At 50.5% G+C, this 52122-nt stretch carries 36 protein-coding genes and 1 tRNA gene (1 of these 37 running past the window's edge); 13 read left to right on the top strand and 24 right to left on the bottom strand.

The genetic code is table 11. From position 1 onward, the window contains the following. Window positions 1-165 precede the first annotated feature (165 nt). From ACN0YR_RS13860 to ACN0YR_RS13845, 4 genes are all read right to left on the bottom strand, one after another. Window positions 166-1023 (bottom strand): glycerophosphodiester phosphodiesterase, encoded by an 858-nt coding sequence (locus tag ACN0YR_RS13860; protein WP_417849831.1) that lies wholly within the window; start codon window positions 1021-1023, stop codon window positions 166-168. Window positions 1024-1107: 84 nt separating this feature from the next. Beyond that, complete coding sequence (locus tag ACN0YR_RS13855; RefSeq protein WP_417849830.1) at window positions 1108-2601, bottom strand: hypothetical protein; 1494 nt, start codon at window positions 2599-2601, stop codon at window positions 1108-1110. 370 nt (window positions 2602-2971) lie between these two features. Then, the gene (locus tag ACN0YR_RS13850; protein ID WP_417849829.1) at window positions 2972-4711 is read right to left on the bottom strand and encodes a phosphate ABC transporter substrate-binding protein; all 1740 of its coding nucleotides are present in this window, start codon (window positions 4709-4711) and stop codon (window positions 2972-2974) included. A 61-nt stretch (window positions 4712-4772) separates the two neighbouring features. Then, window positions 4773-6311: a hypothetical protein gene (locus ACN0YR_RS13845; RefSeq protein ID WP_417849828.1), complete on the bottom strand. Its 1539-nt coding sequence runs from the start codon at window positions 6309-6311 to the stop codon at window positions 4773-4775. Between the two features lie 463 nt (window positions 6312-6774). On the opposite strand from ACN0YR_RS13845, the gene ACN0YR_RS13840 reads away from it, so the two are divergent. Then, entirely contained in the window at window positions 6775-7650 is an 876-nt protein-coding gene (locus ACN0YR_RS13840) for an RAD55 family ATPase (protein WP_417849827.1), read from the top strand. Between the two features lie 109 nt (window positions 7651-7759). Here the strand turns inward: ACN0YR_RS13840 and ACN0YR_RS13835 are convergent, their stop codons facing one another. Both ACN0YR_RS13835 and ACN0YR_RS13830 read right to left on the bottom strand, forming a co-directional pair. Then, a complete protein-coding gene (locus ACN0YR_RS13835; protein WP_417849826.1) occupies window positions 7760-8515 on the bottom strand; it encodes a class I SAM-dependent methyltransferase in 756 nt (251 codons plus the stop codon). 129 nt (window positions 8516-8644) lie between these two features. Then, window positions 8645-9889 carry a hypothetical protein gene (locus tag ACN0YR_RS13830; RefSeq protein ID WP_417849825.1) on the bottom strand — a complete coding sequence of 415 codons (1245 nt, stop codon included), beginning with the start codon at window positions 9887-9889 and terminating at the stop codon, window positions 8645-8647. A 73-nt stretch (window positions 9890-9962) separates the two neighbouring features. On the opposite strand from ACN0YR_RS13830, the gene gmk reads away from it, so the two are divergent. Together gmk and ACN0YR_RS13820 are read left to right on the top strand one after the other, a co-directional pair. Beyond that, window positions 9963-10562, top strand: a complete 600-nt coding sequence (gene gmk / locus ACN0YR_RS13825; RefSeq protein WP_417849824.1) for a guanylate kinase — start codon at window positions 9963-9965, stop codon at window positions 10560-10562. Continuing rightward, window positions 10552-10824, top strand: a complete 273-nt coding sequence (locus tag ACN0YR_RS13820) for a DNA-directed RNA polymerase subunit omega (RefSeq protein WP_417849823.1) — start codon at window positions 10552-10554, stop codon at window positions 10822-10824. The genes gmk and ACN0YR_RS13820 overlap by 11 nt, the downstream gene beginning before the upstream one ends. A 691-nt stretch (window positions 10825-11515) precedes the next feature. On the opposite strand, the gene ACN0YR_RS13815 is transcribed toward ACN0YR_RS13820, so the two are convergent. Beyond that, entirely contained in the window at window positions 11516-12913 is a 1398-nt protein-coding gene (locus ACN0YR_RS13815) for a hypothetical protein (RefSeq protein WP_417849822.1), read from the bottom strand. A 357-nt stretch (window positions 12914-13270) separates the two neighbouring features. Here ACN0YR_RS13815 and ACN0YR_RS13810 point away from each other — a divergent pair, with 357 nt between their 5' ends. From ACN0YR_RS13810 to ahcY, 5 genes are all read left to right on the top strand, one after another. Next, entirely contained in the window at window positions 13271-14104 is an 834-nt protein-coding gene (locus ACN0YR_RS13810; RefSeq protein ID WP_417849821.1) for a sugar phosphate isomerase/epimerase family protein, read from the top strand. A gap of 425 nt (window positions 14105-14529) precedes the next feature. Continuing rightward, window positions 14530-15099, top strand: coding sequence for an ECF-type sigma factor (locus tag ACN0YR_RS13805; protein WP_417849820.1), 570 nt, complete (start codon window positions 14530-14532; stop codon window positions 15097-15099). A 124-nt stretch (window positions 15100-15223) separates the two neighbouring features. Further along, window positions 15224-18232, top strand: a complete 3009-nt coding sequence (locus ACN0YR_RS13800; protein WP_417849819.1) for a DUF1553 domain-containing protein — start codon at window positions 15224-15226, stop codon at window positions 18230-18232. A 74-nt stretch (window positions 18233-18306) separates the two neighbouring features. Further along, the gene (locus ACN0YR_RS13795; RefSeq protein ID WP_417849818.1) at window positions 18307-19788 is read left to right on the top strand and encodes a DUF1501 domain-containing protein; all 1482 of its coding nucleotides are present in this window, start codon (window positions 18307-18309) and stop codon (window positions 19786-19788) included. Between the two features lie 637 nt (window positions 19789-20425). Then, entirely contained in the window at window positions 20426-21754 is a 1329-nt protein-coding gene (gene ahcY, locus ACN0YR_RS13790; RefSeq protein WP_417849817.1) for an adenosylhomocysteinase, read from the top strand. 266 nt (window positions 21755-22020) lie between these two features. On the opposite strand, the gene ACN0YR_RS13785 is transcribed toward ahcY, so the two are convergent. The 4 genes from ACN0YR_RS13785 to ACN0YR_RS13770 all read right to left on the bottom strand — a co-directional run bounded on the left by ACN0YR_RS13785 (window position 22021) and on the right by ACN0YR_RS13770 (window position 26105). Further along, entirely contained in the window at window positions 22021-22821 is an 801-nt protein-coding gene (locus ACN0YR_RS13785; protein ID WP_417849816.1) for an aldolase/citrate lyase family protein, read from the bottom strand. 11 nt (window positions 22822-22832) lie between these two features. Then, a complete protein-coding gene (locus tag ACN0YR_RS13780; RefSeq protein ID WP_417849815.1) occupies window positions 22833-24734 on the bottom strand; it encodes a sialate O-acetylesterase in 1902 nt (633 codons plus the stop codon). 117 nt (window positions 24735-24851) lie between these two features. After that, window positions 24852-25538: a site-2 protease family protein gene (locus tag ACN0YR_RS13775; RefSeq protein WP_417849814.1), complete on the bottom strand. Its 687-nt coding sequence runs from the start codon at window positions 25536-25538 to the stop codon at window positions 24852-24854. A 285-nt stretch (window positions 25539-25823) separates the two neighbouring features. Further along, window positions 25824-26105: a hypothetical protein gene (locus tag ACN0YR_RS13770; protein ID WP_417849813.1), complete on the bottom strand. Its 282-nt coding sequence runs from the start codon at window positions 26103-26105 to the stop codon at window positions 25824-25826. Window positions 26106-26417: 312 nt separating this feature from the next. Here ACN0YR_RS13770 and ACN0YR_RS13765 point away from each other — a divergent pair, with 312 nt between their 5' ends. Further along, a complete protein-coding gene (locus ACN0YR_RS13765; protein WP_417849812.1) occupies window positions 26418-26903 on the top strand; it encodes a hypothetical protein in 486 nt (161 codons plus the stop codon). A 45-nt stretch (window positions 26904-26948) separates the two neighbouring features. On the opposite strand, the gene ACN0YR_RS13760 is transcribed toward ACN0YR_RS13765, so the two are convergent. From ACN0YR_RS13760 to ACN0YR_RS13750, 3 genes are all read right to left on the bottom strand, one after another. Further along, window positions 26949-27875 (bottom strand): DNA integrity scanning protein DisA nucleotide-binding domain protein, encoded by a 927-nt coding sequence (locus ACN0YR_RS13760; protein WP_417849811.1) that lies wholly within the window; start codon window positions 27873-27875, stop codon window positions 26949-26951. A 227-nt stretch (window positions 27876-28102) separates the two neighbouring features. Next, window positions 28103-31633: an ABC transporter permease gene (locus ACN0YR_RS13755; protein WP_417849810.1), complete on the bottom strand. Its 3531-nt coding sequence runs from the start codon at window positions 31631-31633 to the stop codon at window positions 28103-28105. Window positions 31634-31900: 267 nt separating this feature from the next. Further along, a complete protein-coding gene (locus ACN0YR_RS13750) occupies window positions 31901-33349 on the bottom strand; it encodes an NAD-dependent succinate-semialdehyde dehydrogenase (RefSeq protein ID WP_417849809.1) in 1449 nt (482 codons plus the stop codon). Between the two features lie 298 nt (window positions 33350-33647). Here ACN0YR_RS13750 and ACN0YR_RS13745 point away from each other — a divergent pair. Beyond that, window positions 33648-33732, top strand: a tRNA-Leu gene (locus ACN0YR_RS13745). A gap of 168 nt (window positions 33733-33900) precedes the next feature. Here the strand turns inward: ACN0YR_RS13745 and ACN0YR_RS13740 are convergent. The 3 genes from ACN0YR_RS13740 to ACN0YR_RS13730 form a co-directional block, all read right to left on the bottom strand. Beyond that, window positions 33901-34869, bottom strand: coding sequence for a cell division protein FtsQ/DivIB (locus tag ACN0YR_RS13740; protein WP_417849808.1), 969 nt, complete (start codon window positions 34867-34869; stop codon window positions 33901-33903). Between the two features lie 261 nt (window positions 34870-35130). After that, entirely contained in the window at window positions 35131-36081 is a 951-nt protein-coding gene (locus ACN0YR_RS13735) for a D-alanine--D-alanine ligase (RefSeq protein WP_417849807.1), read from the bottom strand. Between the two features lie 59 nt (window positions 36082-36140). Then, window positions 36141-36932, bottom strand: coding sequence for a phosphoadenylyl-sulfate reductase (locus ACN0YR_RS13730; protein ID WP_417849806.1), 792 nt, complete (start codon window positions 36930-36932; stop codon window positions 36141-36143). Window positions 36933-37236: 304 nt separating this feature from the next. Here ACN0YR_RS13730 and ACN0YR_RS13725 point away from each other — a divergent pair, with 304 nt between their 5' ends. Next, on the top strand, window positions 37237-38079 hold the full coding sequence (locus ACN0YR_RS13725; RefSeq protein ID WP_417849805.1) for a ThuA domain-containing protein: 843 nt from the start codon (window positions 37237-37239) through the stop codon (window positions 38077-38079). Window positions 38080-38363: 284 nt separating this feature from the next. Here ACN0YR_RS13725 and ACN0YR_RS13720 read toward each other — a convergent pair whose 3' ends face one another. From ACN0YR_RS13720 to ACN0YR_RS13700, 5 genes are all read right to left on the bottom strand, one after another. Further along, on the bottom strand, window positions 38364-39467 hold the full coding sequence (locus ACN0YR_RS13720) for a serine hydrolase domain-containing protein (RefSeq protein ID WP_417849804.1): 1104 nt from the start codon (window positions 39465-39467) through the stop codon (window positions 38364-38366). A 141-nt stretch (window positions 39468-39608) separates the two neighbouring features. Further along, window positions 39609-40592, bottom strand: a complete 984-nt coding sequence (locus ACN0YR_RS13715; protein ID WP_417849803.1) for a WD40 repeat domain-containing protein — start codon at window positions 40590-40592, stop codon at window positions 39609-39611. An 8-nt stretch (window positions 40593-40600) separates the two neighbouring features. Continuing rightward, window positions 40601-42721 (bottom strand): LamG-like jellyroll fold domain-containing protein, encoded by a 2121-nt coding sequence (locus ACN0YR_RS13710; RefSeq protein ID WP_417849802.1) that lies wholly within the window; start codon window positions 42719-42721, stop codon window positions 40601-40603. A gap of 103 nt (window positions 42722-42824) precedes the next feature. Continuing rightward, the gene (locus ACN0YR_RS13705) at window positions 42825-44060 is read right to left on the bottom strand and encodes a DUF1501 domain-containing protein (protein ID WP_417849801.1); all 1236 of its coding nucleotides are present in this window, start codon (window positions 44058-44060) and stop codon (window positions 42825-42827) included. Window positions 44061-44227: 167 nt separating this feature from the next. Next, window positions 44228-47185: a DUF1549 domain-containing protein gene (locus ACN0YR_RS13700; protein WP_417849800.1), complete on the bottom strand. Its 2958-nt coding sequence runs from the start codon at window positions 47183-47185 to the stop codon at window positions 44228-44230. A gap of 305 nt (window positions 47186-47490) precedes the next feature. On the opposite strand from ACN0YR_RS13700, the gene ACN0YR_RS13695 reads away from it, so the two are divergent. Further along, complete coding sequence (locus ACN0YR_RS13695; RefSeq protein ID WP_417849799.1) at window positions 47491-48810, top strand: 3-deoxy-D-manno-octulosonic acid transferase; 1320 nt, start codon at window positions 47491-47493, stop codon at window positions 48808-48810. Between the two features lie 75 nt (window positions 48811-48885). Here ACN0YR_RS13695 and ACN0YR_RS13690 read toward each other — a convergent pair whose 3' ends face one another. Then, on the bottom strand, window positions 48886-49857 hold the full coding sequence (locus ACN0YR_RS13690) for a metallophosphoesterase (RefSeq protein ID WP_417849798.1): 972 nt from the start codon (window positions 49855-49857) through the stop codon (window positions 48886-48888). Window positions 49858-49915: 58 nt separating this feature from the next. Continuing rightward, window positions 49916-50491, bottom strand: a complete 576-nt coding sequence (locus ACN0YR_RS13685) for a PEP-CTERM sorting domain-containing protein (protein ID WP_417849797.1) — start codon at window positions 50489-50491, stop codon at window positions 49916-49918. 748 nt (window positions 50492-51239) lie between these two features. Here ACN0YR_RS13685 and ACN0YR_RS13680 point away from each other — a divergent pair. Then, window positions 51240-52122: the start of a PQQ-binding-like beta-propeller repeat protein gene (locus ACN0YR_RS13680; RefSeq protein ID WP_417849796.1), read on the top strand. It continues 3719 nt past the right edge of the window; only the first 883 of its 4602 coding nucleotides appear in the window; its start codon is at window positions 51240-51242; its stop codon lies off the right edge, out of view.

Below are 52122 nucleotides of genomic sequence, written 5' to 3'. Positions count from 1 at the left end.
CCCCACACAACCAATAGACTAAATCACCAATCACCTCAAATCTACTGAAAAACTAAAAGAAAGATGCTCTAGAGCATGTTTCATTAAAGTCTTCAGTGTCATTCAGCGCCCGGCAGGTCACCGGGCGCTGAATGACTATCAAGATGCACTGCGGAGAATGTGCGGTTATTCCGTAGGGAGCCAGTCGCGGCAAAGGTCGGGGAAGTCGGTTGTGAGGCCGACGACTCCCATCTCGACCAGTTGAGGCACCAACTCGGAATCTTTGTCTCGGAGGGTCCAGACGTAGGTGTCATAGCCAGCCTCTTTTGCCTGTTGAACGAGTTCAGCAGTAATTGGAAATTTCGTACTCAGGTTAATTCCATCGGCGTTGGCGGCCTTTGTTTTGGCGATGACCTCGTCAATTGTCTCTTTTTTTCCGTCAGAGAGGTAATAATGCTTCAGGTCCGGGAGAACTTTCTTGGACTCTTTCAGTGTGGATTCGTTGAATGTAATCACGACGAGTTGTTCATCTTTCAATGTGCAGGCGTCGAGGATTCGTTTTAGCGCGGGGACGATTTCTGGACCTGTTTTGATTTCAATGAAGATCCGCTTCCCCTCGGGAATGATTGCGAGAACCTGCTCGAGTGACGGAATCGTCTCATCTTCGAGGAGCTCATCTTTCCAGCGAATTTTGAGCTCTTGCAGTTCGGCAAGTGTGAAGTCTTTGACCGGTCCGACTCCGCTGGTGGTTCGGTCCAGTTTGCTGTCGTGCAGGACAACAATTTGGTCATCTTTCGTCAGGTAAACGTCGATCTCGGTCGCATCAGCCCCCATTTCCCAGGCCCGTTGAACTGCTCTTAATGTGTTTTCTGGTTCATAGCCGGATGCACCGCGGTGAGCGATGATCTCAGTTGCACCGACTGCTGAGGGAAGCAGGAACAGGCCAACCAGACAAAGCCAGCTGAACTTCCACATCGCTGGTTTGTGATGTTCCATCCTGAGGGAGGAGAGAGTCTTCGAAGAAGCTGCAAGCTGTTGTGACATTTAAAATACAACCTGATTTTCTATTAAAGAGGATTGAGCTTGGGTGAACTAATTTTCGGGACACCATACTTGGTGCAGGAGTTGTTACTCGTTGAACTTGAAGGCATAGAGGTCTGCATCTTTGATGACAAAGCGGAGTCGCACAGGTTTTCCGGCAAGGGAAGAGACATCGCTCCCCTGCTTCCAAGTCACCGTGCGAGCGACTTCATTGCCAATTTGCTCTGTAGCATCGGCGAGCGAAAATCCGGGAATCGCTTTTCCGGAAAGGTCTTGGATCTCAACACGTATTCCTCCAGCGGCAGAGGTTCCGAAATTGATCGATAACTCGCTCCCCTGAAACTTGATCGGCTTTGTGATCAGTTCTCCACCTGCATACGCAGCCTGAGCGGACGAAAAACCGTCCAGCCGCAAGGAGTACCTGCGTAAGTGTGAAGTCGGTTGAGCGTAATCCTGATTGAGATAGAGCGACATCTCTGTTGGACTTGTTTGGACGACATTCAAAGCTGGATAATTTGTTCGCGAAACCCAGTTCTGTGCTCCAATCCCAGGGCGCACGAATCCACTTAAGAAGGTTCGGTCATAGAACTTTCCGCCGCGCGATGTCATGAAGACAGCGTCAGAAGTGTCCTTGAAATAGTTTGGTGAGACGTTGAGTGCTTTGGCCTGTTCCGCTGAAAGGACTTGCCGACCGGGCATGAATCGGGCCGCGATTGCAACATACAGGTGAGGAGCACGGAAGTACGGATGGGTTTGATTTGTGTAGAGGTGCTCGATCGGAGCCTCTCCGCCATGATGGCGATACTCCATGAGAACGGGAGCGGACCAGTTCACAAAGTCGTCGCTGGTGGATCGACAGATTCGACGAATTCCATCTTCGAAAACTCGAAAGTAGCAAAGATACTTCTGTTCTTTTTCTGACCAGAATGCGAGGTTCTGTGAATCGAACATATACTTGTACGGGACCATCTTCGTTGAAATGACCGGCTCATCACGAAGCTTCTTCCAGTGGATGCCGTCTGCAGAGACCAATGCCACCAGACCGCTGGTCATTGTTCCGCCGATTGCTTTGTATCGTTGGTCAGCCGGGATTCCCGGGCGTGGATCGAGCATCGGGCAGAAGTTGTGGGTGATCGGTGCAGCGTCCGCAAGGATGACATTGTTCTTCTTGTGACCTTGTACCGTGAAGAAATCGAACTCCGGTTTTTTCCAGTTGATCCCATCTTTTGATTCTGCATAACAATAGACTTCGTCCTTGTCGCCATCCGCTCCCGGTTCAGGGTTCCCTCGGTAGTAGAGCCGATACAGGTCCTCACCATTGGTGTCTTTGTCTTTGATGACGGTGCAATATCCGCAGAACAATCCTTCCCACGGCTGTTCGAAAGTCAGGGCGACACCTTCGTCTCGCGGACGGTTGAGAACCAATTGAACGTTGTCCAATTTGTCGATCAGGAAATGGTCGACCATCAATTCACGACGGCTGCCAATGTCGATCACATTGTCATCCGCACCAACCGAGGGAGTGAAACCCAACGACAGGTGAAGTGTGAGCAAGTAAAAAGCAATGAGTGTAAATCGCATCGAAATAAATCCTTGTCACGGCTGGTCAAAATTCTAGAGCATTTTCAATGCTTGTCGTTCCGGTGCAGGTCAATTGCAAGACTTCACAGGCTGCTCGCCACGAGGCAAAATGGAAATATGAAAATTGGAATTGCTCTCGCGTCGGTTCTTCATCGTAATCGTTTCTGAGTCCGCCTGCATCTCTTCCGGTACTTTGAGGTTAGTAAAGTGGGAGAGGCAAGCAGCAGTTCTCTGTTTGTTCAGCAAGCTTATAATTCAGGCCAGCTTTAACAGCCCCTCTCGGGTTCGGTAGGTCGCGCTGCCACGCTGTTCAAGAATCAATATTGAATTGATGCCAGTGTTAACGAGACCAGTGTTATAGTCAGTCGACTTACTGTTCTGAGATGGGAAACTGATTGAAGAGAACGCACCAGTTCCATAAAGGATAGGGCTGGCCTGCACGGGTTCCGTAGGCGTCATCAGCAAAATGGTAGATAGCCTTTTCGGAATCGGAATCCCGCAGGTTTCCGTAGGAGAAGGCACGCAGTGCAGTCAGGTTCTGTCCCGTAGCGAACGGCTTGTTGTTTCGGAGTTCGCGATTTTGAAAACGCAATGCAGTCATCCCGTTGACAGTTTTATCATTTTTATCATTGGCTGTCTGAATGAGCCGAATCGGTGCACGTGCGTAAGCTTCCCCTGAAAGCATGTTGGAGACGTAAAAGACTCCTTCAGCGATGAGAGGTTTCAGTCGATCATCATCGATTGCCTCTACAAGCAGGTCTGTAGTCGGTTCGTCGTCGATCTTGGGACCTTTTTGGATATCGAGAATCGTCCCGATTCGATCAGCATATGGAAGCCCATAGCTGAGCGTCGGTGTGGCCTCTGTTTTAAGAGGTGAGGTCAACTCAATTCGCAGCGACGTCGGTGATTGTACGGTGATCTCTGCGATTTCCAAGACTGCTCGATCCGCGTCTCGAATTTGGAATCCATAGAGCGAGTGAAAGCCTTTATTCATCGGATAGCGTTGAGCAGGTAGAAATGTCTCATCCAGAACAAGCGGTGGGCGTGGGACCAGGAACTCGACCAGCACGCTTTTTCGATCCGGTGCAACAATTGCTTTTCGCGGGCGGAGAGGTTCCCATTTTTCATCTTCCTGCAAAACGCGGTGAACGACTTTAGCTACTTGCTCGCCATACCAGCGTTGACCGTCGGCGGAGAGATGAATCGGATCGCCGTACCTTCCTGAGTAGCGGCTGTTGGCTGCGCTCGGCACCATGTAGTGCGGGCCGACCATTGAAATGTTCGGGTCACGGTCGGCAGCCATCAATTGTGCTTCACCAGCGGCGCCTTGAGTCTGATAGGTAAACATTGGGATTTCGTCGGCTTGCCCTGTGACCAACTGCAGGTCGCGAGACCATTGATTGCGGTATTCGATCAGCCTGTCTCGATACCACTGTTGCCCATCTGGTCGAGTCAATTCTTCTCCCCATCGACTCGGGTTGATTCCCCCCTTGGGGCCGCCATTTGCTTCCCCCTGCATCCAGATCAACGCTGCGATGGAAAATTTCTTGCCCATCGATTCTGCTTGAGCTTTCGCGCGACGGGCATCATCGAGGCTGGTCTTGTAGTAGCCGCCGCCGTGCTGGCGTGACTCTGGAGTTCGTGGATCTGTCGACTGATCGATGCTGGAAAGCTCATCAATCAGGCGACCACCCTGCCCTGCGTAGGCGGTCAGGAAATGAGGTGATTCTGCCTTCGACTTGTCTTTGCTCAGGTTGGAGTCGGTGAACTGGGATTTCAAGTGATCAGCCAGCCCATTGGCGATCGTTTCACCCAGTCCGCCATGTTTCGTAGCGGAGAGAGGTACAAACTTGAACTGCTCTTCGGAGCGATCTTCAGGGGTCTGGCAGTGATCACCATACATCCAGGTACGCACTCCTCGTTTGAATCGATAGTTCCCCCAACCTTGATCGGTTGGTGTCACAACAGGTAATGACTCGGCACCTTCGCAGAGTGATTGTCCCATCATCCACAAGCCAACGATGTCCGCTTTGAGAGTCGGCTGTTCTTCAGAAAAGCAGTCAGTTGTGAACATCACAACAATAAGAAACGGGGAGCAGAACTGTTTCATGATGGGGGACCGGTCCTGTTGAATTACAACATCGGAAATAGCTGAGGGATTTCGTGGAAGCCTACTTCTGGAGGTAAATTGCGTAGACTTTTGCAGGGCTCCCAACAGGGAAACGAACTCTCAACGCTCGCTTTCTCGCGGAACTTGCTGGCTTGGACCATTCAACAGGAACGCGAAGACCGCTTATTGAAACTTTCGTTGAGTATCCCGGGATCGGCTCCGCTCGCTGATCCAGAAGTTCGACGGTCAGCTCATCATCAGCGGAGAGTCCCGCGACGTTCAGGGAGATTTTTTCGTTCTCATCGAGTTCGAAAAAATCGGTGATGAATTCTGAATCGTTGTCATCTTCCTGAGCAGAAAGGAAGCCGAAGCCATCTCGCCGCAAGGTCGCCAGTCCGATCTCCATGGCCTTGAGGTTTCCGGATGTGTCCCAGTGAGAATACCAGATCATGGTTTTGTCACCCTCATTGACGAAGGCGTGACCTTGTAGCAACGCTGTGTCGTCCCATGTCCCCGGTTCACCTCGAGGGATCACTTTGAAATTAGGAACTGGTTCGCGGTAATGCACTCCGTCGTTACTGATGACGAGACCAAGATCGATGTGTACCCCCTTGTTCCAGTTTTCCCCTTTTTCCGGTTTGGTTGACGCGTTCTGCCACATCCCGTGCAGCCCGACCATCACATTCCCACGGTTCCACAGTCCCATTCCCATGTGCATTTGCTCACCTTCGACAGGAGGGTTTGTGAGTTGCCCCGGACGGGAATAGGCGTGAGCGGTCGCTTGCGACCAGTTTTTGAAATCAGATGAGCGAAACGCCAGGACGTTTCGACCGGTTTTGCTCCCATCAGGTCGCCATGTCCAGGGTGAGAGGAGTTGCCCGGTCGAATAGTAAAAGTCGCCGAAGCGATAGAGTGACGATACCTCAAAGCGTTCGCCTCCCGCATTGGCTGGGCGATCACCGACAACTTTCCAGCTTAGGCCGTCGGCGCTGGTCGCGCAAATTGTTGTCCCGACGCGGTGTTCTTTGACACCGATGTTGCTCATGCCTCCCTTGATGTCGTCGTACGGCATGTGCGCAATGTAAGCGACTTTGTATCGACGGTTCGGATTAGGGTCGTTCGGTTCATACAAGACCGATAGAAAATCATTCACACGGGTCATTGAATGGATTGGTGATTCGATCAGGCAGATGTTGTTTTTTTTGTTGCCATTGAACTCAACAAGTCCCAATTCAGGCTTGGTCCAGTTAATGCCGTCCTGACTCTCCGCGTAGCACATTGGTCTCCACCAACCGGGAGCCTGCCCTTTTTCAATTTCGGTTTGGATCATTCCGAGGTACCACATTCTGAATGTCTCTCCATCTTTGATGACGGTGCCGTACAGAATGGCATGGCCATGATCCGGGGCTCCCTTTGGTCCTCGACGCAAAACGGGATTGCCAGAATGTTTCTCAGCTTCGACCAGCGACACCTTCAGGTTGTGGCGCCACGGAATACTGTGATCGTCAAACGCAAAGAAGACCCGTTCATCAGCCTGTGTTGGCGAAAGGTTTGCCACGCACGACAGAGTGAGTATGAAAAGTATGACGCGAAAGTTCATCGGTTTTCCTTTAAGCGGCAATTTGAACAACAATACGAGAACCAAATTGAAAACCTCGCTGACAGTCGCTTCTCGCAAAGTTTGAGAGAACAGCTTCTGGGGGCAAGGTTCAAGGTCAGTTCGAATAAGGAGGATAATAATCTCGAATGATCATAACGAGTTCGTATCAATTTTTCGTGATGAGTTCCCTCAGGGAAATCTCCGAACGATCAACCTCTTCTTCGTTGCCTCTTCATCGGAGTTTCTATTTCGTGGTTATTTGAATTGCCGCGCGCACCTGTCGTTCTAATTTTCTTGACTCCCAAAGTGGAGAACCTGCTGTCTCATGGAGAACAGCAATTTCGCTGGGAAACACGTTCTATTCGTGCACACGGTAGAGCAAACTGCTCTGGTCTATTCGCAAGTGACTGCAGTTCCGGTATTCTGTCGACTTTCCAAAATACTGAGGATTGAAGAAGAGCAAATGCGTCAAAGCACCGGAATTACTGAATTGGATGAGATGCTTGGTGGCGGATTGTTGCCGGGAGCGTTGACGGTTGTCCTAGGAGCGACCGGGATCGGCAAAACTCAATTAGGCCTTCAGTACCTGCATCAAGGGAAAGAGCAGGAAGGGGAGACGGGGATCATTTTCGATATGACCTCGCGCGGAGATACCCAGTCTCACGCAGACTATGCGATGCGTCTCTTTGACTGGACTCTTCGCGAACGCCCTCAGGAATTGATAGGCACGCTTCCAAGTGACATCTGGAAACCGGAAGTTGCTCGTTGGGATGCGTTGCACCAGTTTCAGCGGACCGGTCGTCGAGTGACAATGACCGACATGGACTTCGATCAGAAGAAAGAATGGAAGGCGGATCTCAATCGGAAATTGGCTGAGACCATTGCATTCTTCTATGGGAATTTTTGTCAGGGAGTCCGTCGCTGTGTCATTGATGGGATTGAGCCGACAGATCGTGCAAGTGATTCATTTCAGTTTGAACTGTTTGAATACATCTACCATCAAATATTGCGGAAAGATGCAGACTGGGTTGCGCGCGATTTCTTCCGTATCGAGTTTCGAAAAAACGAAGAGCAGGTTCAGAAGCATTTTTACGAATGGAATTCCATCGGTTGCCTGATGCTCTGTACGACTCACGAAGTGATGCTGGACGATCTGCTGACTCGGCAAATCGAAAGTGGCGACGTCCTCGCAAATGCAAACACAATCATCCTGATGGGAAAGGTTCGCGAAGGCTCCCAGATGGGGCGAGCTTTGCACGTCGCCAAACATCGTGGCAGCGCATGTGACGACTCCATCCGCCCCTATGAGATTGTCGAATCCGGTTTGAAACTGCTGTAGGAGCAGCTTGCTCTACCGTGTGCCCGTGAAGAACACATTTCTCTAGAAAAAATGCTGTTCGCCACGAAGCCGAACCTGCAAACCAAATCGAAAGATGCTCTAACAGCAGCTATTTCTTTTCGAAAATGACAACGTGCTGTCGAGGGAGTTTTCGGAAGGTCTCCAGGTATTTGAGTCCGTGATCCTTGATTAGCGCTTCTTTTTTAACTTGTGCTTCGGACATTTTGTGAACAAGTTTGATTGGGACTTTCGGATCTTCCAGGCGGTACTCGACAAACGCGACTCGTCCACCTTTTTTAAGTGACTTTGCGATCTCGTTGAGCATCTCATACGGGAAGTCAAATTCATGGTACACGTCGACCATGACCACCAGATCGACAGATTCTGCTTCGAGTTTGGGCGACTTGGTTGTTCCCAAAACTCCTTTAACATTCTTGATGCCGAGCAGCCTCAGCTTGTTTTGAAGTGCAGTCAGCATTTCTGGTTGAATATCGACCGCCAAGACTTCTCCTTCCTCGCCAACTGCTTTGGACAGCAAAACACTGATGACTCCGGAGCCGGCTCCGATATCTGCCACGCTCATGCCCGGTTTGATTTTCAGGCCTTCAATCAACAGTGAGAGTCGCTCTTCTTCTTCTCGTGTTTCTCGCTCGAGCCATCGAATCCCTTGATGCCCCATGACGTGTGCGATCTCTCGTCCCAGATAGAACTTCCCGATGCCATTGGGGTCGTGGCGAATATTGAATGTGTATCGCTCGGATTGCTCTTCCTCATTTTTCGCAGCTTCGTCTTGAGCAAAGATGAGCGAAGGGGGAGCGACAAAGCACATCAGTAAGAGAATGAATAGTGATGGTCGGAAAGTCATATGGGACAGCCTGTCATGATGAAATGAGAACAATAAAGCGTCGCTCATCGAGACCAGAGACGCAAGAGCAAGTGGTTCGCCCCGCACTTCAGTTGCGGGGTGAATCGCAATGATCTGTTCAAGTTTTGCTTATTCCAGTTCGGCTTTGAGTTTTAGCAGAATTCGAAAGTCTTCGACTTCGTAATCGAGACCAACCTTGTCGCACGATTCTTTCAATAGCTGATCGATAGTGGCCTGTTCGAGTTCAATGGAAATTTTTTGTCCCAGGTCGATACCGGCATTGCTGAATTCTTGCGCGTTGTAGCGGACTTCGATTCCCTGTTGTTGAAGAGTCGCCATTAAGCTTCCAAATGGCTTGCGGACCATTTTCAGAGTAAACGTTCGCTGGTTCAGCGGCCTGGATTCAGGGTCTCCGCTCATGGGGCGGCGTGGTTGCTTCTCGCCAACAAGCACTGCGACAGCTTCGTGTTCTTCTAAGAGACCGGAGAATGCAATTCGGCTCCCGGAGCGTTGAACTTCAAGGTTTGGAAAGTTCCGTCTCACCAGCGAGAGGGCATCTGCGACAGGCATCCCACGCGGACGATGTTCTCCTTCGATGCCGACACGAGGGGTTTCAGGGACAATGCGGATCGTCTCTGAGTCGATCCATTCGAAAGAGAGTTGAAATTGAGTCAGCAAAATCGTGAGCGATTCGACGAGGTTTGGGTAAGTCAGGGTTCCGTGAAACCATAAGTCGTGTGGAACATCTTCGAGGTTTTCAATCTTGAGCTTGTATCGCGAGGCGACTTGCTCCAGGACTTCGCGCGGAGTGGAAAGATCGTCCCATTTCAATTCGTACCGCCTGAGAACTTCGAACTGACGTTTAGGAGTGAATCCTTCAATCTCATCGAATTTCCGACGAGCGATTGCACAACGAGTTCGCAGTAAATTTGTCGACTCCGGAGGTCCGATAATCAGGGAGTCACCTACGACAGAAACTTCCAGGCCGATTTGTTTAACGAGTGAGCGGATTCCCGCATCAAAGGTGTTCTCCGAAATCGCGATGTTGACCCGCTGGCTCGGATCGACCCGACGGTCAAGAAGTATCGCGACCTCACGTTCCTGAGCGAGTCGCTGAAGGTAGTCCTGAAGGATCGCCCGTTCGCCATTGGCGATCAGTGCACGGTTGATGGCACTCTGGAACTGCGATTCGCGCAAGAGCCTCGGTTGGTCATCACTGGCTCCGGCAGCATTGACGATCAAAAAAAGAAACAGGCAGAACAGAGAATTCCTGATCTGAGCAATCATCATTAAACTGCTTGGAAATGACGTTTGGAGTCGATAAGTTGTCGTTTTGGTTTGCATATTCGCTTTGTCGATTCGGATCCAATCCATTTAGCATTGCTTCTTTTTTACAAAACATCAATCATTTTGTGTTGATACGTCTGTTCGTTATTTCGGTTTTTCTGTGAACAATTCAGTCAATGATCCCTGTCGCGTCGCTGTCCTCTCTGGCCCTAGTGGGAGTGGGAAGACCACGATTGTTGGTCGAATCCTGAGTGATTCGGCCGTCCCCATACAAATGGCAGTCTCCGCGACCACGCGCCCTCCCCGTCAGAACGAAGTTGACGGAACCCATTACTACTTCTTGTCTTCGGATGAATTCCAGACACGTCGGGACGCCGGCGATTTTGTGGAATGTGCCGAAGTTCACCGGAGTGGATTCTGGTACGGGACGCTGAAAAGCGAAGTACAACGAATTCAGGATTCCGGAAGCTGGGTGCTTCTGGAGATTGACGTTGAGGGGGCCTTGCAGGTTATGAAGATTTACCCCGATGCGACCTCCTTGTTTTTGATGACACCCTCAGTTGACGAATATGAGCGACGCCTGCAGAGTCGTGGTACCGAATCTGAGGAAGTGATACAACGGAGGTTGCGGACTGCGGCGGAAGAGCTAAAATCGGCAGATTCGTATCGGCACCATATCATCAACGATGATCTCGACAGAGCTGTCCAGGAAATCTGTGACGTTCTGGAGGCGAGGGAGAAAGATTTTTATGCTCGATGAGCTCAAAGAAGACGACATCGCTAAAAAAGTTGGTGGAAAATTCAAACTCTCGACTCTGATTCAAAAGCGTCTCGTTCAATTGAATCGCGGAGCTCCTCCGCTCGTTGAGTGTCAGGGAAAACCATCGATGGCGACTGTGATTGAAGAGATTCTCACAGACAAAATCTATCTCGATACATCAGAGAACGTTGTCATTACACCCGATGACGCACCTGATCTCGAAAAAATGCTGATGGAAGAAGTCCCCGACTTCGACAATTAGTCTCCGCTTTCTGAGGCTGATTTTTGATTAGATTCTGAAGCGCAGGCTTGTTTCCAGATCGGTCGCTGCGGCGATTGATTGTGGTTCACCCTTTCGCCACGGCTCGCGGTACGTCTTGTCTCTGTGTCTTTTTGTGATTGGCGAGCGTCTTGAAGTCTCCAGCAGATGCGTTTGTGTGTGCCTCAATACCGCTTGCAAACTCTTTGCATCCTCAAAGCCAATGACCGTCGGGCCTTGTTCCAGTGACTCTTGGCCTCTTCTGGGGCACATTTCCTTCGTCTCGAATGTTCCACATCATCGAGAACATTTCATCTGAGTCGGTTTGAGTCTTCTCGTTGATTTTCCACGTGGCAGCCGTTTCTTCTCCGTGTCATCGTAGTTCGGGGGGCTGTTGTTTAGTGGATAGAGCAACTGTTTGTTTCAAGCAGGTGTTTGAATTTCAGCCTTGTGGCGAGCGCTGCCTACCAACGGTCCATGTCGTCGTGAAAGTGACCTTCACGGGTTCCAAAGGCGATGACGATGCCTCGGTGATGGAGTTTTCTGGAGAGCCAAAAAAAAGAGCGACCATCGTTTGTGATGGTCGCTCTTTGTCGACTTGTGATCCTGAGTGTTTCTTAGCTTCACATGGGGTCAGTTGTGAACTTCGCCCTCCTGTCACTCAGGATCGTTTTTTATGACTATTGGAATGTCATTACTGTGCTGTGTCGCATCCTACTGAAGGTGCTTCACATCCAGGAGCTGGAGCTGCACAGGCTGGTGCTGCGTCACAAGAGACAACCGGAGGATCACAAGGAACTTTGCGGAGGACAACTTTTGGGACACAACGAGTTTTCGTGACAGTCACCTGACGTGGAACACATTTCACGTTGGTCACATATCGGGTTTCGCAAACAGTTCGTGCGACACGGTATGGAACTTTTCGAGTGCGAGTTTCGCAAACGTAGCTGCAAGTTGTGTAGGGAACTTGCTTGGTGCGAGTTTCACAAACGTAGCTGCATGTTGTGTAAGGGATCTGCTTGGTGCGAGTTTCGCAAACGTAGGTGCAAGTTGTGTAAGGGACTTGCTTGGTGCGGCATTCGCGAACCATTGTGCATGTCGTGTAAGGAACCTGTCGAGTGCGGGTTTCGCAGACGTAGGTGCAAGTTGTATAAGGAACTTGCTTGGTGCGAGTCACAGGAATTCGTTCACAGACAGTGTAAGGAACTCTTGTTCGTTTGACTTCTGGAACCATGCGTGTGCAGGTGATTGTCTTGTTGACAATTTTTGGGCACCAGACTTTTTTGCAAACAGTTCGTGGCGGGCACTGAACCATTTCTTTGCGGACTTTTCCAGGCTTGTAAACGTGGCAGCAGGACTCTTCATCGAAACAGAATGAGCCTGGGTCTTGAACACATCGTTCAACACATGGTCCAGGAATCGTTTCGGTGACAGTTTTCCACTCACCACACTGTACTGGCACACACTTTGTGGTTGTGACAGGTCGCATGACGGTCTGGCACACTTCGCGGTAGCATGTTTTGTAGTTGGTTTGGTAAGTCGTGTAGCAGACGTTTCGGTAGTGTGTTTTGTAAACCGGCTTCCGGACGGTGTAGCACACATTGCGGTAGTTCGTCTGGTACACAGGTCGAGAGACCGAGTAGGTCACTGTTCGGTAGCAAGTTTTGTAAACTGGCTTCCGGACGGTGTAGCACACGTTTCGGTAGTGAGTTTTGTAAACTGGCTTGCGAACTGTGTAGCACACATTTCGGTAGTTCGTTTTGTAAACCGGCTTCCGAACGGTGTAGCACTCATCACGATAATGAGTATCGTAAACTGTGCGACTGCACGTGACAGGTGTTTTTTCAACACAACGGTCGTACACAGTGTGGCATTCGTTGTACTGCTCTGTGCACCAGATTGTCTCACGTACTGTTTTGTATGATGGTCCGCAGTTGACCCTTGCATTACAGTAATCCCCACACGGATTACACGACTTCACCGGGCAACAACGAAAGCGAGCGCTTCCGCAGAACAGCCCAGCTTCCGATTCCCCTGCACTCGCAAACGCCAAGAAGGCGGCGAGGACAGGAATCCACATCTTGTGTCTCATGACTAGAGTCCTCTTCAACTAACCCCGTAGATCGAATTGCCACAATGGCAATTGCTAATCTGGAGTTCGGCTGATATTGCTGGCACGCTTCATGTAACTTGTCCATCTTACCTGGACTGCCCGGTTTTCTTCACTCGGACCATCCCCAATTCAGGACGACTCCCCCAGTCGATTTGGATGCCACGTTAGGCATTTGTGGTAGGATGTGTCAGAATGGATCGACCGTTAGGACCATGCGCCTGCAATATGATCGTCACAGAGGGACCTCGGAAACGTGTTCAATGATCGTCATTCCCTAGTGTCGTCATAATCGGAAGAACTAGAACAGTATTACGAACGAAAAAGTGAGAAACGGATATGAAGTTTGCGATTTGCCAGGAGTTGTTTGAGGGTTGGGATTGGGAGAAGCAGTGTGAATACAGCGCAAGCATCGGTTATACCGGCCTGGAAGTGGCTCCGTTCGCGTTAGCAGAAACGTTGAGCGATATTTCTGCTGATCAACGGAAAGAACTGAAAGCGACTGCGGAAAAGCATGGTCTGGAAATTATTGGTTTGCACTGGTTGCTCGCAAAAACCGAAGGATTGCACCTCACCACCGCCGATGATGCTGTTCGTGCCGCGACAAGTGATTATCTCATTCAACTCGGCGATCTATGCGGTGATCTCGGTGGAACTGTGATGGTGTTCGGCTCTCCTTTTCAGCGAAATCTGGAAGAGGGAACCTCATATGAACAAGCTTTTGACCGTGCCGTCGATGTGTTCAAAAAGGCGATGCCCCGAATCGCAGATCGCGGTGTCAGCTTGTTGATGGAACCTCTTACCACTAAAGAAACAAACTTTGTTAATACGTGTGACCAGGCAGCGGAGATGATCGCTGCTGTTGATAACCCGTACTTTGCCTTGCATCAGGATGTGAAAGCGATGCTGGGAGAAGGGGCACCACTCCCAGGGATTATCGAAAAGCACAAGGACATCACCCGCCATTTTCACGTCAACGATACGAACCTGCTCGGCCCGGGAATGGGGGAGACTGACTATCACCCGATTTTCCAGGCTTTGCTCGATACTGGGTACGATGGTTGGGTTTCAGTCGAAGTTTTTGACTATTCCCCCGGTGCAGAGAAAATCTGTGAAGAGAGTATGGCCTACATGAAGCAGGTATTAGCCGACCTCGGAAAACCAAATTCCTGATTTTTTCGTGACTTTCCTCAAAGAGTTTGATCAGATGCGAACACCGTTTCGTTGAGTGCGGTGAATACGTCAGAAACGTGTTGTGGTTGAGCGGACTTTGTGCTGCCTACGGATCGGAGTCCCTTGATTTGTTGAGGCCTTCGAAGTCCCAGCGGCACAATTCCGCCTACCCACAAAATCCTCACCCCTTGATGCAGTCTCTCCAGTTTCACATTGGACTCAGTTTGACTGTAGCTGGTTTGTTCATGTGAAGTGTTATTCATCTTACAACCGAGTTGCTTATAGAGAGAGTAGCACGGAGTCCACAGCTAACAAAAACTCCTCAAAGCCTTTCAGGGCAATGGGCTTTGGTCCATAGTCGACACACCTCATCCACGAATTTCATAAACGTTCTTACTGATCTCACTGGTCGTACTGCCCACGATATGTCAGACGTTACTCAAATTCTTAATCGGATCGACGAAGGAGATCTCTCGGCTGCAGAGGATCTTCTCCCGCTGGTCTACAATGAATTGCGAAATCTAGCGAAGTGTCGCATGCAGCAGGAGCGTGGAGATCATACGCTTCAACCGACAGCTCTTGTCCACGAAGCCTACTTGCGATTGGTGAAAAATGGCGATTCAATCCGGTGGGATTCGCGTGGACATTTTTTTACAGCCGCTGCCAATGCGATGCGCCGTATTCTGGTTGAAGCAGCACGTGCAAAGGCCACTCAAAAACGTGGCGGAAACCATGTCAAAATCGAGCTGAGTGAGATCCCGACTCCCAAGACCGAACTGCTTCGTGACCAGTTGATTGAACTCGACGAAGCGTTGGCTGTGCTTGAAAACGAAGATTTCGACGCTGCTGAAATCGTCAAACTTCGTATTTACGGAGGTTTGTCTGTCGAAGATGCAGGGAAGGTTCTCGGGATGTCCCGTTCGACTGCATATGAAAACTGGAACTACGCCCGCTCCTGGTTCGCTGTCCAGATTCAAGGGACAAAAGAGCCTTAGCACGGTCTCTCATCGAGCCGATTTGGTATCGAGCATTGCTGATGATTGAACGAAGCTGGTATTGTGATTTACCAAACGCAGTTGCGTTTTGTGAGTCACAAGAAACTGCTGAGTGGTCGTGTTGATGTTTCGGAATATTGTTTGTTTCATTCTGGTCTGTAGTTCGCACTCGCGTCTCGCTGCCGATGTCCCGACTATTGAATCGAGCGGCGTTGCAGCGATTCTGTCTCGGCGATGTTTGAGTTGCCACAATGACAGTGAGCAAAAGGGCGACTTCTCACTTCAGTCAGCGAAATCTCTGGCCGATTCCGGGATGGTGATCAGTGGCGATCCAGAATCGAGCCACCTCTTGAGCGTGATTCAATCGGAAAATGGTCAGTCGCCTCAAATGCCGAAGGCAGCGGACCCTCTCACGGAAAATGAAATCCAAGCGATCAGACATTGGATTCAGCAGGGAGCACATTGGCCAGAAGAATATGAACTGAAAGCAGCGCAGGTTCACAGCTTTGACTGGTGGTCCTTTCAGCCTCTTGAGCGGCCAGAAATACCAGCGGTTGCCAAGTCAGCAGGTTCAGAAGAGTGGATGGTTCATCCGATTGATGCGTTCATTCTTCAGGCTCAGCAGGAAAATGGCCTGACACATTCAGAACGTGCAAGCAAGCGAACGCTGATCCGGCGGCTCACCTATGACCTCACAGGACTTCCTCCGACGCCCGAAGAGGTTCGAGCATTTTTGGCGGAGACTGACGATGATGCGTACATTAAACTCGTCGATCGACTCCTCGATTCGCCAGCGTATGGAGAGCACTGGGCGCGGCACTGGTTGGATGTCGTCAAGTACGCTGATACGTGCGGGTACGACAAGGACAAGCTGCGTGAAAATGCGTGGCCGTATCGAGATTACGTCATCCGTTCTTTCAATGAAGAGAAGCCGTATTCAAAGTTCGTTCAGGAACAGATTGCTGGCGATGTTCTGTTCCCCGGTGAATCTGATGGGATTCTGGGATTAGGATTCATCGCTGCCGGACCTTGGGATTTTATTGGCCACGTTGAAGTTCCTGAGGCCAAGCTGGATGGAAAGGTCGCACGGAATCTGGACCGCGATGACATGGTCAGCAACGTGTTGAATACATTTTGCAGTATCACAATACAATGTGCCCGATGCCACAACCATAAGTTTGATCCCTTCACTCAAGAGCATTACTACAGCTTGCAATCGATCTTCGCTGCTGTGGATCGAGCTGACCGCAGTTACGACACATCCCCGGAAATCGAACAGCAACGGCAAGAATTGAATGCACAGGTGCAAGTCAAACTGGAAGCACAAAAGCAACTCAAAGAGGAGATCGAAAAAGATGGTGGGCTCGAACTGAAGCAGCTCAACGAAGAGATCAAGTCTCTGGAACAACAAGCTTCACCGAAAGAAAAGCTGCCGCAGTTTGGATACCACAGCCAACTCCACCCGCGATCAATGGTTGAGGATCCCAAAGAGTCAAAGTGGGTTCAGATCGATCTCGGGCAACCGGTCGAAGTCAGCCAACTGGTTCTGCATGCTTGTCATGACGACTACGCCGGAATTGGCTCTGGGTTTGGTTTCCCTGTCCGCTACCGAATTGCAGGTGCTCTTCACGAACAGGATTTTGCGAACGATTCTGATTCGCTGCTCCTCGTTGACGAAACAGCAGAGGATGTCACCAATCCAGGGTTACAACCGGTGGTTTATCCAGTTGCCAAGAAAACTGTCCGCTTCATCCGCATCACAGCAACAAAGCTCAGCGAACGGAAGAACGACTACATGTTTGCGCTCGCTGAGTTAGAGGCCTACGACGCATCAAACAGGAATGTCGCATTGAAGGCGAGTGTCACTGCGCTGGATACGATTGAAGCACCAGTTCGCTGGGCGAAAAGTAATTTGACCGATGGGATCTGGGCGAAGGCTTCCAACCCAGAGGCTGAAACAAAACTGGCCGCTGCGATCAGGCAACGCAGTGCGATTCTGGCGAGGATCAATACATCCGAACGACAAGCCAGAAAGAAGTTGCTCGAGACAGAATTAAAGGATTTCAGAAATCAACTTAATGCGTTGCCAACTGGGAAGATGGTCTATGCAGCGACGACGAACTTTAAACCTCAAGGAAATTTCAAGCCGACCGCAGGAATTCCACGGCCGGTTCATCTGCTCCATCGAGGAGACATCGACCAACCACGAGAAGTCGTCTCTCCGGGGGTGGTCCCTCTAAAGTTTGAAGAGCCTTGGGAATTGCCGCTCTCTCCGAATCATACCGAAGGTGAGGCCCGAGCTGAGTTTGCGAAATGGGTGACTCGTCGCGACCATCCACTCACGTGGCGTTCAATTGTGAATCGGGTTTGGCACTACCATTTTGGAGAAGGTCTTGTTGCTTCACCGAATGATTTTGGACGAATGGGGCAACTCCCTTCGCATCCCGAGTTGCTCGACTGGCTTGCCGTCGAGTTTCGAGATGGCGGGCAGTCTTTCAAAGAACTCCATCGGTTGATCGTCACGAGTGCGACGTACCAGCAGGCCTCGGCGCATGATCTTCAGAATTCCAAAATTGATGGCAGCAACCGCTACCTTTGGAGAATGAATCGCCGGCGACTCACAGCTGAGGAAATCCGTGATTCGATTCTCTCGGTCAGCGGACAGCTTGATAGAACGCCCGGTGGTCCGGGTGATCGGCTCTTCGTTCTTCAGCGACCAGAACACTCACCGCACTACGAGTACCACTTGTTTGATCCTGCAAAAGCGAAGCGGCACCGTCGCAGCATTTATCGTTTTGTTGTTCGTTCGCAGCCCGATCCCTGGATGACCGTTTTCGACTGTGCGGACTCCTCGCAAAGCACCCCTAAAAGGTCTGAAACTCTCACTGCCTTGCAAGTGCTCTCTCTGATGAATAACGACTTTAATCTCGTGATGGCGGAGAGATTCGCTGAAAGGTTGGAAGCGGAGAAAGAGTCGACTGCAGACCAAATCGAACTTGGGATGTTCTTGACGACAGGACGCGAGGCAACTGAGCAGGAAGTGCAGCTTTTGGTTGAGCATACCAGGAAGCATGGTCTCACAAATAGTTGTCGTCTACTGCTGAATTTAAGTGAATTGATGTTCGTCGATTAACGTCATCGAGATGGCGAATTGCAATCTTTGTCATGCCACACACATTTCAACTTTCAACGCGAAATGCCTTAGAAATGTTCTCACACCCTCTGCTTGATCGACGAAATTTCCTGCAAAAGGGAGCCACTGGATTTGCCTCTTTGGCGCTGACCAGTCTGCTGCACGATGAAGGAGTTCTGGCTAGCCAAACAACTAACCTTGAGACAGGAGGTGCAGTTCAAGTCTTGCATAATCCTCCCAGGGCAAAGCAGGTGATACAACTTTTCATGGGCGGAGCGGCCAGCCATATTGATTTGTTTGATTACAAGCCGCAGCTTGAAAAACATCATGGTGAACCCTCTGATTTTGGGGAGCGTGTCGAACTGTTTCAAAATGGAAACGGACCATGGATGAAGTCCCCTTTCAAGTTTCGGCCCTATGGCGCGACCGGAAAAATGATCAGCGACGTCGTCGCTCCTCTAGGGGCGTGTGTCGATGAGATGGCCTTTATTCACAACATGGTCGGGAAAACCGGAGTGCATAGTCAGGCGACTTATTTACAGGCGACTGGATTCGATCGTCCAGGATTTCCGGGCATGGGATCATGGGTCTCGTATGGCTTGGGAAGTCTCAATAATAATCTGCCAACATTTGTTGTCCTGCCCGATCACCGCGGATTCGCGAGCAACGGGCCGAAGAATTGGGGAGCGGCCTTTTTACCTGCAAACACACAAGGAACAGCGATTTTTCCCCAGAGAAAAAATCCGATTGATGATCTCACGCCGAGTGCTGACTTCATCACGGCAAAGAGCGAAAAGGATGGTCTGGAACTCTTGAATCGTTTGAATCGCAACTTCGAACAACAACGTCCTGGTGACTCTCGGTTGGAAGCGAGAATACGTTCGTATGAACTGGCTGCCAAAATGCAGTTGAGCGCACCCGAAGCGATGGATCTCTCCCAGGAGCCGAAGCACATCCTTGAGATGTATGGGCTCGACAAGCCTGGCTCGACCTATCCGGATGAAATTAATCCGCCGGAAGAGATCGAATACTTCGGTCGCAAATGTCTGATTGCCCGAAGATTGATTGAGCGGGGTGTGCGATTTGTGCAAATCTGGTCAGGGAACGATAACAGCTTTCCGCGTCGAAACTGGGACAGCCACGAAAACATCGAGCGAGATCACAAACCGCTTGCCCTCGGTATGGCGACTGGAGCAGCGGCGCTCATTAAAGATCTCAATCAGCGTGGGCTACTGAACGAAACACTTGTCCTTTGGACAACGGAATTCGGGAGAATGCCATCCACACAAGGAAGCCAAGGCCGCGATCACAATCCATTCGTCTTCACAAACTGGCTCTGTGGAGGGGGCATTAAACCAGGTGTCTCGTACGGACCTTCAGATAAGTGGGGATACAAACCGCTCGACCGAGAGAATCCAACTCTGGTCCACGATGTCCATGCGACCATCCTTCATCAACTCGGCATCGATCACCGAAAATTGACCGTCCGTAACGATGGCATTGATCGCCGTTTGACGGATGTCCACGGGCACGTCATTCAGGATCTACTCTCGTGAGAAATCATCACTGTTTTGTTTAGAGCAGTTTGCCACGAGATATTCGAGATGAAAGCCAAGATTCAATAGTCTTTGATGCGTCGGCCAATAGATGTAAGCGATCAAATCTCAGCGATCAGGTTTCGCCAAGCGGGGCTCGACAAGCAGGTTTCGGTGGGAAGCTTCGGTAAATGCGTTCAGTGATTTCCCTGCTGGCTGGCTCAAAACACATCGGAAGATGCTCATTTTTTCTTCGTTTTCTGTCCCAAGGCGCGCAGCCTTCGCAGTTGTGGAATGTGATTTTCACTGGCACTCCAAGCACTGAAATCGCCTCAGAATGGTTCATAATTGCGCTGGGTGATCCTTTGTTTCAGTGGCGATTTTCTCTTCAAACCGAGAATTCAGACATTCCTGTGTGATATCCGACGGTCAGATTGCGGATTTGTCTATACTCTTGGAAATTCTGGGGCAACTTTCCTGAAAATCGGTTGCGAAATCAATAAGATTTCGCAACATGATGCCCGGGGAAGAGCGCTGACGGGCAAGGCAACACAACTCTGTCCCCGGCTATTGATGTTGCAGGATATTGCAGAGGGAAACGTTTTTCACCGCAACCAGAATACACTCAGACAGTAGAAACACTCAGGAGACAGTAAGAATGTCGACAACGGAAGCACTCCCTTACAAAGTTAAGAATTTGGATCTGGCCGAACTCGGTCGGAAAGAAATCGAAATCGCCGAAGTCGAAATGCCCGGCCTTATGGCTTTGCGCAAAAAATACGGTGAAAGCAAACCTCTCAAAGGGGCACGCATCGCTGGTTGCTTGCACATGACCATTCAGACCGCCGTTCTGATGGAAACACTCATCGAACTTGGAGCAGAAGTTCGCTGGTCAAGCTGTAACATCTTCTCGACTCAGGATCACGCCGCCGCCGCTATGGCTGTCGCTGGCATCCCTACCTTCGCCTGGAAAGGGGAAACCGACGAGGAGTTCTGGTGGTGCATCGAGCAAACACTCTTCTGGCCGGATGGACAGCCTCTCAACATGATCCTGGACGACGGAGGAGATCTCACCTCTTTGGTTCACGATAAATATCCTGAACTTCTCCCCGGGATCAACGGACTCACAGAAGAGACCACGACTGGAATCAAAGTCTTGCGTAAGCTTGTCAAAGAAGGCAAGTTGGGCGTCCCTGCGATCAACGTCAACGATTCCGTCACCAAGAGCAAATTCGACAACCTCTACGGTTGCCGAGAGTCACTCGCTGATGGAATTAAACGTGCGACCGACGTAATGATCGCTGGTAAAACGGTTGTCGTTTGCGGCTATGGCGATGTTGGAAAAGGTTGCGCGGATGCAATGAAGGGGCTCGGAGCACGTGTGATCGTGACCGAGATCGACCCGATCTGTGCCCTGCAGGCAGCGATGGAAGGTTTTCAGGTCAGCACGATGGAAGACGTTGCCAAAGATGGCGACATCTTCGTAACCACCACCGGTTGCCTCGACATCATTTGTGCAGAACATCTCGATCAGATGAAGCACAACGCCATCGTTTGCAACATCGGTCACTTCGACTCAGAAATTCAGATCGCCTATCTGAACGGACGAGCTGACATTGAGAAAATTGTCATCAAGAAAGACTCCGATGTTGGTGGTCCGGTTCACAAATATGTGTACCCAGATGGCAAAGCGATTCTGATCCTCGCAGAAGGTCGACTCGTGAACCTTGGCTGTGCGACCGGGCATCCATCTTTTGTGATGTCAAACAGTTTTACAAATCAGGTCCTGGGCCAAATCGAACTTTGGACCAACGTCGAGAATTACGAGAAGAAGCTCTATGTTCTTCCAAAACAACTCGACGAAGAAGTCGCCCGCTTACACCTCGATCAACTCGGTGTGAAGTTGACCAAGCTGAGCCAGAAGCAGGCCGACTACCTCGACGTCCCTGTTGAAGGTCCATACAAGGAAGACTACTACCGCTACTAAGAACAGCGAGCAAAACCTCCCGGATCGACTCAGTCGCTGAGCTATCGGGATTTGGGACAGGTTTTGTTAAAACGGAAAAGCGGCGGGAGCAGATCCTCCCGACAATCTTTACAACTCTGATTCCACAGCGGGTAACCGTTTGGGGAATCAGAGTTTTTTTGTGCCCAGAGAATCTTTCGAATTGGTTTGCAGGAACTGCTTCGTGGCGAGCAGCATTTTAACTAGAGCGATGCGTTCTTCACGGGTATACGGTAGAGCAAGCTGCTCTAAGCTGGTGGTGGAGGTTGAGTTGATGTTGTCTGAGTGTCTGGGTGGCGAATGTTATCAACAGCCAGAGTCAGGGCACCGGTCAGCACGGATGTTGCAGTTCCGATCCAGAGGAATGTGTACCCTTGCTTTCGAAGTGCCGGGCCATCGCAGCCGGCCCAGACTTTTTTGTTGACCGCATCGGCGGCCGACTTGACTGTTGCAAGTGCATTGGTGAAGTCTTCGTGTTCGGGGTTCCAGCAACACCCCAGATCCGCGGACAAATCGTACGGTCCGAGGCCGAGCGCGGTCACAATTGGATGAGCTGCAATGGCATCGACATTCTCGACGCCGGTTTGCGATTCGATTTGTGGGATCACAATAAAGTGATCCTCGAACTCGGATTTCCAGGTTTCATAATGGAAATTGGGCAGCCAATAATTTCCCATTCCTCCCGGTCGGCGTCGACCTCGAGGCGGCATGCGGATCGCCTGCTCTACTTCATCAAGTTGAGTCGTTGATTCAACTGAAGGGATCAGTATTCCACATGGTCCCAAGTCGATGACACGGCGTACGATAGACATCTCGCACGAAATGGTGCGGACAAGAACCGGAAAGTTTGCGAGTCGGCCAATCTGGCAAATGTGGGAGACTAATTCATCTGAAAAGTCACCATGTTCTGAATCGATGACCAGATAATCGAGTCCACCCTTCTGGCAAATCTCCACTAAAAATGGCCACGCATGGTCCGTTGCCATCAATCCGATGACCGGTTCATCTGTAGCCAGTTTCTGTTTCAGTTCTCTTCCCGTGGTCAGCATTGAAGACTTCTTTACTTCTTAAGATGTTGGTCGAAAAAACGGATCACAGTTTCGCGAAGATCTTTCTGCTTTGGCTGAAGGTGAAAACTGTGCGGGGCTCCCTCGATGATGATCAGTTCACTGGGAGCATGAGAAGCTTGGAGCTTCTCATGCAGGATCTCTGACTGCTTCACCGGAACCGTTGTGTCTTTCGTTCCGTGCAAAATCAGAGACGGGGGATCATTCGCGTCAATCCAGGTGACAGGAGAAGCCTGTTTGCAGATTTCTTCGTCTGCGTCGGACAGTGCATTCGTTCTCTGTTTCGCCTGAACGACCAGATCGTGAACACCGTACATCGGAACGACTGCTTGCACTCGGCAGGAGAATTCTCCGTACGGTCCAGTGGCGTCGAGTCCATCCGTTTCGTCAACATAGGCCAGCACCGCTACCAGATGTCCACCCGCGGAACCACCTATCGCTCCGATGTTCTCCGGATCAATGTTGTACTTATCAGCATGTTTACGCAAAAAACGAACTGCGGTTTGGCAGTCATGTAAATTTCCCGGCCAAACTTCATGCAGCCGAGTTGCCAAGTCATCCTTCTTTTTCGCCAGGCGATAGTTGACGCTCGCACAGACATAACCAGCAGCTGCTAAGGTTTTGCCGATATTCTGCTCGCGTTTGGCTCCCTTGTCGCCTCCAAACCAGCCACCACCATGAACGATCACAATCGCAGGGGTTCGTGTTTTTGATCTGGTAGCAGGAAGATACAAGTCCAGCTTTTCAGAGCGATTTTCGCCGAGATAAGGAACATCTTTGATCACTCGAACAGCTGACTGTTCGGAGGATTTTTTTTGCGCTTTCAGAATCGCATCCCCGAAGGCAACGCCCTTCAGGTAATACGTTTTTCCCGAGCCGAGGTAATGATAAGGTCGGTCATTGCCAACTTTCATCCACTTCGCTTTTTGCTCGTCGGTCCCTTTCCAGTATTCTTTCAAATACAATTCATGGGCTGCGGTGTCGTAATATTCTGCAGTCGGAACGAAAATGACGTTGCCTTTAAGGTCGTCAAGTTTAGCAGCGTTTGCCTGTGCGATTTGGAAGTCTCCACGATTGGGAATTCCGCCAGTGCTGAGTTCGCCAATCACAAATGGCATCTGGGGCGAATTCAAATCTTTGCGGACATCGCGAATAAATTTACCGAGCCACTCCGTGTAATCTTCGTATTTGTTCTCACGTAGATCACGATTGATAATGTCGTTGAATCCTTGATGCCAGACGAAGCCTGCAATCTCGACCTCGGCATCTTTGAGTTCCGGGAACCGGGTGGGGATCGCTGCAAGTTCTTCCTTCGCATGGCGAATCATCTCGCGATAGTAGTGTCCGTATTGTTCCTTGACGTCATCGAGAGTTGTCTCCGGGTTGCGTTTTTGCAAACGGTTTAACGTTGCTTTGAGTTCAGCTTCCGATGGCGGAGCACTGGGAGGGCGGAAATCGATCGCGAGAGATTTCCCACCCCAGGCGATTTTAATAATCAACACCGGTGATTTGATCGCATTGCCGACGGTATGACCAAACCCAAATTCGGGGCCAATGGAATTCTCCTCTTTGGTTCCATATCCAACGGTCAACGGTCCATGCTTGGCTCCACGCGCCTTCGATGGATAGGTGATCCAGACATCGTCCCGAACCCGCCAGTTCTCACCGTTTTTTAAGCTCGCGTAAGTTGGTTTGATCAGCGGGTCATCGCGATATGTGTCGAGATGGAGCGGGTTCCCCTTCCCTTCCATGTTCGATTGGCCGACAAGAAAGAAGACCTTGACCGTTTCCGCATGTGCCAGAGTTGCAGAGGAAAAGAAAGCGAGAGAGAGAAGGAGCAGGACGCAGTGATTTTTCCACGAACAGGAGAGAGGGAAAAGCTGTGAAATGGGCATAGAGTTGTGGTCCCGTTTCAGGAGATAAATTCAATGAAGCATCGTTGACGAATTGATGTCACTGATTCTACACCGGGAACCGAGGAAAACAGAGCGTGCGAAGAAATTCGCAGCCGGTTACCAGTTTCGTTGCTGAGCGATCGAGATGTTCTGAGCACATAACGAACCAATGAGCATTGCGTTGAAGAACATCTGCTGCGTTAAGCACCAGGCACAAATGACCCCTGCGAGAATGGCCCCGATCTGGGCAGCGAGGCGTACACCATTACGCGGGCTGAAGTACGTACAAATTTCCCGGCAAACATTTCCGCCATCCAGTGGAAGAATTGGGAGCAGATTGAAAACGCTCCAGACGAAGTTCACGATAATCAAATACCCCAAGGCCTGATCGAGGACGTGAAATGCTTTCGGAGACATCGACCCCTCAATGAAAGACATCCCAAAGCTGCACGCCAGCGCGACAGCGAACAAAGTGAACCCCGCGCCCGGTCCGGCCAGAGTCACCGCGATGGACTTTGTGCGGGTGTATCGCGAGTCTGGTTCGTACATCGCCAAACCGCCAAAATGATAAAGCAGGATTCGCGGAGTATATCCGAACGCCTTAGCAACCAGAGCATGGCCGAACTCGTGCACCAGCACTGAAACAAAGACAACCACCAACCAGGCAATAAAATACTCCACGCCCGATTTGACTAAGTCAAACCCGAGTAACGATCCCAGCAACCAGAACCACGCCGAGACTCGCACTGGAATGCCGAAGAGAGTGAATCGAAAATCGTAAGGTGTTGGAGCAGTTGAAAGCATTTTGAGAGAGATCGACTTTGAGTGGGACTTCAGATATTTTCGTAGCTGAAAATGGAGGGAAGTTTTTATCAGGGAGGCTCAGAGGTACGCAGGTTCAATTTGAAATATTTATGTCGAAACGAATGAGATCGGTCAATTTTCTACCAATGATTTTGAATGGAGCGGCAAGTTTGAGCTCAATTTTTTCATCAGTTCTGGCGAATTCTCAGCCTGTTTTTTTGAGTCTCATTCGTTTCAGTAGTTCGTCTCGGTCAAGGTTTCGTTAGGGGAACTGAGGCGACGGGTTTACAGATGGACGGGAATCCAGCGTTGTTGTTGACCCGGTCCTGGCTTCTGTTTTTCCTGCCAGGGAATTTCTTCATTCGCTTCGGCGTACTTCACGATTCGGGTTTTGAAATCGGTCGAAATTTTCCTCAGCAAATCGCGTTCATTCGATGCGGTGGCGGTGATTTCTGGTAAATTAGAGACGATTCCAGTCAATGTTCCATCATCCAATTTGCCGATTAAAACATGGCAATCGTACACTGGGACAGATTGATCGTCTGAATGAATCGGTAAATCCTGCATCAGGAGACCTTTCTGCAATCACAATTGAACAACACACAACTCCATTTTCTCCACAAGCTACATGTTGAAAGAGATGGCGAGAAGTGACTCCTTTGAAATCTTTTCAGAATCTCATCTCGATTTGAATACCAGAGAAGAAAGATCGCTTCTTTCCCTATCAGGCATTCTTTCCTAGAATTTACGCGGAAGCCAAGACTCACGACTTTTCCTGATATCAAATTCACTGTTTATCACTTGCTTCTCAACTCAATAATTCCAACGATTCAAAACATTTCTCGGCCCATGTTGGCCGCTTTAGATCGGGAGATATCGATGAACTTTGATGATCGACTCAAACGCGCCATTCAACGTGGCGTCAAAGATAAAGATGAACGGACTCGTGCTGAGGTTGAGGAGAAGCTTTCGCTCGATCAACTGAGGACGATGCACTCTGGCTTTCGCCTGGAGCTGTCAGAGCACGTCGAGGAGTGCATGAAAAGACTGGTCGATCATTTGCCCGGATTTGAATACCAAACGGTCCTTGGCGAAGATGGCTGGGGTGGTCGACTGACGCGGGATGATATCCACCTCGTTCCCGGGAAGTCCCCGGAGTCGAAATATAGCCGATTCGAGATGACAGTCTCTCCGTTCACCCCGACAGCGATCGTCGAATTAGTCACCAAGGGGACGGTTCGTAATCGAGAAATTCTGAACCGGAAAAACTATCAGAAGGTCGATGATTTCGACGTCGAATCATTTCGTGAAATGATCGATCTGCGCGTCTTGGAATTTGCAGAACAATATTCGAAGACTGAGTGATTCACTCGTAAATGGGATTACTTTTACCCAATCGTAAGAAAACCCTTACTCACCCGGTGGCTCGATTTCAACATCTTGCCACTTCATTGCCTGGTGCATAGGTTCGATTCGCAGGACAACGATTCCGTCCTGAAAGAGCCGTACTGTTCCTGTTGATTCGGAGATCGCAATCGCAATTGAGTTTGTCGCTTTCGAAATGGCAGCTGCCGCCCAGTGTCGAGACCCAAGACCTTTCGAAAGTGTCAACTCTTCTGCGGGAGCATCGAGGATTCGCCCGGAACCCATCACACAGCCATCTGAAGAGATCACAAAAGCCCCGTCGATTTGAGCAATCTCCTTGATGCTCTCTCGCACTCGTGGGCTGGTGATCATTTTCTCTTTCTTCGCATACCCACGAAATGGATCGTGAATCCCTTCGTGAGACATCTCCATTACCTTGCGATGGTTTCCAACGACGAAAATCGTGCCCACTTTTTTCGCCTCTCGACCTTCTCGGCCGATTTCGACTGCCAGGTCAACGACCTTCCGCAATGTTTGCAGTGGAACCTGTGTTTCCAGTCGCTGCAAATCCCGAGTGGTCAGTCGTGCTAAATGTTCGCTGAGATTGATCACGCTGAGGGTGTCGAGATTTTCTCTTTCAAATCCGGAATAGATTGCGACGACGCGGTCACCGGTTTGGACTAGATCATCAGCGATCGCTTCCAGCAGAGACTGACTCAGTTGGACCTGTCGAGTTTGCGGCTCGTGGTTGAGCGGGACGAGCGTGATCTCGTCGACTTTCACTGCCTCTTGCACTTCCGGCAAGTGTGAGGCAACGATGAGGGGGATTCCCCGCAAGAGCTTTTTGACTTCACTGAAGTCGTATTCCGCCTCAGCCAGCAGAATCGCTGCCTTGCATTCTGTGTCGGTGGCTACCTTCCGCGCAGCTTTGAACAAGCTGATCAATGAGGCGGGAAGATCGACACGTGGCATAATCCTTGACCTTGGATAAATTTCCAATATCCCAATCAACCATCGCGATGAGCTCTTCGACAGCCGTGGCACACTTTCTGCTAGACTTGTGAAGTGTAGGGAAATTCTGCCAACCGTCAAACGTCCAAATTTCGTTATCTGATCGTTGTGAGGTAGCTCACAAACCGAGCTTCAACCCGCTGCCAGACCCTCGTCGCTCACTGCGCAAATCTCCAGCCTGCTGGGAATCACTCACCACGAAGCGTTGACAAAATCGGCGTTTTTACAGCGGCCCGCACAGCAATCACCACAGAAACCATCCCCACGAGAAAAACGGTGACTAACAGGAGAAGTAAGCTTTTCCACGGCACGTCAGCAACTGAACCGATGAGGTGGGGAGCCATCGCCAGCAACGCGGAGACCGATCCAAGGATCAGTCCACACAGCAGGAGGAATGCGTTCTCGTAGACAACCAGTTGTCCGACCTGCAGTTGACGGAACCCTATCGCACGCATCAGTGCCAACTCTCCGTGACGCTCCAGGACATTTCGCAGCATCACAGTCGCCAGCCCGATGGTTCCGAGGAGTAATCCTAATCCGCCCAGTGTCTGGAATGTTGAAAGATAAGTATTCTGGACCGCCAGGAAATTCGACAAGCGGTCCGAGACCAGTTCTGCATCGAAGCCGTAGTCTCCCAAGTTCGATTCCAAAGTCGCTGAAACCTCATCAGCTGCCGCAACTGGTGTTTCGATTAGAAAATATTGAAACCCGGTTTGCTGTGGAAAGACTTTCTTGAAGTTCGATTCGGACATCACCAATACACCCTGGAAAACACTGTTCGCGAACATGCCGACCACTTCGAGAGTCTCCTCCGCTGTCTCTTCGTCCGGGACGCTGATCGTCTCACCGATCGCTTTGTGAAGGCTGTACATCAGAGTGTTCATGTCACCGAGCACAGGGATGTTTCCGGATTCGAGCGGTTCGTTCAATAGCGACCACGGATGTTCACCCGGTGTGTCAGCAAAGCGGAAACGATTTTTCTCGATAAATTCCTGTAAAACATCGTCCGGAATTCCGAGAACAGTCGGGAGTTGTGTTTGATACAGATTTAAGCAGCTTGCATTCTCGCCCGGCTTCACGCGAAACGGCATGACCGTCGCCTGATCTAGAATCGCATTCTGCTTTTCATTCAGAACATCAAAGCCCAGTTTTGAACGACCTTCTTCAGTGTTCAGATCATTCAGCACGGGAATGTTCGTTTCTGCGACGAGGGTGAATCCCCCATTTCCCGATAGTGCGACCGGTTCCAGACCCGCAGGGTTTTGCTGCCCTGCCCCGACGGCAACGATGATAAAGGTTGCCGAGGCAATCAGACTGGCAGTCATGACGCTTCGCTGCCGATTGCGAGCCGCATTGCGAAGTCCTAGTTTTGCTCGAGCGACTGAGACTGCTCCTTGAATTTTCACGGCATCGTTTGAGCCGAGAACTGCTGAGATAGCGGCGAGTCCACTCACCAGCATGCCGATACCAACGAGAAAGAACAGAACAATTTTCCATGAGAATCCGCCGAAAGCTTCAACATCTGGAATGAGGCCAGTCAGCATCGAAACCAGCAGCAACATTGAAATTGCAAACGTACTGATCGCGACCCATTTCGAAATCCGATTCTGTGCTGCGCTCGCCAGTGCTGTCCCGGCGGACTCTCCGTTGAGCAGGCTACGCGTCGATTGCTTTCGGGTTTGCCACAAGACCCGAAACACGACTCCAATCGCCACGACAACGGTGATCAACAGTCCAATGATCAGGCTTCCGGGCTGAATAGACAGGAACAAGAATTGTGTTCCAATGGCTCCGTACCACCAGGTTTTTAAGCCATATACCATCACCCCCGCATAACAGACGGCAGCGACCGAGCCCAGCACGCCACCGATCAGAACCAGGATGGTTCCCTCTGAGAGAAACAAGCGACGGACTTGTTTAGGTGTCAAGCCGAGGGCGAGCAGCAGGCCAAACTCACTGAGCCGGGTTTCGATACCGAGTCGGAACAGCAACCCGACAAGAATGATCGCAGCGAGGATCAGAAAAAAGCTGAATCCAAGAAACAACCCGGTAAAGTCAGTGGTTCCTGCGGCAGCTTGGAGGCCGACAGCTTTGATCGGTTGAACAATCAACCCAGTGCTCGTCGGCTTCAGGCCGCTGAGAAATTTCGCTTCGAACTCCTCTTGAATTTCCGCCAGTGGTTGCCCATTTTTCGGAGCGAATCGAACGGAAGTTAAGTTTCCGTACCGACTGTTCCAGATACTTTGAGCGGTTTCCAGCGAAGTGAAAATCTTCGGAGTGGTTCGGTAATCGTCCTCTCGATCTGTTTCAGTATTATCCCAGTACAAATCGTCACGGTCGGTGATCAAATCCTCTTTGAGCGGGAACGGTTGTCGCCATTCGCCATACGTTTTTGCATCGGTCACTCCCGGAACATTAGGTGTGAAACCGGTATCGTCGGCCACACCTTGCAGCTTCACGATTCCAGCAACCTTGAACGAAGCCTCGTCTTCAGGGAGTTCCCCACGGTCCCCAACGACATGGTATTTCACCTGAATCGAGTCCCCGAGACCAACCCCAAGATCCTTCGCAATCCAGTCATTTAAATAGACCTCTCCCGGCTTCAGGGGAGTTGATTCACCCTGAAATTCAAACGGACCAAATGGCTTTGGCAAGATCGGATCAATCCCTGCAATGATGGAATACATTGAGTATTGATCAGGGTTTTCAGGGTTCCAGATTTCGTTCAACAGATAGACCAGCACCGGAGAGACGGCTGCGTCAATCTGATTCGCAGTTTCAATCGCTTGCTCGGACAGCGAGTTCTCCAGAATCATCTGCTCACTTTCGAGCGACAGGTAACCGTGCTCTCGGTTTTCGACAAGACGTAAAGCTAAGTCACTCAGCGAGACATGCTTGGCGATCTCGCTGGTGAGTTGTTCAGCCACGCCGGGTAGAATGCTCTCGCTCGAATTCTCTTTCATCGAGAAGAACATTGCATTGATGCGAGCCGGTTTAGCGATCGGATTTCGTCGCGAGCGCCGGACTTCAGCGAGTCCGGTTTGTGACTGAAGATCCTGTAAGCTCACAAAGAGATTGAGAGGGATTTGTTGCGATGGATTCAAACCGAATCTGCCTAATCCCGATTCTTCGGGAGCAATCGCAGAGACCGTCAGCACCAATTCGGTGACCGTCTCTTCGCGATCGCCTAACAGGGAATCACGCGGAATCGATGCTGGAATCTCGACGATGACTGAAAGTTGATCTCCCAGTGAAGCTGAGATTTGCTTGGCGACTCGTTCATTCAGAACGACTTCTCCCACTTCTGGAGCAGCGATGCCATTCGTTTCGAGCATCTCCCACAATCGTTGATCTGTTCCGACAACTTGTACCTGTCCGGCTCGTAACGTCTTCGCTTCCGCCTCCGGAGTGTCGTTCGATGCATCTGCCGGAAGTTCGTGAACGACCGAGCCTTGCATAATGATTGCGGGAGCAACGCGAACATCGTCGGACTCCACATCGTCGGCAAGATGTTCACGAAAGAATCGCACCCCGGTGATGGCATGGTCGATCTCTCCTAATCGATCCAGAGACATCTGTCGCAAGCTCTCCCGCACGGAGTCTCCCACAACCAGAGCTCCCCCGATCACAGCCGTCGCGGCAATGACTCCCAGAACGACGGCCAAGTTTGTCCGCCAGTAATAGCGGAGGCTCTTCAATAGCAGACTGCGGACCTGCATCAATCGACGCTTTCTTCACAAGTGCAACGGAAATAATGAATTGATATTAGAGCAGTTTGCTCTGCTGTCTGCCCGTGTAGCTCGCGTTTCGCTAGTGGAATTGCTGTGCTCCATGAGGCAGAACTCGAACATCAATTCGAAAAAATCTATAGAAAGAGTACGCTGCCACAGGGAACTTTTCGAGGGGACAGTTTGAGTCACTCGCTGCTCGGGAGAGAGTGAACCCTCCCCACCGCTGAAAAAGTCCGGGGCGTTCAGCCGTCTCTCTTACGCAATCCAAACGGTCTTCGTGTTCACGAACTCCCGAATGCCAAAGACGCTCAGTTCACGCCCATAACCGGAATCCTTTACGCCACCAAAGGGGACTTTCGGGTCGGATTTTGTGAACTCGTTGATGAACACAGAGCCGGATTCAATTTGAGCGGCAATTTGCTCGGCGCGGGAAATGTCCTGAGACCAGATGCTCCCCCCTAATCCATACTTCGATGAGTTCGCAATACGGACTGCTTCATCCGCATTGGCAACGCTGGCAACTGAGGCAACAGGTCCGAATGTCTCTTCCTTCAGGCAAGTCATCTCGGTTGTCGCACCGGCGAGGACTGTCGGGGCATAGAAATGACCGGTGCGATCCAGCTTCTTCCCGCCGGTCATGAGTTGAGCTCCTTGCGAGATCGATTTCTTCACTTGTTGATCCAGATCCTCCACCAGGTCTTCCCGAGCCAACGGCCCCATCTTTGTCGACGCATCGAGTGGGTCCCCTACTTGAATCTCCCGCATTGCTTCTGTGAGTCTCTCAACAAACTCAGGATAGACTGACTGAACAACGAGAAATCTTTTAGCTGCGATGCAGCTTTGCCCGGCGTTCATCGTGCGAGACTGCACTGCTTTTGGAATCACTTTCTCCAGATCTGCATCCTCTAAAACGATGAACGGATCAGATCCTCCCAGTTCGAGGACCAGCTTCTTCAGATGTTTCCCAGCGACCTCCGCTACGGCGCTTCCTGCAGCTTCGCTACCCGTTAACGAAACCGCTCGGACGTTTCTGTTCTCGATCACACTTGCGACATCAGAAGAGGGAATGACCAGAGTTTGAAAAACATCTTCCGGGACTCCAGCACGGTGCAAAATCTTCTCAATTTCCAATGCACAGCCGGTGACATTACTGGCATGTTTCAACAGCCCGACATTCCCCGCTAGAAGTGTTGGAGCAGCGAACCTCAACACCTGCCAGAACGGAAAATTCCAAGGCATCACTGCCAGGACACATCCAAGTGGATCGAACCGCACATAACTTTTGCTGGCATCAGTTTCAACCTCTTCATTGGCCAGAAAACCTGGGCCATGTTCGGCGTAAAACTCACAACCAGTCGCACATTTTTCAACCTCCGCACGGGCCTCGCTGAGCGGCTTTCCCATCTCGATACTGATCATTCGAGCAGAGTCTTCCAACGAATTACGAATCTCTGCTGCGATTCGTCGTAACAATTCTGCCCGGTGCTCAATCGATGTTGATTTCCAGGTTTCGAATGCCGAAGCGGAGCGATCGATTCGAGAATCAAGCTCCGCTGCACTCAAGGTCGGGTATTCAGAAATCACTTCTTCGGTCGCTGGGTTTCGTGTGACAATCATGCGGATCTTTCCCCAATTCATCAGTTTTTCTGGAACACCGATCAACTCATCTCTAAGCAATGATGCTTCTTCTTCCGGCTTCATCATATCCACTCACTCACACCGGATCACCCCTCCAACGATTCAAAGCCGCACTTGAGAGTACCCAGTAGAAAGTGGCCCCGAGATTCAATCGGAGAGACTTTCCTCTCCAAAAGGAGTCATTCGGTTGTAATCGGGACTTTTTGAGGCGAGGGCAAGGTTGAGGAAAGATTTCGATGACTGCCCATGAGCTGATCGACTCAGCGAGTTCGGCATCAGAAGAGTTCCCAGATTGTCTCACACGAAATTTCGCACTCACAGTTGGGTTGTTGATGAGACCGATTTTCCATATAAACCACGCGAAGCGGTTGTGGCGGAACTGGCAGACGCGCAAGATTCAGGTTCTTGTGCCCGTTTAGGGCGTGGAGGTTCGAATCCTCTCAACCGCATTAGCGAAATGCTTTGATAATCCAGGTTTACGTTAAACGCCAGACACTTGAAGCGTCTGGCGTTTTTTGTGTTCAGCAGTCGAAACTGTGGCGTTGGCTGAAATTCGTGTTCTATTTCTGCTTCGAACGACCAGCAATTTGACTGGTAAAACATGCCCTGCACGACTGTTACCGATAGATCAGCCCGTCGAGCGGTTGCAGGGAGATGGCATCAAACAGTCGGATGTCGATGCGGTAGGGACCGTCCGGTTCGTCGAATTTTCCGAATCGGGACAGGTATTGTTCCATGCGACCGATTTTTTGCTCCACGGTTGGTTCCAGATCATCGGCTCCGGGAGGCTTGCCCCAGACGACTCGGCTTCCTCCACGGGTGGCGAGTTCAAAGGTCATGTCGTCGACAGACATCTGGCCTTCTTTCACATCGGGCGCGACAATGCTCGTCAGCTCGAAGCGGTTCCAGTATTTCTCCATATTCTGATTCGGAGTCAGGGCAGCAGCGATCTTCGCAGCAGATTCGACGATGCCTCCACCCCAGGGAGTCCCAGCTTTCCCAATCGGTTTTGTCAAAACGTTGGTAATGTGTGGAAGCTTGTCGATATCTTCAATTTTGAAATCAACAGCTGGCAACAAAACTCCTTCTGCATCGACCGGGAACAAACCTTCGTTTGTTTCGACAAATGCGACAGGTAATCGATATTTCAAACTGGCTCGGATCGATCGCTCATTGGTGAGTCGAACCGAGTTGACATGGTGCACCCAGGGATGTGCATGAAGCGCTTCGGCGACATCGCGACTTAGGTTGGGCTGAAGCAGAGAAATTCTTTCAGGGAACTCCGAATTGATGAGCACGGTGTCAATGAGCGTTCCGGGAACCCATTCATTAGGTTGGTTCACTTCAATTGCTTCCATCTCAAACTGATACTCTTCCAGTTGCGACAGATCCGGGAGGAGATGAGGAGCGTATGGGGCGAAGACGATTCCTGAAATGATAAAGGCAGTGATAATAAGTGGGGTCGGGCGAAAGAACCAGGAACGCACAGCGATCGCAACTGGCGATGGCTCTTTCTTCGGAGCTGCCTTTTTCTTGGGGGCTGGTTTGGCACCCTTCGTTTTTTTTGTCTTCGTTGCCGGAGGCATTGTGACGGACTGAAGTGAGAGAAAAATAGAATTTGAAATTTCAGGACTGGTCCGAAACCCTGCAGTCAGTTTCTCGATGACTGAGAAACAGCTTTATTGCACAAGTTTTCAAACCGGTTCTAAAGTTCACGCCATCGATGGTCGATGGGGGTCTCTCAAACCTACCACCTCCAGTGAAGCAGGCTGGAACTTCCGCACGAAAAGACGATTTTGCAATCGATTTCCAAGAAGGTTCAATCAGTCGTTGCTTTTGGGGTCCGGTTACCGTTCTTGACGGTTAGCGAAAGCAGAGAAAAGAATCTGTTCGCAGAGGTCGCTCATGCTCCAGCCGAGATGAGCTGCCGCTTTCGGGACGAGGCTGTGCTCGGTCATCCCGGGAATTGTATTCACCTCGAGTAACCAGGGGATGCCTTGGGCATCCACCATGAGGTCGACTCTGCAAACTCCCGAAGTTTGTAGGTGAAGGCAGGCGTTAAGACTCACATCTGTCACTGCCCGTGCGATCGGAGAATCGTCTGGACCGAGAACATGGTACTCGGTTTCATTGTCGAGATATTTTGCGGAGTAATCAAAGAATTGACGCTGAGAGCGAATTCGAATGGCTGGGAGTGCGATTTGGTCGAGAACCGGGACCGTCCATTCTTCTCCGAGAATTGCTCGTTCAATTAAAACTTGTTCGTCCAGTTCTCGGGCTGCCTCAAAAGCGCTCCAAACCTCGGAAAGATTCTCCAGAATCGTCACTCCCAGGCTCGAACCTTGTGCCTCAGGTTTGATCACAACTGGAGCTCCGATTTGCTGAGCTGCTGTGAGGACTTCGTTTCTGCTCGCATTCGAGCTTAGCAATCGCCAGTCAGGAGTTGGGAGTTGATGGTCTTCAAAAGTCTTCTTGGCGATCGCTTTGTGAAAGGCACGTTGTGAAGATCGTACATCGCTGCCAGAGTAGATGACGCCGAGTGATTCCAGTTCCGCCTGAACTTCCCCATCTTCTCCATAAGTTCCATGCAGCATGATGATGGCGACCGAATTCTCTTTCCAGTCAACTGCTTGAAGAGAAGTTGTCGCAGTATCAACGAGCGAAACATTGTAACCCGCTTCGCCTAAGCTGCGTCCGAACGCGGCTCCCGATTGCAGGCTGATCTCTCGTTCCGGTGAGTTTCCACCATACAGCACAAAAATCTCGGAAGTCGACTTCAGCATGGATTGACTACGCATCGCCTCGCCTCCGGTGATTCACCGTGGGGAAACTTCGATTGACGAGTTCAAAACATTCATCAAATCATGAAATCGGTTTTCTGGCCGAGAATCCTGTCGATCAAATCTTGCGGGAGGTCAATCGACAGCGAGTCTCCATCACTGACGTCAGTCGGGTTGATTCCACAGTATGCAGCTGCGGTTCCCAAGTGACGCCAACGCCCAGCACGTTTGACTTCATGCGGGAGGATCGGTGTTGTACACCGATTGCAGCCAATCGTCGCGAATCCTTGTTTGTGCAATGGATTGATGATGACGTCGTTCTCCTCCAGATAAGCAGCCATTTGCTCATCGGTAAAGTTTGCCATCGGATTAATTCGAACGACATTCATTTCGGTGTCGACCGCCAATAAGGGGCAAACGCCACGGCGACCACCATCGGCCCGACGCAAGCTGCCGATGAGGGCATCGTACTCGCCTTTGGTTTTCAGTAGAGGTTCAACTTTTCGCATGTGGCAGCATTGCTCCTGACCATCTACGGAAAGATAAAGGACCCCCAGCTTTTCTGTCTGTTCGGCCATCGTCAGTTCGGGATGTAGTGTCCGTACCTTGAGACCGTATTCACTGGACATTCGGTCGCGAGTTTCCAGTGTTTCCTGGTACATCACACCGGTGTCAACAAAAAGAACCGGGATGTCGAGTTTCAGCCGGGAGATCATGTGACACATCACGCTTCCGGATTTTTGCATCGCTGAGATGGCGCTGGCTCGTTCACCAAAAATTTCCTTCGCCCAGCGAAGGAGTTCATCGGGAGTCCGCTCTTCAAAGTTTTTGCTAAGTTGATTGAGCTGCTTTTGTGTCAAACGCGCCATGACGGGCCTGTTAGAGTCGAAATGAATACTGGATTACGATCAAAGAGCACCCTGCTGAAGAGGCGTTTGCATCGACCAGAAGCGGATGTGGTTCTACAACAACTGAAAGTGTAGCAGCGACAGGCAGGGTTCATCAAACCGAATGGTCTGCATTGATGCCGGTTCTCACTGACGCGACAAAAGCATCAGAGCTTCCTAATTTGTCCAGCGTGATCTGGCTTGAAGTGCGACCCGCCTGCTTCGAATTGTTACACTCATCAATCCGTGCTTGTTTAAAACTTTTCTACAAACATCGAGAATGACTATGAGAATTTTGACGCTCGCCCTTCTGCTGTCAATTGGTTTTTCAACATCCGGCTCCGCAGCTGAACCATTAAAAGGATTGATCATTACCGGCGGGTGCTGCCATGATTATGAGAACCAGAAGCGGATCATCGCTGAGGGGCTTAGTCAGCGAATGAACATCACCTGGGATTTTGTTCACGAAGGCGGAACAGGTCGTGACCACAAGATTTCGGTCTATTCAAAACCGGGTTGGGCTAAGAAGTATGACCTGATCGTTCACAACGAATGCTTTGGTGGCGTGACAGATCCTGAATTCGTCAAGTCGATCGCAGATGCTCACTTTGAAGGAGTTCCCGCAATCTTCATTCATTGTGCCCTGCACAGCTACCGCAACTCTGGTTCGGCGGATGCCTGGCGTGAGTTGATCGGTGTGACCAGTCGCAGCCACGAAGGAAAGCGTGCTTTAAACGTGGAGAAGCTCGAGGATCATCCGGTTATGACGGACTTCCCCAAAGAATGGAAAACCCCAAATGGCGAGTTGTACAAGATCGAAAAGGTCTGGTCGAATTGTATTCCTCTTGCCAAGGCTTACGGAGAAGACACAAAGAAAGATCATCCGGTAATTTGGTTGAATAAATTCGGGAAAGCCAATGTGTTCGGGACATCACTCGGGCATCACAACGAAACGATGAATAACGATGTTTGGCTGGGGCTTGTTTCTCGTGGAGCACTCTTTGTAACCGGCCATCTCGACGAGAACGGAAACCCTGAAAAGGGCTACGAAGGGACCGGAATCAAACCGATCGTGATCGGCGACCCCAAACCCAAAGCCGACCCCAAGTTTTCTGAAAAGAAAAAGTAATCTGCCGGTCAATTTGCACTGGACACTTTCGCCGGTGTGTTGCTGCCGCTCTTGCTTTGGATTTTCCGTTGAACAATAACTGAGTAGAACCAGTCCGAAAACCTCTGGAATCGTCGCTTTTCTCAACGTCTGAGAGAGCGATTTCAAGTTTCAGGACCAGTTCTAAAGCAAACCCAATATTGGCCTCTGAGTCTTGTCCTGTGCTCTTTGCCTTCAGTTACGAGGTGAGCATCTATGAAGTCATGAAGATGAGATTCACTGCTTCACTATCTGGCTGAGATGTTCTATGAATTTGCAGCCCGTGCGACTTGGTCAGAGGCAGTTTTTCTGGGGTGGGGAGTGATCGCTCGACCGGGGAGAGTTGTCAGGATGACGCAGGTCGTGCCTGTGGCGGGATCGGCCCAGCAGAGGGTTCCTGTGGATCCGGTATGTCCAAAAGTCTGTTCGCTGCACCCGGGGCCACCGCAGTGGCTGCCAAGATCAAAGCCGAGAGCACGTGGGCGAATTCCACGCGGGTTTTGATTCGTCGTCATGAGCTGCGCGGTTTTTGGCTTGAGGATTCTCCCGCTGGGCTGGAGAAGTTCATTGAGAAAGATCGCTACATCTGCAGCGGAACCATGTGCGGTTCCCCATGGTGCGCCGAGTTGTCTCCAGTACAAGCTGTTCCAGTCCCAAGACTTCGTCGAGGGAGCTCCTGAGCCCGATTCAGGAGCTGCATTTTCGACTTGGACCTTCATGACTGATTCAAGCTTGAATGCTCCCAAGCCAAGGGCTGAGTGCTTCATTTCAAGTGGTTGGTAAACGTTCTCTTCGACGATCCTGGCAATCGGTTTTCCAGTGAGACGCATCGCGACTTCTGTTGCGAGCAGGATCGCCATGCTTGAATAGCTGTACTTTGTGCCAGCTGGAAAGAGCAATGGTGTCTGGATGGCTGCGTCGACAAACTCTTTCAATTCCGCATGCTTCGAGCGAAACTGGGCGTTCTGTGGCAGCTGATCAGGCAGACCAGAAACATGCGTCATCAATTGCCGCATGGTGATGGTGTCTCGACCGTCTCCCTTGAACTCTGGAATGAATTTTTTGACAGGGTCGTTCAAATCGAACTGACCTTGATCATAAAGCTTCATCACTGCAGCGATTGAAATCGGCTTCGAAATGGATGCGAGCAGGAAGATGTCATCGGGCGATTTTGACGAACCAAATGTTCGCTGAAATTTTTCAGTCCCCTGTTGAACATGAAGCGATGCGGCGTCGATCAGTCCACTACGTGTCGCAGCCACAAGCGTCTCTTCTGCGGCACTGAGGTTTCCCTGTTTCAGGGCAGCGAGCAGTGGTGAGCTCAGCGTGGTCAGCAAGCTTGCCTGAAGGAAGGTTCTACGGTTGGTCATGCTGCTTGTCTTTGCAATTTGAAAAATGCTGAGATTGCATCTTGTTGTCGCTCTCTTTTTGATTTTGAGATTCCGGCCGCGCAAGGAACCTCATCTCTTCGACATCAATGATTTTGAAGAGATGAGTCTCTGCAGAACCCTTTATGCCTGTTTAGCATCCAGTTTGCAGATGCTCAGGTGATGATTGGCGTGAGCGGCAGCGAGGTATTGACCATCGGGAGAGAGCGCAAAGTCTCGGACATCGGAAGGTAATTTGAATTGACGGAACGTCTCCTTTTCGCCCGGTTTCCAGAAAAGCAGATAGCCACCGCTTCCCCCGGAGCTGCTTACAATCATCTTCTCTGGATGGACGGCAACGTTCCAGGCGACACCTTGGAGAGGGCCTTTGGAGAGATGTTCAATGACCTGCTCTCCCTTGGCGTAGTCGAAGATGACTACGCTGGGGTTCCCGATTCCTGCGAATGCATTGGAGACATTCGTGATTCCTGAGCAGATGAGTTGTGTTCCATCGGGGCTAAAGATCATCCCGCGAAAGCCACCGATCTGGGCATGAAATCCCTTGTCGTACTTGGTGAGTGTTTCCGCTTTCCAGACTCGTTTTTTTTCGCCAGTTGTCAAATCCCAATCGAAAATGTTCCCGTACAAGTCGCCGGTGACGAGAGTTTTTCCGTTTGGGTGAAAGGCCACGTTGTAAATATACGATTCGTGGCCTTTCAATTCGCGAACAAGTTTTCCGTCCGCAAGGTTCCAGAGTTTGACGATCAGGTCATTTCCGACAGAGGCCAGAGTGGTCCCATCGGGACTGACTGACAATGAGCGAATCCAGCCTTCGTGTGCGTCGAGAGTCCGTGTTGCGACTGGTTTTTCTGCCAGAGCATCCCACCAGATCAGGCGGCCATCGTAGCTGCCTGTGATGAGAGTTTTGCCTGCATCGACCAGAAGTAACGTTCTTGTCCAAGCATCAGTGTCGAGTTCGACTTTCGTACCATCGTCAACTTTGAATCGCCAGACTTTGTAGTCTTCACAGCCGACGAAAACATGAGCTCCGTCCAGTGCGTAACAGCAGGAGAGGAGCGGTCGGTCCGCTTTGTAGTCTTTTTCGATATGCGTCTTGGTGACATCCATAGTCAGTCTCACTTCACAGAAAGGGATTGAATTTCTGCCGGTGTCAGAGCTCTGTTGAATAGAGCAACCTCATCCACGCGACCTTCCCAGTTCGATTCGTTATCACAGCGTCCCCCAATGAAAAACTGATCAATGGAGAGTCCTGCATCCTTGGACTTCATGTCGATTTCCGGAGTCGAGTTTCCATTCAAGTAAACTTGAAATTGCCCATCCTTGCTGGTCATGACAATGTGATTCCAGGTCCATCGCTCAACTTGTGATTTGCCTGCAACCGTTTTTCCGTTGACTGAAAGCAGCAACTGTCCAGGGTGATTATCGACTCCACCGATTCCCAGATGTTCGCCGAGACTGGCAGGTGTGAAACTGCGGCCGTGTGAGAACATCCAGCCGGTTACTTCACGAGCATCAGTCGGCATTCCATTCCAGATCCACATCGAGACGGTGTAATCACCATCGATTTTGTCCAGCTTCGAAACCATTCGGCCGCCAGCAAAGTGTGCTGTGCGGTTGAGTTCACCCGGTTTGCAAAAAGCGTCGGAGTGTGGACCGTCGAGGAAATAGACAACCCCGGCTTCGTATGTACCGTGATGTTCGTTCGAAGAAATGTCCTCAGCGATCGGGCCAGCCATTTCCGCCATGCGCCAGTAGGCTTCTGGCTTAAGGTCCAGGATTTTTTGAGCAGAAGGTCCGTTGGCTTGTTTGTAGGCCTTTGCAGGTTTTCCAGCAACTTGTTCAAGCAGATGCAGTCCGGCAGCTGCGATTTTTGGTTCAGCTTGAATTTCCAAACCAGCTGAACGGGCAGCCCAGGTATTGTAGCCTCCCAGGTGATGTTGCTCAGGCGGCGGAATGTAGCCATCCCCTCCGTTCGCAAGTTCAATCACCATCGTCTGCTTGAATGGTGAGTTCAGTTTGAGTTTCAATCCGGTTAAGGCGTATGTTTCATTTGGAGTTGTGGCGATTCCAATGTCGCCAATTCGAACACCCTGAACGACAATCTCTGTCGATTGCAGCTTGTTCAGAATAACCTGCTCTCGGGCGTAAACTTCCTGAAGTGTTTTGGGGAGTTGGTCTCCAAGTTCGTCAACAATGGCCTGGGCCCATTGCAGTCGCTGCGCGTCGGGGACTCGGTAGTTGAGTTCCATGCGGGCTTCTGCCATCGCGATGTCGGCGTCTTTGTATTCAATCTTTTTATAAGCCTTTAACGCGATGTCGAGAAGACCCTCTGTGAAGGATTCGATAGTGAAATCATCGGCGTCGGGATCGAACGTTTTGTAATCCCGTCGCCAGATGTCTCCACTGCATCCGTGCGACATCAGACCTACAAACGGCGGGTGGTCGTCAGAGTCTTTCGGGGCGAGGCGTTCTTTCAAGCCATTAGCGAAGCGTCCGAAGTAATCGGCACTCAGGTCGCGGTCTCCAAAGTAGTGCATTGAGAAGTTTGCAATGAGAGCGATCGGACGACCATCGGGAGATTGAAACGAGATGAGCGAAAGATCAGGATCTTCAGGTCCCGACTCGCCGGTCACATCATCATGATTTCGTCCTGCGTGCATGTTGGCACGGACTGTTGGGTTTCCAAATGGATCTTCCGCAAGCCGATCTGGTCTGCGAATCCAGCGACGCAGTGCCGTATACTCAGGTGCGTGACCAAGGCCCCAACCGACTCGCGCCGGTTCGAGATTTTTCTCGGCAGCGACAAAACTTTCCACCATTTTCTCTTTCAGAAAAGGAATGTAGTTTTCGTCGGCATTTGTTCCGAGTGCTCCCATGGATGAGGGAGCCGAGTGAGCATGTGTTGCGGAAATCAGGATGCGATCCACCTTCAGAGATGTCTTCATCGCGGTGAGAGCTTTGATGTCATCGAGGAGTGGACGCGGCAGCATGCAGCTATCGACAACACTAATCGCGATTCTTTCTTTTCCATCGTCAATCACAATTGTACGAGCATTAACTGGCGTGTTGACTTTCTCAATACTTCTTGAAGTCATGCCTCCGTTGACAATCACCGGGAACTTCAGTGGAGTGATGTCGGTCACTACGGCTCCGACACGCAGCTCAGCCTGAGCTGTCGTTGAGAGTGTCGTGATCAATACGCCAACGCTGAGTACGTGACTCCAAAAACGGGACATGTGCAAGTTTCTCCAATGGTGTCTATTTTGAGTGCAAAAATATTGTTGGACACTTCATGTGTCCGGTCATGTGTCCGGCAAATACTGGAAGGCCATTCTTGGACTAAGAAATCAGCTCACTGATCGCACTGCGTGAAGGGTCAGCGAGAGGGATCTCCCGACCGGCGATGTTGAAGTGTGAGGTCGATTCCAGTCCAACGGCGGACAGGTATGTGTGAAACAGGTGACCATGATCAACCTCGCGGTCAATCACTTGGGTTCCATTTTCATTTGTTTTTCCGATGACGGCACCTGGCTGAACTTTTGCTCCACCGAGACAAATTGACCAGGCAGTTCCCCAGTGATCACGACCGTAGCGGGCATTGATGCGTGGGGTTCGACCAAATTCGGACATGACAACAACGAGAGTTGACTTCATCAGACCACGTTCGTGCAGGTCGCCAATGAGCGTCGAGAACGGTTTGTCGAACTCACCCATTTGTTCCAGGTGGAAGTTGAAGTTTTCGTTGTGGGTATCGTAGTTGGTGTGTGAAATCTGGACGAAGGGAACGTCGTTTTCTAACAGTCTTCGAGCGATTAAGCACTGGCGACCGAAGTCAGCTTTCGTGCCGTAGCGTTCGTGCTCTTTGGCCGGTTCAAGATTCACATCGAAGACGTCTCGTTTCTCCATCAGCTGTAATGCCTGCTCGTACGTTTGCGTGTACGCATCCGTCTCGGCTGTCCGGCGGGTCGACATAAATCGTGAATTGGCACGACGGCGAAGGTCTTGTCGCGACTGATCGATTTCAGCGGTCAGTGATGCGACTCTGGCAGAATTCGGTGGCGGGGCTCCATTGACGCCAATGCTGCTGTATCGTGGTCCGAGATACGCAGAGTCATTTCCGCGTCCGCCAGCTTGAACACGAATGAACCCGGGTAAGCCGGAGTTTGGACGCTCGAGACCTTTGGCAAGCACAGCGCCCAAGTGAGGGTTGTCAATTCCTGGCATTTGGTTGCGGCCATGAAGCATCTGGTAGCTACCTTTTCCGTGATCGCCATTTTTGGTGTTGATACTCCGGATTAAGGAGAGCTTATCCATGTGTTGAGCGGTATGCGGCAGCAACTCTGAGATGTGAATTCCCGGAACAGCTGTCGGAATTGCGCGGAATGGTCCGCCGGTGTCGGTCTTGGGTTTGGGATCCCAGGTTTCGAGTTGGCTGACACCTCCAGAGAGGAAGACAGTGAGCACACGCATTTGATTGGCCCGCAAGTGCTCGGCAGCTTCTCCGTGTGTGAAGGTCCCCAGTCCACCGACGACAAAGCCACCAGTGAGCGTTCCCAGGAACTGCCTTCGGGCCATCTGATGGTCATCTGATCCGCAAGAATAATTGCATTTCATAGTAATTCGCTCTAACAAATTCTGAACCAGGGAACGTCATTCAGGTGAATGACAACAATTCCAGAAGTCTTGTTGGTTTTTCTCAGTTCATTTGCCGTGAATGACTCGCACGACGGTCTCAAACGTAATCAATACTGAAATCGAAACTCAGCCGAAGTAATCAGTGCCCAGGCGAGTTCCTGAACCGCTGCCGGCTTGGCGTCAGTTCGTGCGTTTAAATAGTCCGTCACATCTTTGATCTCAAGCTCCGTCGGAGGTCGACAGAAGACCGAGAGGTAAAGCTCTTGTGCTAATGATTTCGGGTCTTCATTTTTAATAAGTCGGTCTGTCAAGTTCCCACCTGATGGGGCCAGCCACGCACTCAACTCATTTCCGTTTGCAAAGAACAGTGCCTGTTCTGCTGTTGCGAAGAAATCATTCTGAGGCTGACCTGCAGTTGCTCCAAAGAGTTTGACAAACGTGGCGACGTTTTTGCTGAGCGTAGCGTAGGTGGCTGTATCAATTTCCGCTTCGCGAGCGGCGACCTTGGCAGGATCTTTCAGGTCGGCCTCAGTAAGTGGTGTTGCCTTGTTGAGCTTCGCAGCCTCAGCGACGCGGACTCGGTCACGCTGACCGGTCGCAACAAGAACGCTCCAACCTAGTTGTTCTGGAGTCAGTTGGCTCAGCCCGGAAGCATTCATTCGTTTCGATGACTGGGTCACAATTTTCCCTTCCATCGCTTCCAGTGATGCCTGACTTTTCTGCAACTCCGATTCTTTGCTGGCAAGTTCAGCTTCCAGCTTCTTCACGAGTTGCTGCTGAGCTTTCAATGCATCGTCCGCAACCTTGAGTTCGGTGGTTGCTGTCGCCACTGTTGCCGTTTTCGCAGTGAGGTCGTTCTTTTGTTGTGCGACTTGAGCTTGCATGCTTTTCACAGCCGCTTCAGTCGTTGTGAGTGAAGTTTGGATTTCTGTTTTTGCCGCGGCTAACGGGTTTTCGCCCTCCAGGTTCTTGGCTGCTTCCACCAATTTATTGAGGGAATCTTTGAGCAAAGCCTCTGTTGCCTGATGCTTCTGCAGTACCGTTTCGCTTTCCTGAACCACTTTCTGAGCTGCTGCAGTCGCCTGTTGAGCGGCTGTCATCGCAGACGTCTTCTCTAACAGGGCTTTTTCTAAAGTCGGCATCTGCGCTGTGTTCGATTGTAAAGCCGTCTTTGCAATCGGGATTTCCTTCTGGAGTGCAGCGATCTTTTGCTGCAACTCGCCATACTCAATGAGTGATTTTAACTCGTTTGCTTTATTGGTCGCCAAGGCTGCTGCTTCACGATGATCGGCAGCGACTTTTCTTGTCGCGATCTGTTCGGTTCGTAACGTTCGAACTTTCTCTTCGATCGGAACAGCCGCAGCGACGGCAGCATCTGATGCGACGTGTGTAGCTTTCAATGCTTCTTCCGCTGTCGTTAATGCAGCAACGGCAGCCGCTTCCGCAGCTTTAAGCTTCTCCACTTCCGCAGCCATCGCGGTTTCTTTGTTTTGCACTACGGTCACTGTGGCAGCCAGTTCTTTGTCTTCCTTGAGTGCTTCGGAAGCAATTTTTACTCGTTGGTGAGCGTTGACGAGAAGTTGATGGAGACGGACCTTTTCGGCAGTCGCTTTCTTTGCGGGGTCGACTTTCGCGATCGCGGCATCTCGGACTTTCATCGCGCCTTCGATAGCCTTGTGCGTTTTTTCAATCTCCGCTTGAAACGGCTTCATTTCAGCGAAGGCTGCGTCCAGTTTTTGCGTGGCAGTTTCGACAAGTTCATCAGCCTTGTAAGACTTGTCGAACTCTTCTTCTGCTTTGGCTTCCAAGGCAGCAACTTGCTTGCGAGTCTCTTCGAGCGACGCTGCGGAAACCTGTAGTCGAGAGGAACGTTGATAGACTTCGCTGAGTGCAATCTCTCTCAGATAAGATTTCACATCGTACTTTCTCGCCACAAAATCTTCAGAGATCAAGTTGAGAAGTTCAGGATGTGAAGGTGGATTCCCAGAGTGATGCAAGTCAACCGGATGGACGAGACCGCGACCGAGCATGTGCGCCCATAATCGATTGGCAATATTTCGATTGAACGCTGCCGAGGGTTGAGCGGTTGTCATCTCTGCGAGTTTCTCAAACCGGCTTTCTTTCGGAATCGGGCGGACGTTCTTCGCTGGTGCAACTTGATAACGCTCGCCCGGTTTCAGTGAGACCTCAACGAGTTCTTCACCACCAAGAACTCGCGGACCTGTCATACTGGCTCGAGATGTGAAGACCGATTCGAATGAAGCCTCGCCGACTGCATTCTCGGCAATGACGGCAGGTTTCTTCTTGTCCGGCTGAAACAGACTTGCGCGGACAATGAACGCCTGCAAACCGTAATAGTCTTCCTGGTGATAGTCGTCGATATTCGGATGGTTGTGACACTGTGCACACTGCAAGTCGACGCCAAAGAAAACGCGACCGATTTCCCGAGTCAATAAATCGGGAGCGACATCCCGTTCAAGATAAAACGCTGCTGCCGGACGATTCTTCTCGGCAGTTCCATCGGCAGCGAGAATCTCTTTCGACAACTGTAAGTACGATTTGTTTTGTTGAAATGATTCTTCAAGATACTGCCTGAATTCATCTGGTTTAACATGCTTCCCGCCACGTCGTTCCATCAGCATTAAATCGAACGTCACTGCCATATGCCGATTGAAGTCGGGACGAGCGAGTAACTCATCAACCAGGAGTTGACGTTTCTCTGGCGCGCTGTTCGAAAGAAATGCTTTCAACTCCTCAACCGTGGGGATTCTCCCGATCAGGTCGAGATACACACGACGAGCAAATGTCGAGTCCTCTGCAACTTCCGCGACTGGACCAAACTGAGACTGCTTCAACAGCGCATCGATTCGAGAATGCAGCGCTGGGGGCGATTCAGGAGCCTTAGTGGCAGTTGCAGGTTCTGGAAGTTTGGCCTCAGGACTCGGTGCTTGGGCCTGAGGCTCGGTAGCTGGTTCTTGAGAGAGAACCTCGCCGCATGTTTGTGAGACAATCACAAACGTTAGAGCAGAAAATAGAAAGCTGCATCGTGCAAGTTGGTGAAACATCTGGCAGGCCAGTTTTCTGTCGGGCGGAAGAATGGAGATCTCAACCGTCGAAGTAAGGAGGGCAACGATGTCTCAATCAAGACATGCTGATGTGTTCAGGGTATATCGTGAACCACTTGAAGTCAACAAAATCATACTTTTAACTGTTGTGACGCTTCCGTAAAAGCCGTAAACAACGCGGTTCACGCAAGGCACACAGTCAGAGTCGGCAAATTCGGCTAGCCCGGTTTTGACTATTTCGAATAGAGTTTCATTCTTCAGTTATTCGCCGTCTGGAAAATGAACTTTAACAATCAGGGACGATTGTGCCGGGAGTTCTGTTCAATCTGATTTATCTCGTTCTCATTGCAGCCATCTCGCCAGCATTGCTGTATCAGAGATGGAGGCATGGGAAATACCGTGAGGGGTGGGACCAGAAACTCTGGGGGCGTTTACCCGAACGAAAATCGGTCGCGACAAAACGTGTCTGGATTCATGCCGTGAGCGTGGGTGAGGTATTGCAGTTGCAACAGCTTATCCGTCAGTTACGGAACAACAGTCGCGACCCGCTCGATATCCTTGTGACGACGACTACCCAAACTGGTTTTCAAGTTGCCAGAGAGAAATTGACCGATTGCGAAATCTCCTATTTCCCTCTCGATTTTACCTGGAGTGTGCGCGAAGCCTTGAAACGCGCTCAGCCCGATTTGATTGTCCTTGTCGAACTCGAAATCTGGCCCAACTTTTTGACACGCGCCTCGTCGCTGCAGATTCCGGTGATGCTGATTAACGGACGGTTGAGCGAAAAGAGTTTCAAGGGGTATCGAAAAATTCGGTTCCTCATGTCTCGCTTACTCAATCGGGTCGGAAAGATTGCGGTACAATCAGAAGAGTATCGGCAACGCTTCCTGGAGCTTGGCTGTGCTGAAGAACGGATTCTGGTGACTGGATCGATCAAGTTTGATGGAGTTGAGACCAACCGCCAGCGGCCGGAAATCGAGGAGCTTCGCAGGTTCTTCCAAATCCAAAGGGATGAATTTGTATTCATTGCCGGGAGCACTCAAGACCCTGAAGAAGAGATGGCGTTGATCACCTTTGAAGAATTGCGCCGACAGAATCCAAAGAGCAGGTTGATCATCGTCCCCCGTCATCCTGAACGTGGCGAAGCCATCGCTCAGCTGATTCAGGAACGTGGGCATACAGTCATTCGACGATCTCAACAGTCGGCCCAAAAGCCTTCGAGCAACGAGCCGCCGCCGGTTGGTCTTCTTGATACTGTTGGCGAATTGAGTCACTGCTGGGCGCTCGCTGACTCAGCGTTCGTGGGTGGCAGCTTCGGCAATCGTGGAGGTCAAAACATGCTTGAACCAGCAGCTTACGGGGTTCCTGTCTGCTGCGGTCCGAACACACGCAACTTCCGGCAGATCGTCGAGATTCTGAAATCAGAAAACGCCCTGCGAATCGCTCAAAATCAAGACGATCTCAATAACTTCGTTTGTGAGTCATTCCATGATTCAGGTTTTGCGACTGCAATGGGGCATCGTGCCCGTGATCTCGTTCTCTCTCATCAAGGGGCCACTCAGACGACTGTTCATCTCATCCTTGAAAAACTCGGTGAAGAGCGGCGAGTGAATCGGGCAGCATAATTGCCAAGGATGCCCCGTATCAGTGGATGCCCAATATCAGTTGCCGGTCATGAATTGCGGCAGAGCAACATGATGTTACGGTTTGACCTGATCCGTGAGGTTGATCGTCTTTGGGACGTCATCCATTCCGTAATACTGGTGCTGGATGCCGGTTTCATTGACGATCACAATACGAAATCCAGAGGGATCTTTACCGAGTGGGCGACCGACCGGGCCAGTGGTGATCATTTCCATCTCGCCAGCTCGACCGTAGGCATTGCGGTGATAGTGGCCAGCGAAGATGGCACGAACTTCAGCCTGTTTGAGTTGATCGAGCAGTGGCGTTCTTCGCTCCAGCGGAATATTGAAGTACTGGTCCGGCTCATCTTCTTTCTGTAGAAACATCGGGTGATGCTGAAACAGAAAGATATGCTTAGCCTTCTCCTTTTGCGCATCGAGAAGTTTTTGCTGAAGCCAGGTCTGTTGAGCAGCGAGCACTTCCGGAGCACCAGTCGGATCTTTCAGGACGCTGGAATTCAAGACGATGTTGCAGACCCCACCAACCCAGAACGAAAAATAGTCATCACCAAAATTCTTCTGATAACTGGCGATCGATTTCGATGTCGGTCGATTGCCAACGTCGTGGTTTCCGCAAACGCAAACCAAAGGGATCTCAGTGTCGACTTTTGAAAAATCCTGATGGTATTGTTCGACCTGAGCCTGATAGCGACTTTGATTCGGGGTGGCGTTTGTCAGGTCACCACAAACAATAACAAATCGGGGTTGAAGCCGATTGATATGTTCGACCGCTTGCTGCGTTAGTGCTGCTTCCTTTTCGAAACCTTTGTTTCCAGTGAACATGCCGTATTGAGTGTCAGCGAGCTGCAGGAAAAAGAAGGGACCTTGCCACGATTGTTCCCGCGGAGAGTCGAACGCCTTGAATTTTCGGTTCGCTGCTTGAGTGAATCGTTGATCCACTACAACAGGGGCCTCATCCTCTCCGGATGCGTTAGGCATCCACATTGAAACGGCGATGAGAAACAGTGTCGCAGGGAAAAACAATCGCATCGTAGATTACCCGGTTAAGTTAGCGATGGGATTCAAGGTTCTCGACTGGTCTGTTGACCTAAGCTTCAGTAATTTGCTCTGTTTGTTTACGGCGACGACTACAAACGCCGAGTGCAATCGCTCCCATCATCAACAAAGTGAGTGACGACGGTTCCGGGACTGCGGATGCTTCAGTAAACGTGAAATTTGTAATCTCAAGTGTCACAGTAGGTCCAAGTGAATGTACAGAGGAGTATGTGTTCGCTAGGAAACTGAACGTATCTCCGGCCAAAACGCTCAAGTCAGTAATACTTCCTACAGCAATATGATTGTTGTTGGCAAGTGAAGTGTTGTTAAACGTGTAGTCAACCACATCCAGAGAAGATCCGATGTCGATGTTTCCAGCACCACTTCTCGGCCGATGGTCTTGGCCAGATGCTGTGACGAAATGTTTGAACTCATAGTCGAAACTGATTGTCCCACTCGCAGTAAACGTGTCGGTCATCTCAAGCAGTGAATCGTAGTTCGGACTTCCAGGAACCAAGGTTGATGTCCAGAGGTGAGTACCGTCAGACAGGTCTGAAATTATCCCGGCATCAACGGAAGGAGAAGCGAAGACGAAGAGTAACAGACAGTATAAAGCAGGGGACTTCATCAAAAAACTTTCAAAGGTGAGAGGAGGGGGGCTGGTAAGGCGGGTACCTTACTGGCGGAAAGTCTTAGACGCCAGCGCAACACGAAAGAACAACATGACTTCTGAAGTTCTGGGGAGTTATTGATCAGTCAGGGTTTATGTTTCGTGGGGTTCGGCCAGTAGATTCTTGGCGAATTGACAGGGTGATCGCTGTTCTTTACGGGCCCATTCAGCTCAAGTCTCTCTATTGCTTTGGTGTGTTTGAGAACTGTGATTCAGATGCTGAAAAGTCGAACTGATTGATCTGAGGGAAGGGGTTTCCGCAATAAAGTATTTTCCCTTTAAGGCTGCCGATGTCGCTGCTGTTTACTTGGTGGTCAGCTAGCCGTTTAATCGAAACGAGATGATCACCACAATGATCAGGATTCCTCAAACTGATCGCGTTCACATCTGTCATTCAGTGAAAGGGACAGGAGGAGGGTTATTGGAGGGCAGTTACTCTTGCAAAATGTTCTGACAATTTCCCTTATCAATGCAGGAAATACGGAGTTCAAAAAAATGGAATATGCGATTCTGGGTGTTCTGTTTTCATCGAACCCGGTGAAACGCCTTATGTATTCGCACAACTTGTCGTCTATTGGGTTGCCTCCTCCGACCTGAAATTTTGAGAATCACTCTATGCTGGTCACTCCAGATGAGTGACAATAGAGCAATGGTCCATGCAATTTGAAATTGCTTTGAATAAGCACAAACTGCCCTCGCGGAAATCATGATCAATCTCACCAAATCATTTTCGTTGTTGATTCTTCTACTCCTTCTAATTCCATGTCAGCCTCTCTCTGCACAAGGTCAGAAGGAGGAGAATGGAGGGGAGAATCCGATTGGGAATTTCTTCCGTGGTTTGAACAAAGAAGTCCGTGACGGGGCGAAAGAGATTGAAGATGCCAAGCAGGGGCGGGACCAGCTCGATTCGCGTCCGCCGCAAAATCAGGATTTCGAACGCCGTTTAGAACAGGCCAAGACGTTCCTGGAACAATCACGCTTCCATGACGCTGTCGAAATTCTGCAATATCTCAATGGGATTGAAGAAGACTTTTTTTTCTTTGGCGAGAAGCAGCAACTCGTTCCCGCTCATTCTGAAGTCTCGAAGCTATTGGCCAATCTGCCTGGTGATGCAAAGCGGAACTATCTAAACCGCTTCGGTCCGGTCGCGATGCGCGAACGCGACATCGCTTTGGCACAAGGAGATCTCAAAGGTCTGAATAAAGTTTCCAGACTCTATGTTGCAACTCAAGGAGGACAGTCAGCTGCCTATACCGCAGCCTTGAGCTTGTTTGACCAGGGGCATTTAGTCGCTGCCTCTCGGGCCTTTGAAGAACTCGCTCACAACACCGATACGGAACAGACGAAAAAGCGATTTGCAATGCGAGCCATCAGCAGTGCCGCACTCGCCGGCGACGCCGCGCTGGTTCAACAAATCGCAGAACAGTTTTCAATTTCTCTGGAAGAGATCACCTTCCTGCCGACTTCGATTGTTTCAGGAAGAGAAGAGTTTAATGATGCCTCGACACAATTAGTAAGTTCATCACACCAACTTGAGAACCCGGCTGATCCGCAATTCCTTCCAATCTGGACTCAGAGAACGATTGATC

Source organism: Thalassoglobus sp., assembly GCF_048270125.1.
Lineage (GTDB): Bacteria > Planctomycetota > Planctomycetia > Planctomycetales > Planctomycetaceae > Thalassoglobus.
Note: the sequence above shows the minus strand (reverse complement) of the source record. Positions and strands in the feature narration are given on the sequence as shown.

Bases quoted from the DNA above. Each gene is read 5' to 3' on its own strand.
- ahcY (WP_417849817.1), top strand. From the start codon at position 20,426: ATGTCGACAACGGAAGCACTCCCTTACAAAGTTAAGAATTTGGATCTG.
- ACN0YR_RS13860 (WP_417849831.1), bottom strand. From the start codon at position 1,023: ATGTCACAACAGCTTGCAGCTTCTTCGAAGACTCTCTCCTCCCTCAGG.
- ACN0YR_RS13705 (WP_417849801.1), bottom strand. From the start codon at position 44,060: ATGGCCCGAAGGCAGTTCCTGGGAACGCTCACTGGTGGCTTTGTCGTC.
- ACN0YR_RS13800 (WP_417849819.1), top strand. From the start codon at position 15,224: ATGTTTCGGAATATTGTTTGTTTCATTCTGGTCTGTAGTTCGCACTCG.
- ACN0YR_RS13850 (WP_417849829.1), bottom strand. From the start codon at position 4,711: ATGAAACAGTTCTGCTCCCCGTTTCTTATTGTTGTGATGTTCACAACT.
- ACN0YR_RS13725 (WP_417849805.1), top strand. From the start codon at position 37,237: ATGAGAATTTTGACGCTCGCCCTTCTGCTGTCAATTGGTTTTTCAACA.
- ACN0YR_RS13820 (WP_417849823.1), top strand. From the start codon at position 10,552: ATGCTCGATGAGCTCAAAGAAGACGACATCGCTAAAAAAGTTGGTGGA.
- ACN0YR_RS13770 (WP_417849813.1), bottom strand. From the start codon at position 26,105: ATGCAGGATTTACCGATTCATTCAGACGATCAATCTGTCCCAGTGTAC.
- ACN0YR_RS13765 (WP_417849812.1), top strand. From the start codon at position 26,418: ATGAACTTTGATGATCGACTCAAACGCGCCATTCAACGTGGCGTCAAA.
- ACN0YR_RS13715 (WP_417849803.1), bottom strand. From the start codon at position 40,592: ATGGATGTCACCAAGACGCATATCGAAAAAGACTACAAAGCGGACCGA.
- ACN0YR_RS13735 (WP_417849807.1), bottom strand. From the start codon at position 36,081: ATGCGTAGTCAATCCATGCTGAAGTCGACTTCCGAGATTTTTGTGCTG.
- ACN0YR_RS13805 (WP_417849820.1), top strand. From the start codon at position 14,530: ATGTCAGACGTTACTCAAATTCTTAATCGGATCGACGAAGGAGATCTC.
- ACN0YR_RS13835 (WP_417849826.1), bottom strand. From the start codon at position 8,515: ATGACTTTCCGACCATCACTATTCATTCTCTTACTGATGTGCTTTGTC.
- ACN0YR_RS13700 (WP_417849800.1), bottom strand. From the start codon at position 47,185: ATGTTTCACCAACTTGCACGATGCAGCTTTCTATTTTCTGCTCTAACG.
- ACN0YR_RS13685 (WP_417849797.1), bottom strand. From the start codon at position 50,491: ATGAAGTCCCCTGCTTTATACTGTCTGTTACTCTTCGTCTTCGCTTCT.
- ACN0YR_RS13755 (WP_417849810.1), bottom strand. From the start codon at position 31,633: ATGCAGGTCCGCAGTCTGCTATTGAAGAGCCTCCGCTATTACTGGCGG.
- ACN0YR_RS13775 (WP_417849814.1), bottom strand. From the start codon at position 25,538: ATGCTTTCAACTGCTCCAACACCTTACGATTTTCGATTCACTCTCTTC.
- ACN0YR_RS13690 (WP_417849798.1), bottom strand. From the start codon at position 49,857: ATGCGATTGTTTTTCCCTGCGACACTGTTTCTCATCGCCGTTTCAATG.
- ACN0YR_RS13795 (WP_417849818.1), top strand. From the start codon at position 18,307: ATGTTCTCACACCCTCTGCTTGATCGACGAAATTTCCTGCAAAAGGGA.
- ACN0YR_RS13750 (WP_417849809.1), bottom strand. From the start codon at position 33,349: ATGATGAAGCCGGAAGAAGAAGCATCATTGCTTAGAGATGAGTTGATC.
- ACN0YR_RS13855 (WP_417849830.1), bottom strand. From the start codon at position 2,601: ATGCGATTTACACTCATTGCTTTTTACTTGCTCACACTTCACCTGTCG.
- ACN0YR_RS13730 (WP_417849806.1), bottom strand. From the start codon at position 36,932: ATGGCGCGTTTGACACAAAAGCAGCTCAATCAACTTAGCAAAAACTTT.
- ACN0YR_RS13780 (WP_417849815.1), bottom strand. From the start codon at position 24,734: ATGCCCATTTCACAGCTTTTCCCTCTCTCCTGTTCGTGGAAAAATCAC.
- ACN0YR_RS13830 (WP_417849825.1), bottom strand. From the start codon at position 9,889: ATGGATTGGATCCGAATCGACAAAGCGAATATGCAAACCAAAACGACA.
- ACN0YR_RS13740 (WP_417849808.1), bottom strand. From the start codon at position 34,869: ATGCCTCCGGCAACGAAGACAAAAAAAACGAAGGGTGCCAAACCAGCC.
- ACN0YR_RS13720 (WP_417849804.1), bottom strand. From the start codon at position 39,467: ATGACCAACCGTAGAACCTTCCTTCAGGCAAGCTTGCTGACCACGCTG.
- ACN0YR_RS13845 (WP_417849828.1), bottom strand. From the start codon at position 6,311: ATGAACTTTCGCGTCATACTTTTCATACTCACTCTGTCGTGCGTGGCA.
- ACN0YR_RS13815 (WP_417849822.1), bottom strand. From the start codon at position 12,913: ATGAGACACAAGATGTGGATTCCTGTCCTCGCCGCCTTCTTGGCGTTT.
- ACN0YR_RS13710 (WP_417849802.1), bottom strand. From the start codon at position 42,721: ATGTCCCGTTTTTGGAGTCACGTACTCAGCGTTGGCGTATTGATCACG.
- ACN0YR_RS13785 (WP_417849816.1), bottom strand. From the start codon at position 22,821: ATGCTGACCACGGGAAGAGAACTGAAACAGAAACTGGCTACAGATGAA.
- ACN0YR_RS13840 (WP_417849827.1), top strand. From the start codon at position 6,775: ATGCGTCAAAGCACCGGAATTACTGAATTGGATGAGATGCTTGGTGGC.
- ACN0YR_RS13760 (WP_417849811.1), bottom strand. From the start codon at position 27,875: ATGCCACGTGTCGATCTTCCCGCCTCATTGATCAGCTTGTTCAAAGCT.
- ACN0YR_RS13810 (WP_417849821.1), top strand. From the start codon at position 13,271: ATGAAGTTTGCGATTTGCCAGGAGTTGTTTGAGGGTTGGGATTGGGAG.